Annotated in this window: 56 protein-coding genes (2 of these 56 running past the window's edge); 22 read left to right on the forward strand and 34 right to left on the reverse strand. The window is 61.9% G+C overall.

Annotation, left to right across the window (positions count from 1 at the left end; genetic code table 11):
• From DD235_RS14425 to DD235_RS14480, 12 genes are all read right to left on the reverse strand, one after another.
• A protein-coding gene (locus DD235_RS14425) for a TadA family conjugal transfer-associated ATPase (RefSeq protein ID WP_109062808.1) crosses the window boundary here: on the reverse strand, positions 1-830 show its 5' portion. The gene continues 634 nt to the left of window position 1, outside the view; 830 of the gene's 1,464 nt are visible here — the first part of the coding sequence; its start codon is at positions 828-830; its stop codon lies beyond the left edge, outside the window.
• 11 nt (positions 831-841) lie between these two features.
• Positions 842-2,071, reverse strand: coding sequence for a CpaE/TadZ family protein (locus DD235_RS14430; RefSeq protein WP_109062809.1), 1,230 nt, complete (start codon positions 2,069-2,071; stop codon positions 842-844).
• Between the two features lie 21 nt (positions 2,072-2,092).
• Positions 2,093-2,743, reverse strand: a complete 651-nt coding sequence (locus DD235_RS14435) for a CpaD family pilus assembly lipoprotein (RefSeq protein ID WP_109062810.1) — start codon at positions 2,741-2,743, stop codon at positions 2,093-2,095.
• 14 nt (positions 2,744-2,757) lie between these two features.
• Positions 2,758-4,272 carry a type II and III secretion system protein family protein gene (locus DD235_RS14440; protein ID WP_109062811.1) on the reverse strand — a complete coding sequence of 505 codons (1,515 nt, stop codon included), beginning with the start codon at positions 4,270-4,272 and terminating at the stop codon, positions 2,758-2,760.
• A 35-nt stretch (positions 4,273-4,307) separates the two neighbouring features.
• Positions 4,308-5,231: a Flp pilus assembly protein CpaB gene (gene cpaB, locus DD235_RS14445; RefSeq protein ID WP_109062812.1), complete on the reverse strand. Its 924-nt coding sequence runs from the start codon at positions 5,229-5,231 to the stop codon at positions 4,308-4,310.
• A 43-nt stretch (positions 5,232-5,274) separates the two neighbouring features.
• A complete protein-coding gene (locus DD235_RS14450) occupies positions 5,275-5,826 on the reverse strand; it encodes an A24 family peptidase (protein WP_109062813.1) in 552 nt (183 codons plus the stop codon).
• A gap of 18 nt (positions 5,827-5,844) precedes the next feature.
• Positions 5,845-6,051 carry a Flp family type IVb pilin gene (locus tag DD235_RS14455; protein WP_109062814.1) on the reverse strand — a complete coding sequence of 69 codons (207 nt, stop codon included), beginning with the start codon at positions 6,049-6,051 and terminating at the stop codon, positions 5,845-5,847.
• Between the two features lie 122 nt (positions 6,052-6,173).
• Positions 6,174-7,658: a sensor histidine kinase gene (locus DD235_RS14460; RefSeq protein ID WP_109062815.1), complete on the reverse strand. Its 1,485-nt coding sequence runs from the start codon at positions 7,656-7,658 to the stop codon at positions 6,174-6,176.
• Positions 7,645-8,313, reverse strand: coding sequence for a response regulator transcription factor (locus DD235_RS14465; protein WP_109062816.1), 669 nt, complete (start codon positions 8,311-8,313; stop codon positions 7,645-7,647). Before DD235_RS14465 ends, DD235_RS14460 begins: the two co-directional genes overlap by 14 nt.
• Positions 8,314-8,500: 187 nt before the next feature.
• Positions 8,501-9,298, reverse strand: a complete 798-nt coding sequence (locus DD235_RS14470; RefSeq protein ID WP_239990170.1) for a heme ABC transporter ATP-binding protein — start codon at positions 9,296-9,298, stop codon at positions 8,501-8,503.
• Complete coding sequence (locus DD235_RS14475; protein WP_109062943.1) at positions 9,295-10,266, reverse strand: FecCD family ABC transporter permease; 972 nt, start codon at positions 10,264-10,266, stop codon at positions 9,295-9,297. The genes DD235_RS14470 and DD235_RS14475 overlap by 4 nt, the downstream gene beginning before the upstream one ends.
• Positions 10,267-10,328: 62 nt before the next feature.
• Complete coding sequence (locus DD235_RS14480; protein WP_239990171.1) at positions 10,329-11,240, reverse strand: heme/hemin ABC transporter substrate-binding protein; 912 nt, start codon at positions 11,238-11,240, stop codon at positions 10,329-10,331.
• A 147-nt stretch (positions 11,241-11,387) separates the two neighbouring features.
• Between DD235_RS14480 and DD235_RS14485 the strand changes: the two genes are divergently transcribed.
• The 5 genes from DD235_RS14485 (at position 11,388) to DD235_RS14505 (ending at position 17,495) form a co-directional block, all read left to right on the forward strand.
• Positions 11,388-11,903: a sigma-70 family RNA polymerase sigma factor gene (locus tag DD235_RS14485; protein WP_109062817.1), complete on the forward strand. Its 516-nt coding sequence runs from the start codon at positions 11,388-11,390 to the stop codon at positions 11,901-11,903.
• A gap of 8 nt (positions 11,904-11,911) precedes the next feature.
• Positions 11,912-12,919, forward strand: coding sequence for a FecR domain-containing protein (locus tag DD235_RS14490; protein WP_109062818.1), 1,008 nt, complete (start codon positions 11,912-11,914; stop codon positions 12,917-12,919).
• A 150-nt stretch (positions 12,920-13,069) separates the two neighbouring features.
• Complete coding sequence (locus tag DD235_RS14495; protein WP_204524251.1) at positions 13,070-15,385, forward strand: TonB-dependent receptor; 2,316 nt, start codon at positions 13,070-13,072, stop codon at positions 15,383-15,385.
• Between the two features lie 35 nt (positions 15,386-15,420).
• The gene (locus DD235_RS14500) at positions 15,421-16,725 is read left to right on the forward strand and encodes a YncE family protein (RefSeq protein WP_239990172.1); all 1,305 of its coding nucleotides are present in this window, start codon (positions 15,421-15,423) and stop codon (positions 16,723-16,725) included.
• A 140-nt stretch (positions 16,726-16,865) separates the two neighbouring features.
• Positions 16,866-17,495 carry a biliverdin-producing heme oxygenase gene (locus DD235_RS14505; protein ID WP_109062819.1) on the forward strand — a complete coding sequence of 210 codons (630 nt, stop codon included), beginning with the start codon at positions 16,866-16,868 and terminating at the stop codon, positions 17,493-17,495.
• A gap of 81 nt (positions 17,496-17,576) precedes the next feature.
• Here DD235_RS14505 and DD235_RS14510 read toward each other — a convergent pair whose 3' ends face one another.
• The 3 genes from DD235_RS14510 to DD235_RS14520 form a co-directional block, all read right to left on the reverse strand.
• Positions 17,577-18,560 (reverse strand): Rpn family recombination-promoting nuclease/putative transposase, encoded by a 984-nt coding sequence (locus tag DD235_RS14510; protein ID WP_162300510.1) that lies wholly within the window; start codon positions 18,558-18,560, stop codon positions 17,577-17,579.
• A gap of 90 nt (positions 18,561-18,650) precedes the next feature.
• The gene (gene modD / locus DD235_RS14515; protein WP_109062947.1) at positions 18,651-19,523 is read right to left on the reverse strand and encodes a ModD protein; all 873 of its coding nucleotides are present in this window, start codon (positions 19,521-19,523) and stop codon (positions 18,651-18,653) included.
• A 73-nt stretch (positions 19,524-19,596) separates the two neighbouring features.
• On the reverse strand, positions 19,597-21,009 hold the full coding sequence (locus DD235_RS14520) for an aminotransferase-like domain-containing protein (protein ID WP_109062948.1): 1,413 nt from the start codon (positions 21,007-21,009) through the stop codon (positions 19,597-19,599).
• 117 nt (positions 21,010-21,126) lie between these two features.
• Between DD235_RS14520 and DD235_RS14525 the strand changes: the two genes are divergently transcribed.
• A complete protein-coding gene (locus tag DD235_RS14525; protein WP_109062821.1) occupies positions 21,127-21,726 on the forward strand; it encodes a LysE family translocator in 600 nt (199 codons plus the stop codon).
• Here the strand turns inward: DD235_RS14525 and queC are convergent.
• Positions 21,668-22,414 (reverse strand): 7-cyano-7-deazaguanine synthase QueC, encoded by a 747-nt coding sequence (gene queC / locus DD235_RS14530; RefSeq protein WP_420810474.1) that lies wholly within the window; start codon positions 22,412-22,414, stop codon positions 21,668-21,670. The two genes, DD235_RS14525 and queC, sit on opposite strands and share 59 nt — an antisense overlap.
• 109 nt (positions 22,415-22,523) lie before the next feature.
• Here queC and DD235_RS14535 point away from each other — a divergent pair, with 109 nt between their 5' ends.
• Entirely contained in the window at positions 22,524-23,282 is a 759-nt protein-coding gene (locus DD235_RS14535) for a GIY-YIG nuclease family protein (protein WP_204524252.1), read from the forward strand.
• A gap of 119 nt (positions 23,283-23,401) precedes the next feature.
• Positions 23,402-24,586, forward strand: coding sequence for a DNA cytosine methyltransferase (locus tag DD235_RS14540; protein ID WP_109062822.1), 1,185 nt, complete (start codon positions 23,402-23,404; stop codon positions 24,584-24,586).
• Between the two features lie 19 nt (positions 24,587-24,605).
• Here the strand turns inward: DD235_RS14540 and DD235_RS14545 are convergent, their stop codons facing one another.
• Positions 24,606-25,328 carry a hypothetical protein gene (locus DD235_RS14545; protein WP_109062823.1) on the reverse strand — a complete coding sequence of 241 codons (723 nt, stop codon included), beginning with the start codon at positions 25,326-25,328 and terminating at the stop codon, positions 24,606-24,608.
• A gap of 80 nt (positions 25,329-25,408) precedes the next feature.
• Between DD235_RS14545 and asd the strand changes: the two genes are divergently transcribed.
• Entirely contained in the window at positions 25,409-26,278 is an 870-nt protein-coding gene (gene asd, locus DD235_RS14550; protein WP_109062951.1) for an archaetidylserine decarboxylase, read from the forward strand.
• A 5-nt stretch (positions 26,279-26,283) separates the two neighbouring features.
• Here asd and DD235_RS14555 read toward each other — a convergent pair whose 3' ends face one another.
• Positions 26,284-27,075, reverse strand: a complete 792-nt coding sequence (locus DD235_RS14555) for an IclR family transcriptional regulator (protein ID WP_109062952.1) — start codon at positions 27,073-27,075, stop codon at positions 26,284-26,286.
• 322 nt (positions 27,076-27,397) lie between these two features.
• Here DD235_RS14555 and DD235_RS14560 point away from each other — a divergent pair, with 322 nt between their 5' ends.
• The 7 genes from DD235_RS14560 to DD235_RS14590 all read left to right on the forward strand — a co-directional run bounded on the left by DD235_RS14560 (position 27,398) and on the right by DD235_RS14590 (position 35,618).
• The gene (locus DD235_RS14560) at positions 27,398-29,071 is read left to right on the forward strand and encodes an ABC transporter substrate-binding protein (RefSeq protein ID WP_109062824.1); all 1,674 of its coding nucleotides are present in this window, start codon (positions 27,398-27,400) and stop codon (positions 29,069-29,071) included.
• Positions 29,072-29,179: 108 nt separating this feature from the next.
• The gene (locus DD235_RS14565) at positions 29,180-30,133 is read left to right on the forward strand and encodes an ABC transporter permease (protein WP_109062825.1); all 954 of its coding nucleotides are present in this window, start codon (positions 29,180-29,182) and stop codon (positions 30,131-30,133) included.
• Positions 30,134-30,135: 2 nt separating this feature from the next.
• Positions 30,136-31,026: an ABC transporter permease gene (locus DD235_RS14570; protein ID WP_109062826.1), complete on the forward strand. Its 891-nt coding sequence runs from the start codon at positions 30,136-30,138 to the stop codon at positions 31,024-31,026.
• The gene (locus tag DD235_RS14575) at positions 31,023-32,084 is read left to right on the forward strand and encodes an ABC transporter ATP-binding protein (RefSeq protein ID WP_109062827.1); all 1,062 of its coding nucleotides are present in this window, start codon (positions 31,023-31,025) and stop codon (positions 32,082-32,084) included. Before DD235_RS14570 ends, DD235_RS14575 begins: the two co-directional genes overlap by 4 nt.
• A complete protein-coding gene (locus tag DD235_RS14580; RefSeq protein ID WP_109062828.1) occupies positions 32,081-33,106 on the forward strand; it encodes an ABC transporter ATP-binding protein in 1,026 nt (341 codons plus the stop codon). Before DD235_RS14575 ends, DD235_RS14580 begins: the two co-directional genes overlap by 4 nt.
• A gap of 23 nt (positions 33,107-33,129) precedes the next feature.
• A complete protein-coding gene (locus tag DD235_RS14585) occupies positions 33,130-34,317 on the forward strand; it encodes an amidase (protein ID WP_109062829.1) in 1,188 nt (395 codons plus the stop codon).
• A gap of 47 nt (positions 34,318-34,364) precedes the next feature.
• Positions 34,365-35,618 carry a Zn-dependent hydrolase gene (locus DD235_RS14590; RefSeq protein WP_109062830.1) on the forward strand — a complete coding sequence of 418 codons (1,254 nt, stop codon included), beginning with the start codon at positions 34,365-34,367 and terminating at the stop codon, positions 35,616-35,618.
• 12 nt (positions 35,619-35,630) lie between these two features.
• Here DD235_RS14590 and DD235_RS14595 read toward each other — a convergent pair whose 3' ends face one another.
• The 7 genes from DD235_RS14595 to DD235_RS14625 form a co-directional block, all read right to left on the reverse strand.
• Entirely contained in the window at positions 35,631-36,548 is a 918-nt protein-coding gene (locus DD235_RS14595) for a LysR family transcriptional regulator (protein WP_109062953.1), read from the reverse strand.
• Between the two features lie 51 nt (positions 36,549-36,599).
• Complete coding sequence (locus DD235_RS14600) at positions 36,600-37,328, reverse strand: amino acid ABC transporter ATP-binding protein (protein WP_109062831.1); 729 nt, start codon at positions 37,326-37,328, stop codon at positions 36,600-36,602.
• A gap of 22 nt (positions 37,329-37,350) precedes the next feature.
• Positions 37,351-38,046 carry an amino acid ABC transporter permease gene (locus DD235_RS14605; protein ID WP_109062832.1) on the reverse strand — a complete coding sequence of 232 codons (696 nt, stop codon included), beginning with the start codon at positions 38,044-38,046 and terminating at the stop codon, positions 37,351-37,353.
• Complete coding sequence (locus tag DD235_RS14610; protein WP_109062833.1) at positions 38,039-38,722, reverse strand: amino acid ABC transporter permease; 684 nt, start codon at positions 38,720-38,722, stop codon at positions 38,039-38,041. The genes DD235_RS14605 and DD235_RS14610 overlap by 8 nt, the downstream gene beginning before the upstream one ends.
• A gap of 21 nt (positions 38,723-38,743) precedes the next feature.
• The gene (locus DD235_RS14615) at positions 38,744-39,460 is read right to left on the reverse strand and encodes an ABC transporter substrate-binding protein (RefSeq protein WP_420810476.1); all 717 of its coding nucleotides are present in this window, start codon (positions 39,458-39,460) and stop codon (positions 38,744-38,746) included.
• A gap of 153 nt (positions 39,461-39,613) precedes the next feature.
• Positions 39,614-40,816, reverse strand: coding sequence for an aminotransferase class I/II-fold pyridoxal phosphate-dependent enzyme (locus tag DD235_RS14620; RefSeq protein ID WP_109062835.1), 1,203 nt, complete (start codon positions 40,814-40,816; stop codon positions 39,614-39,616).
• A 1-nt stretch (position 40,817) separates the two neighbouring features.
• On the reverse strand, positions 40,818-41,492 hold the full coding sequence (locus tag DD235_RS14625; RefSeq protein WP_109062836.1) for an RraA family protein: 675 nt from the start codon (positions 41,490-41,492) through the stop codon (positions 40,818-40,820).
• A 208-nt stretch (positions 41,493-41,700) separates the two neighbouring features.
• Between DD235_RS14625 and ggt the strand changes: the two genes are divergently transcribed.
• The gene (gene ggt, locus DD235_RS14630) at positions 41,701-43,500 is read left to right on the forward strand and encodes a gamma-glutamyltransferase (protein WP_109062837.1); all 1,800 of its coding nucleotides are present in this window, start codon (positions 41,701-41,703) and stop codon (positions 43,498-43,500) included.
• Positions 43,501-43,667: 167 nt separating this feature from the next.
• Positions 43,668-44,111, forward strand: coding sequence for a hypothetical protein (locus tag DD235_RS14635; RefSeq protein WP_109062838.1), 444 nt, complete (start codon positions 43,668-43,670; stop codon positions 44,109-44,111).
• 18 nt (positions 44,112-44,129) lie between these two features.
• Here DD235_RS14635 and DD235_RS14640 read toward each other — a convergent pair whose 3' ends face one another.
• The 6 genes from DD235_RS14640 to sstT form a co-directional block, all read right to left on the reverse strand.
• Positions 44,130-44,507 (reverse strand): DUF1622 domain-containing protein, encoded by a 378-nt coding sequence (locus DD235_RS14640; RefSeq protein ID WP_109062839.1) that lies wholly within the window; start codon positions 44,505-44,507, stop codon positions 44,130-44,132.
• A gap of 132 nt (positions 44,508-44,639) precedes the next feature.
• A complete protein-coding gene (locus DD235_RS14645) occupies positions 44,640-44,915 on the reverse strand; it encodes a hypothetical protein (RefSeq protein ID WP_109062954.1) in 276 nt (91 codons plus the stop codon).
• A gap of 272 nt (positions 44,916-45,187) precedes the next feature.
• Positions 45,188-47,005: an NAD(P)/FAD-dependent oxidoreductase gene (locus DD235_RS14650; RefSeq protein ID WP_109062840.1), complete on the reverse strand. Its 1,818-nt coding sequence runs from the start codon at positions 47,003-47,005 to the stop codon at positions 45,188-45,190.
• A gap of 156 nt (positions 47,006-47,161) precedes the next feature.
• On the reverse strand, positions 47,162-49,114 hold the full coding sequence (locus DD235_RS14655) for a sigma-54-dependent Fis family transcriptional regulator (protein WP_109062841.1): 1,953 nt from the start codon (positions 49,112-49,114) through the stop codon (positions 47,162-47,164).
• Between the two features lie 125 nt (positions 49,115-49,239).
• Positions 49,240-49,698 (reverse strand): hypothetical protein, encoded by a 459-nt coding sequence (locus DD235_RS14660; protein ID WP_109062842.1) that lies wholly within the window; start codon positions 49,696-49,698, stop codon positions 49,240-49,242.
• Positions 49,699-49,736: 38 nt separating this feature from the next.
• A complete protein-coding gene (gene sstT, locus DD235_RS14665; RefSeq protein WP_109062843.1) occupies positions 49,737-50,942 on the reverse strand; it encodes a serine/threonine transporter SstT in 1,206 nt (401 codons plus the stop codon).
• A 274-nt stretch (positions 50,943-51,216) separates the two neighbouring features.
• On the opposite strand from sstT, the gene DD235_RS14670 reads away from it, so the two are divergent.
• Positions 51,217-51,618 carry a cupin domain-containing protein gene (locus DD235_RS14670; RefSeq protein ID WP_109062844.1) on the forward strand — a complete coding sequence of 134 codons (402 nt, stop codon included), beginning with the start codon at positions 51,217-51,219 and terminating at the stop codon, positions 51,616-51,618.
• A gap of 101 nt (positions 51,619-51,719) precedes the next feature.
• Here DD235_RS14670 and tauC read toward each other — a convergent pair whose 3' ends face one another.
• The 3 genes from tauC to tauA are packed head-to-tail and all read right to left on the reverse strand — an operon-like array spanning position 51,720 to position 54,427.
• A complete protein-coding gene (tauC, locus tag DD235_RS14675; protein WP_109062845.1) occupies positions 51,720-52,601 on the reverse strand; it encodes a taurine ABC transporter permease TauC in 882 nt (293 codons plus the stop codon).
• The gene (tauB, locus tag DD235_RS14680) at positions 52,598-53,422 is read right to left on the reverse strand and encodes a taurine ABC transporter ATP-binding subunit (protein WP_109062846.1); all 825 of its coding nucleotides are present in this window, start codon (positions 53,420-53,422) and stop codon (positions 52,598-52,600) included. Before tauB ends, tauC begins: the two co-directional genes overlap by 4 nt.
• Before the next feature lie 18 nt (positions 53,423-53,440).
• Positions 53,441-54,427 (reverse strand): taurine ABC transporter substrate-binding protein, encoded by a 987-nt coding sequence (gene tauA / locus DD235_RS14685; RefSeq protein WP_109062847.1) that lies wholly within the window; start codon positions 54,425-54,427, stop codon positions 53,441-53,443.
• 238 nt (positions 54,428-54,665) lie between these two features.
• Between tauA and phnD the strand changes: the two genes are divergently transcribed.
• From phnD to phnE, 3 genes are all read left to right on the forward strand, one after another.
• On the forward strand, positions 54,666-55,622 hold the full coding sequence (gene phnD / locus DD235_RS14690) for a phosphate/phosphite/phosphonate ABC transporter substrate-binding protein (RefSeq protein WP_109062848.1): 957 nt from the start codon (positions 54,666-54,668) through the stop codon (positions 55,620-55,622).
• A gap of 31 nt (positions 55,623-55,653) precedes the next feature.
• Positions 55,654-56,490 carry a phosphonate ABC transporter ATP-binding protein gene (gene phnC / locus DD235_RS14695; protein WP_109062849.1) on the forward strand — a complete coding sequence of 279 codons (837 nt, stop codon included), beginning with the start codon at positions 55,654-55,656 and terminating at the stop codon, positions 56,488-56,490.
• 73 nt (positions 56,491-56,563) lie between these two features.
• Positions 56,564-56,892 carry the 5' portion of a phosphonate ABC transporter, permease protein PhnE gene (phnE, locus tag DD235_RS14700; protein WP_109062850.1) on the forward strand. It continues 505 nt past the right edge of the window, so the window shows 329 of its 834 coding nt (coding positions 1-329); its start codon is at positions 56,564-56,566; the stop codon falls past the right edge of the window.

The raw sequence follows: 56,892 nt of genomic DNA on the forward strand, positions 1-56,892 counted from the left end.
CCACCCGACACAACGATATTGAGCCGGGCCTGCATCGCCTTGGTCAGCAGGTCAGCCATGTCCATCGACATCGCGCCACGCTCGGCCAGCGACTCCAGCGCCAGATTGCGACGCATGAACTTGCGGATCGAGATCGTGGTGCCGCGCAGCGCCAGAGGATGCGTGATCACATTGACCCGACTGCCATCGGCCAGACGCGCATCCACCATCGGATTGGCTTCGTCGATGCGGCGGCCGACCGCCGCAGCGATGCGCTGGGCGGTATTGAAGACGTGCTCCTCGTCCAGGAAAGACACCTGGGAGAGCTCCAGCTTGCCAAAACGCTCGATAAAAACCTGGTGCGGTCCATTGACCAGGATATCGTTGACCGTATCGTCCTCCAGCAGCGGCTGGATTGGCCCGATACCAATCATCTCGTCGAACATCTGACGCGAGATGGTTTCCTCTTCCTGCGAAGACAGATGCAAACGATGTTCGTCGGCGATACGCCGGATGACGCTGTCGATCTGGCTCCTGAGCCGGTCGCGCTCCATGCGCGCTGCCTTGAGCGGATCGATCTGCTCGAACAGTTGGGTACGGATCAGGCGTCGCTGATTGAGTGATTCGGGCGTCAGCGCCTGGGAAGCACGCCCCGTCGCGCGAGGTGTGGCAGGCGCGGCCTGCCGCGACACGGCAGAGGCTGCAGCCACCGGAACACGCACCGTTGCAACCGGCTCGTGTGCCGCGGGCATATCCTGCACAGCAATCGGTGCCGAGGCAACCGCTGTCGTGACTGACGCACGCGGCTGTGGCCGTGCTGTCGGCGCAGGAGCGGGTTTTCGTACCAGCATCTCGCGTCTCCTCAGGCTGCGCGGCGGACCGCAGTTGCATCACGCGAGAACAGCGAGCGCAAACGCCCGGCCACGCCGCCCTGATTGCGGGCAGCCACGGTCGGCTGGCGACCAGACAACAGATCGGCCAGGCCCGCCAGTGCATCACGAAATGCCGGTGCAGCATCAGGATCCAGCGGCCCCTTGAGCAGACTGCCGGCCAGGGCCGACCCGCCCCAAGGCAGCAACAGATCGATCTTGTGCCCCACGAACTCTTCGAACTGCGCACGAGGCACGGCAGGCTGCGCGCCCTGGCGACTTGCATTGGCCACCAGCAACAAACGCTGTCCGGCACTCTCATCACCGATCTCGCGCAGCAGCCGCAATACCTTGCGCGCATCCTGCACGGTCAGGTCGGTCAATACCACACGGACTTCGGCATGGCGCAACACTTCAAGGCAGGCGTTATCACGCTGCGCCGGCAGGTCCCAGATCGACAGTCCGAACAGGCGGCACAGCGCGGCTCCCAGTTGCAGCGCCTGTCCCTCGTCCAGAGAAACAGCCTCGATATCAGGCTGCTGGGCCAGCAGATAGATGCGGTCGCTGATGCGAGACAGGGTCCGCAACAGCAGGCGTGGGTCGCTGTCGCCAGCATCCAGTGCGGCCCGCAGGCCATCAGTTGGCCCCGTGCCAAGCAACAGCGGCAGGTCACCATTGCGCCGGTCGAAGTCCACCAGAGCCTGGGGCGCATGACCGATACGTGCCAGCGCCAGTGCCAGACCTGCTGCCACGGTGCTGGTTCCGGCCCCGCCGCTGGCTCCTGTCAGGGCAATCGTCCGACCGGAAGCCGGCACCTGTACCGGCTGGTCATCATCGGCACGCTGCAGCACCTGGGCCAATTGGTCGAAAGCCACCGGCTTGAGCAGGTAATCCACCACGCCTTCGCCGAGCAGGCTGCGATAGAGATTGACGTCATTGCGCTCGCCCAGCACGACCAGGCGACAAGCAGGACCCGCGGCCTGCAGCAGTTCACCCAGGGCAGGCAGGGGATGGGCCTCGTGGCTGATATCGACAACAAGGATCGCAGGAGCCGCCTGCTGCCGACAATATGCCGCAGCATCGGCCACGCCCCCCGCCGTCACGACACGGGGCCGTCCGAGACGGTCCAGGTAGTCGGTCAGCTGCGGCACATCGGCCGGCGCCACGAATACCGTGACACGCGGATCGCCCGCAAGATCAGACTGGATATCGGTTTCGCTCATGTCGCTTGCTGCCTTGTTCCGTTATTCGTCGAAATCGATATCGACCAGGTCTTTCACTTCGTCTTCGTGGTAGCGGCGTACGGCTTCGGCCGTCACCACACCATCGGCGGATTCCAGCACCTTGGGCTGGATCAGGTCACGCGGATCGCTGACCATCTGTGCCAGGTTGTGCCGGTTGGCACAACCCAGCGGCCCCAGGCTCCAGTAAGGATGCGAGGTCAGCGGCCAGCGGTTCAGATCCTTGTTGGCAGGCCCGCAATCCTGCGCCTGCACAGCGATAGACTCCGAACGCAGCTCAAGATCCCAGCCCTGGGCCAATGCGGCCTCCTGCGCTGCCATGCCGGCCAGCGGCAACACGGCCACATCGCTTGCGCCGGCCTGGCGCAATGCCTCGGCCAGGCGGGCGGCCATGGGCACCCCCTGCGTGCTGAGCGGTGCCACCGTCAGCGCCTGGCGGCTGATGCGGCCCTGCTGACGCAACAGTTCATTGACCTGCTCCAGCGCATCCGGAGCCAGCCCCCCATCCTCGGTGACCGCCAGCCCCAGCGCCAGGGCCTGGGGTTGCACCGCGACCGGCTGCGCAGGCGGCGTCATGCATGCACCAAGCGCAGATACCAGCAGCGCGGAGACAGCCAGCCTGGACCAGCGGGAAAGCGTTGAATTTTTCTGCATGGACTGTGTTCTCCTCAGTACAGATAGCCGGCAGCAGCCTGCTGCGGCACCAGGGAATCGATATCGGGAATGCCCTGGCCCGGTACTTTCAGGTCGGATTTCGAAACCGGATCGACGACATAGGCCGTCACCAGGATGACCAGTTCGGTTTCGCGGCGCTCGGTCTGTTCATGTTCGAAAAAACGACCCAGCAACGGCAGGCTGCGCAAGCCCGGCACGCCCTGAACCGTCTGCCCGGTATTGCTGCGCAACATGCCAGCCAGGGCAAAGCTCTGGCCACTGGCCAGTTCGACCGTGGTATCGGCGCGCCGTACCGTAAAGGCCGGAATCGTCGACCCCCCTTCCAGGGTGACAGAGCCCTCGGCCGTCAGTTCGCTGACTTCAGGCGCGATATGCAGGCTGATGCGGTTGGAGGACAGCAGGGTCGGCGTCATCCGCAGGATCACGCCATAGGACTTGTAGTCGATCTGGACATTGTTGTTGGTGATGATCACGATGGGCACTTCGCCGCCCGCGGCAAACGCTGCCGTTTCGCCAGACATCGCCGTGAGGTTGGGTTCGGCCAACACCGTCGCCATGCCCTCGCCCTGCATAGCCGTCAGCAACACCCCCAAGCCAAAGTTGCCGCGAGTACGAAAACCACCCGCCGAAATACCGCCACCTGCAGGCACTGCACTGCCGATCACACCATTCATGCCGCTGACCATGCCTGCCGTATTCGAGGCCGCGGAAAACAGATTGCCGAACCCACCGGTTGCCGCCCCTGCGACACCCCGACCCGTACTCAGCACGGCAGCCCAGTCAAAGCCCAACTCATGCGACATCGTGCGAGACATCTCGACCACCCGCACCTGAATGTTGACCTGTGCGGACTGCTCGACCTTGAGTTGGTTGATGACCTTGCGCGAACTGCCGCCACCACCCGCACTGCCCCCGCCTCCTCCGGCACCACCTTGCGAGGCGGCAGCACTGTTCAAATAGGCCTGCGCACTCTCGATGACCTGCCGAGCCTGCAGCGGCGTGCGTACCTTGCCACGCACGATCAGGCTCTCGTTGGCCGACGGCTCGATCTGGATATCGGCACCAGGCACTTCGCGCTTGATCTGCTCCACCAGCGTCGCCAGGTCATACTCGACCACGATCTTGATCGCGGCGATGATGCCATCGCTCTCATCCAGCGCATAGAGCGTCGTGGCCCCTACCTTCTCGCCATAGACGAACAGGCTGTTGGGCGACGGCACCTGCACGCTGGCCACCGATGGATCGGCTACCAGAACATTTGACACCGGACGCTGCAGGCGCAACAGGTTGCCCTGGCGCAGCTTGAGTGTCATGTGGCCGGTCTCCTCGACCTGGCGCAGATGACGCGGCAACTCGGACGGACTGCTGTTGACAATGGCGCTGCCAGCAGTATCAGAAGATGGCACGTCCTGGCTCCAGGCCGGCGTGGTGACGAGCAGGGACAGCCCGCTCAACAGGGAGACCAGTGCCCCCTTAACAGGCTGGACAGATGCAACATGATTGGACATTCGGTTCACGCAAATCAGAGTCGGATTGGAAAAAGTCACTGCGCACCTGCGCCAAAGACGACCGGCTGCACCTGCCTGCCGAGGTACAGGTTGACCCTGGCCGGTTGCCCGGCACCACCACTCGGTGCCGTACGCAGGAAAATGCCGGTCGTATCGGCAAGCCGTGTCACATGGGTCTCACCGGCATCTTCGGCAACGTCATCACCCACGCGCCGCAGTGCCACATGCAAGGTGCCCAACTCCTTGGCCACCGCCAGTTTTTCGGCCTGGCGCGGATCGACTTCCAGTGTGATGGTTTCGAAATATTGACGCGGAGACCGTGCCTGACCTGTGCCTGCCCCGGCATTCTCACCCTGGGCTTCTGCCGGCACGATGCTCGCTGCCATGTCGCCCAGAGCCAGCACCCGCACATCGCGCAGGATCGTTTCGGCCGCCAGCGGCGGTGGCAGATCGGGCTCGGAGGCCGAAACCACACCATTCCGTTCCAGGCTCAGGATGACATCCACGCGGTCACCCGCTGCCACCAGGCCTGCATTGCTGGCCACGGCACTGGTCGGCACGGAAATCGCCCGCATGCCTGGCTGCAGCACGGCAGCCAGAAAGCCCGGCTCGCCAGGCCTGACCAGCACATCAGGTCGGAATGACTGACCAGCCATCAATGGCCGGCGCAGTGTGGCACCGTACAGTTCCCGCTCATTGGCGCGGTTTGCGTCCATATCGCCGGCCCGCACATCATTGACAGGCACATCCTGCCACTTGAGCGCACTGCCATCGATGAACTCACCTGGAGTCAGGTCATGTGCCGCCACCAGTATCTGGCGACTGGCAGGCGGCTCAACCTGCACTTCCTTGACGACGATCTCGGGCGGCGGCGGACGCATCAGCGCACGCGCAACCAGGGCAGAAGTGGCAGCCAGAACCAAGGCACCAGCCAGCAATAAAACAGAAGAAGTTTTCATGTTCAGATACAACGAAACCGCGACAAAAGTCGGCAAGGCGTATTCAGCGCGCCATCAACCCGAAGGTACAGGCGGCACCGGCGGCAATGGCCAGGCCATAGGGAATACCGGCAGGCCGGTTATTACCCAGGATGAGAGGCAATGGCGGATTGCGGCCCGGAAGCCGCGCGCCCAGGCGCACCATGCCATGAGCCAGTGTCAGCTCAATCATGTTCAGCAAAGGCAGTGCCAAGGCCAGCACGCCCCCTGCCAGGGATGTCACCATCAGGAAAATCAGTCCGTGATCGCCCGCCCACAGCATCAATACGGCCATGAGCTTGACGTCCCCCGCCCCGACCCGATTGATCAGGAACAGGCCATAGCCAAACACCAGCACCAGCACTGCGGACAGCAAAGGCCAACCCAGCCACGCGCCCCACTCGATGCCCGCCGCCCAAGGGCCCTGCCCAAACAGAGCCAGCAAAGGATGCAGCAGCCAGACCGCCAGAAGCAGCAAGACCAACCGGTTGGGAATACGTCTATAGAGCAGGTCTGACAGCACCACCCAGGCCAGTGCCGCAATCAGCAGCCATTGAGCTCCGGGCAGCATAGGCATGGCAAACAGCCCGTCAGATCAGTTGGCGGACGTCTTGACGTCTTCGCCGGCACCGGAGATGTCTCCAGCGATATCTTCAAACTTACCGCGCAGTGCGCTGATGAAGGCACCATCATTGCCAAAGATCACGGCGACAGCGGCCGCCATTGCTGCGGCCAGGATGCCGTATTCGATCGCGGTCACGCCGCTTTCGTCGTTCAGGAACTGTTTGAGCTTGGAGGCCATCTGGATGAATCCCGTAAAAAATAGCGAGCAACTAAACAAAAATCAATTCTATCTTTGCTGCTATTTTTTACAACGAAGGTTCCATTAAGTTTACTTAATGAAAGCCATTCGCAATCACGAAATCAGACTTGGGCTGTCTCTGCACGCCCCTGCAGCACATGGTGCCGCTTGAGCCGCAACAGCACCTGAATGCCAACGTCGCCCGCTCCCGGCGTCTTGCCCGCGCCTGCGTACTCGTTATCATCAAAAGCCAGCTCGCCACCATGCAACTTGGCGATCGCCTGCACCAGTGCCAGCCCAAGGCCATAACCAGGCACACTCGAAGTCTGCCGCAGCCGGCTGAATCGCAACAGCGTGCTTTCGCGCTGGTCCGCTGGGATCCCAGGACCACGATCGGCCACCCCCAGTTCTATCTGATCGCCGATAGTACGCACGAACATCGTGACCGGCGTGCCCGGCGCAGCATATTTGAGCGCATTGTCGAGCAGATTGGACATGGCCTGCATCAACAATGCCCTGTCGCCATAAACCTTGCTGCCCGGCGGCACCGTGACCGTCAGCATATTGCCACGCAACTCGGCCAGCGGCCGGTAGTAGTCAGCCAGCTCAGTCAGCACCCCTCCGGCATCCAGATACTCGAACTGACGCAGACAGCGTCCGGACTCGATCTCGCCAATCCGCAGGATGGCACGGGACAGTTTCTGGATACGCTCGGCCTCTTCTGCCGCCAGAGCGATTTCCTGCTGCACAGCCACATCGCCCGTCAGTTCGGCAGCCGAACTCAGCCGGTTCTGCAGGCGCGTCAAGGGTGTGCCCAGTTCGTGGGCAATGTGACTGCTGGCGCTCTTGACCTCTTCCATCATGCGGTTGATCCGCGCCAGCGCCTGGTTGATATTCTCGCCCAGCCGGTCGATCTCGTCGCGCCGCTGACCGACCGGTGTACGCACGGCACTGTCGCCCGCCACATAGCGTCGCAGCACGCTGCGGATCGTATCCACGCGCTTGAGGCTATCGGCCCCAAAGGCAACGCTGATCCCGGTACTGAACAGCAGCACGATGAACAGGCTGGCTCCTGCGGTCAGCGGCAGGATACCGACCCGCTCCATCATGGGCTGGATATCGTAGCTGCTGAAGTACACGCTGCCATCGGCCAACGGCACCACCAGCCCCAGCAGTTCGGCGTGATTGCCGTCCGCATCGGTCCATTCGACATGCCGCCAACCATGGCATCCCATGTCCAGGCAACCAATCACTGACAGCAGCGCCGGATCGCCATATTCGACCCGCTGATAGGGACCCAGCAACAGCACCTTGCGCTCAGTGCGATATTCCAGATAGTCCCGTGTATAGAGCGCCGAGCGCACCTGAGCCGCACTGTCCATGCCCAACGCATGCTGCGCCCGGATATCGGACAGCACCATCTCGCGCACATGGTTGTAGAGCACGTTCTCGATCAGGGAGCGGCTCCAGATGGTGGTCATCAGCGTGACCAGCAAGAAGATGAAGGCAATGCTGGAAGCCTGCCGGAAATAGCTGGTCTCGCACAGCGACCTTATTGTCTGCGCGAAAGTCCTTGCCGGACCGACGGCCACTTCATCCGAGGACATAGCCAACCGACCTGATCGTGCGCAGCAACGCCGCCTCGAATCCCTTGTCCAATTTGGCACGCAACTTAGACATATGTACGTCGATCAGGTTGGTCTGCGGATCGAATTCGTAGCCCCAGACCCGCTGCAACAGCATGCTGCGCGTCACCACGCGGCCACTGTGCTCGAGCAGTACCTGCAGCAGCTTGAATTCCTTGTCGGTCAGGTCCAGCACCGCATCGCCCCGGCGCACTTCACGACGCAACACATCCATGCGCAGATCGGCGGCATACAGGACAAGCTCCTCATCCACCTGGCCACCCATGCGACGCACCAGCACCTCGATGCGGGCCAACAGCTCGGAAAAGTCGAATGGCTTGCCCAGATAGTCATCCGCTCCGGCGCGCAGGCCCTCTACCCGATCATCGGGCTGATCCACAGCAGACAGGATGATGATGGGAGGATGCCGCCGCCCCTTGAGGCGCTGCAACACCTGGATGCCATCGAGCCGGGGCAGCATGCGGTCGAGGATGATCACATCGAACGCCTCGCGTTCGATGGCAGCCAGTGCATCTTCGCCGTTGTCCACCAGCGTACATTGATACCCTGATGTCTGCAGCTTGCTGCCCAACCAGTAACTCACCTTGCTATCATCTTCTACGACCAGAACTCTCATCTCTACTCCCCCGACAGCGCTGACGGAAGCGACTGGGCGCAACCGCTGTCGCCGCCACAGAACAGGCTTGGTCGCATGCTCGCGAACCAGCCACAACAGGGCGGGAGGCGATTATATTTACCAATAAGAACCATTACCATTATTATTACAATTGGTTGATACCATGCCTCACGGATGGTTAATCCCCTCAGGAAAACAGGACCAGCGGCCGTCCAGGCACCAGCGGATGCGCCAGTACGTCAGGCCGTTCTCCATACGCCTGCGCCAGCAGATCCGGCACCAGGACCTCCTCTGGCCTGCCACATGCCAACAGCACACCGCCGGACAACAACGCCAGCCGGTCACACCAGGCAGCGGCCAGATTCAGGTCATGCAGCACAGCCAGGACACCCACCTGCTTTTGTCGTGCCAGACAGGATGCCGTCGAAAGCAAGGCATTCTGATGACGAGGATCCAGGCTGGAAACAGGTTCATCCAGCAGCAGATAGGCATGGCCCTGTGCAGCCACGGCCAGCGCTGTCTGAACCCATGCCCGCGCAAACTGCACCCGCTGCTGTTCACCACCGGACAGGGTGGCATAGGATCGCTGGCCGGCATGCGCCAGCCCCACCTGCTGCAAGGCTTCCTCGACAACCGCGCTCAGTCGGGCCGGCGCGACCTCCGGAAAGGGGTACCCGCCCATGCCCGCAATTGTCTCGACCGGCATATCGAATCCCCGCGCAGCCTGCTGCGGCAAAACGGCCCGGCTGCGAGCCTGCCGCACCGCCGGCAAGCTGCGTAGCGGCACATCGTCAAGTAACGCGTGGCCTGCATCCGCAACCAGTTCACCCGCCATGACAGCCAGTAACGTAGATTTGCCCGCACCATTGGCACCCAGCACACCCAGCACCTCGCCCGGTACCAGTTGCAGCGACACATCCATCAGTACGGGACGACTCTGGCGCAATGCGCGAATATGCTCAAGCTGCAGCGAATTGGCCATCATCCATCCCGCCTGTCGGCCCTGACCAGCAACCAGAGAAAGAACGGTGCCCCCACCAGGCTCGTCACGATCCCGACAGGCAACTCCGCAGGTGCCAGCAACACCCGCGCCAGACTGTCGGCCAGCGCCAGGGCAATCGCGCCCCCCAGCATGCTTGCCGCAAGCAACCAGCGGTGATCCGCACCCAGCAACATACGCAGGATATGCGGCACCACCAGACCGACAAAACCGATCACACCGGTCGCCGCAACCAGCGGTCCGACCAGCAGCGCCACCATGAAAATCAGACGCCGCCTGAGCCGGTGCAATTCAAACCCCAGATGCATGGCCTCGCGCTCTCCCAACAACAGCGCATTGAGTGCCCGCCATTGTCGGCACAACACCCAGCCGAAGAACACCGTCCAGGGAGCCAGCAGCGCCAGCACCGACCAGTTGCCCTGCGCCAGGCTGCCCATGGTCCAGAACGTCAGACTGCGCAACTGACTGTCATCGGCCACGAAGCTGAACAAGCCGATCGCACTGGCGCAAACGGCATTGATCGCAATACCAGCCAGCAACAGGCCAGCCACGCCCGCCGTGCGCCGCCCCAACAAATATGCGCAGAATGTCGCCAACAGGCTACCCGCGAAGGCAGCAGGCACCAGGGTCATGAAAGCTCCGCCACCCAGCACGATCGCGGCCACGGCACCCAACGCCGCCCCCGAGGAAATACCGATCAGCCCCGGATCCGCCAAAGGGTTGCGAAACAATGCCTGCATCACAGCCCCTGCCAGCGCCAGGCCAGCCCCCACGACCAGCCCGAGCACAATGCGAGGCAAACGGATATCCAGCAGGATACGGCTGTCCAACGCCATCTCGGCATTGGCTCCACCCGTCAGGATGCGCAAGGCACTGCCCGGCGTGATCGTATAAGCGCCACTGAGCACAGACATGACGACCACACCACCGAGCAAGACAAGCATGGCGCTCATGCAGCACAGAAAACGCTGCCGCCCATCCTGCCCAGTGCCGCTGGCCGAGGTCGCCGTCAGCATCATGTATCGGCAGGCATGCGCACCAGCGCCTGCCGCAACTGTGCAACTGCCTGCGGCAGACGCGGACCGAAAGTCAGATAAAGGTCATCGGCCATCACGACAACCCTTCCTTCGCGCACAGCAGGTGTTGCCGCCAGTGCCGGCAGCGCCAGCATGCGCTGCATGCCGCCCTGTGCCTGTACGGTCATTTCCGTCACCACCAGCATGTCCGGTGCTGCAGCAGCCATGGATTCTGCCGTGACCGGCTTGTAGCCTTGCTGCCCAGGTATCGCATTGCGAAAACCCGCCAGCGCCAGCGTGGCATGGGCAGCAGTTCCCTCGCCAGCCATGAGCAAGGTGCTGGTATGCGCAACCAGAGATAAGGCACGCTGCGGCAGTTCGCGGCCGCCCTCCGACAACTGTGACAGTTCCCCCTGCAGGCGTGCCACCAATGCCTGCCCCGCGTCAGCACAATCCAGGGCCCGTGCCGCCTGTTCGATGCGTGCCTGCAAGGCCGGCAGATCGGGCTGATCCGGCAGTACTTCGACGCGGATCCCCAGGCTGCGCAGTTGCTCCAGCGCACCATCCGGCCCCGACTGATCGGAAGCCAGCACCAGCGCCGGACGCAAGGCGGCTACCCCTTCCACCGGCACATTGCGGTAATAGCCGACGTGCGCAAGGGAAGCCGTCTCCGCCGGATAGACACTGGATACATCCACGCCCACCAGCCTGCTGCCGGCCCCCAGCGCATAGACGATCTCGGTAATCCCGCCGCCCAGGCTGACCACCCGGGCCTGGCCCTCCGGCGCGGACGCACAGGAAACGGCTGCACCACCCCCGTGGTCGGCCCGCATGCCAGGAAACGCCCGCGCCATCATCGGTGCCACCATCAACCCGGCCAGCGCCAGGAGTTTTCTGCGTATGTGTTGCATGTGGCGCTCACCCTCGCTGCTGTCCACTGAAAATGAAAACCAATTATGCGCAAGGGTCCGCCGAATGTGGATTAAGTTTTATTAAGGTTGACACGTTCAGTAGTAGAATCGAGGCCAATTATCATTTCCGTCGCCATTGCATTGCATATGCTGTCGCCCAAGCCCGACATTGCCCCCGACACGGTCTCCGCACTCTACCGCCAGCATCATGGCTGGCTGGTGCAATTCCTGCGTCGGAGGCTGTCTGGCGATCACCAGCATGCGCTGGATCTGGCACACGACACCTTCGAGCGCGTCATGCGCACCGGCATCGCCAAGGTGCCGGTCGAGCCGCGTGGCTATCTGGCGACTATCGCCCAGCGCCTGACCATCGACCAGTTCCGCCGGCACACACTCGAACAGGCTTACCTGGACAGCCTAGCCTGCCAGCCCGAAACCCTGGCCCCTTCCCCGGAAACCACGGCCCTGATGCTGGAAGCCCTGGCTGCGGTATGCACCATGCTGGATGCCATGCCGTCGCGGATGCGGCGCATCTTCATGCTGGCCCAGATCGATGGTGCCAGCTATCAGGATATCGCCGCCCAGCTGGAAATCAGCGTCAACATCGTGCAGAAGGACATGCTCAAGGCCTGGCAGCACTGCTACGCCGCCATCTACGGGTAGGCAGCCACATGTCACGTCCTCTCTTCGGCCCGGTCGATACGCAGTCCGCGGCGCTGCCTCCCGCCATCGTGGCGCAGGCCGCACATTGGCTGGTCACCCTGGAGCAACCAGCCGACGATGCCACCCTGGCCGCCTGGCAACACTGGCGACAGGCACATCCCGATCACGAGCGGGCCTGGCAGCGATTTGCCGGCCTGCATCAGGACCTGGGCATCACACGCCAGGAACACATTTCGCCCACCATCGTCAGCCAGACCCTGCACCAGACAGTCGAAAGCCAGGACCGGCGCAAGCTGCTCAAATGGACAGCCACAGCCAGCGGTGCCCTGCTGCTGGGCTGGGCCGGCCGACATCGCACACCCGTACCCGGCTGGCTGGCCGACTACCGTACCGGCAGCGGTGAGCAGCGCGAACTGGCATTAGACGATGGCACCCGGATCATCCTGAATACCCGGACTGCCATCGATATCGATACCGGCGGGCTGCAGCGCGTGCTGACGCTGTACCACGGAGAAATCGCCATCACCAGCGGCGCTGAACCACACGCCCTGACGACCCTGGTTGCAACCCGAGATGGACAGGTGCGTCCCATCGGTACGCGTTTTGTCGTCCGCTATCCGCTGCCGGACAATCCACACACGCTGGTCACGGTCACGGATGGCATGGTGCGGATCACGCCACGTCAGGCCAGCGACAGCAGCGTTGACTTGCCTGCAGGCCGGCAGGCACTTTTTTCTCGAAACCAGGTCGCCCCGTCCGAACCGGCTGCTTCCACCTCCTCCGCCTGGATACAGGGCATGCTGGTGGCGGACCGGATGCGCCTGGATACCTTTCTCACAGAACTGGGCCGCTACCGTCCCGGTATCCTCGACTGTGCGCCGGAACTTGCAGGACGCCTTGTCACAGGCACCTTCATGCTGGCCGATACCGACCAGGCACTCCAGGCCCTTGCGCTCGGACTGCAGTTGCACCTGCGCTACCGGACACGCTATTGGGTCACGCTGGAAGCAGCCTGAAGACATTAATTTGTAAACGCCCGGCAGATTCCCGAGCGCCATTCGTTAGACCTTATAGAGGGCCTTCATACAGGTCCCGGCAACGGATAGCAAACAGGAATCGACCTCATGATCAAAGATGATCTTTTTTGCAATACCAGACTTAGCGCCATGCCTCGGTACACGACAGCCCGCGCACTGCTGCAGATGGCGCTCGCCGCATGGCCGGCCGTCAGCATGCTGACACTGGTCGGTATGCCAACCCAGGCACAGGCAGTTGCCACGCAGCAGATCGATTTCGACATCGCTCCCGGACCGCTCGGCCAGGCCCTCATCCTGTTCGGCCAGACCAGCCGCACCACCATCGTGGCCGACCCGGCGCTGACCGACCGCCAGCAGACACGGGGCCTGCATGGCCGCCATACCCTGGAAGAAGGACTGTCGCAGTTGCTGGAAGGCACTTCCCTGCAAGCCGTACCCAACGCACCCGGCAGCGGTTTCAGGTTGCGCCGCATTCCCCAGATGGCGACCCCCACCGAGGCACGCGCGCACACCACGCTGCCGGACATCATCGTGACCGGAGAAAAGGTCAGCCGCTCCATTTTCGATACCAGCTCCAGCGTCGCCATCTACGATGCCGCGACCCTGGCCGGCCTGCCCAACGCCACCAGCGTCTCGGACGTGCTCAAGCGCACACCCAACGTGGTCGACCTGGGCATCGGCAACAACCTGCCCACCATCCGCGGCGTCGATGGGTCCGGCCCGCTGCAGGGCGCAGCCGCCTTCCTGGCGGGCACCCGCCCCCGCCTGAACATGTCAGTGGATGGCCGCTCGTCGACCTACAATGAATTCGCCTTCGGCACCCAGTCCTTGTGGGACGTGGAACAGGTCGAGATCTTTCGCGGCCCGCAAAGCCACATCCAGGGCCGCAACGCCATTGCCGGTGCCATCGTGATGAGTACCAAAAACCCGTCCTGGGCCTGGGAAAGCGCGGTCAGGGGCATGAAGGGCAATCAACACAGCTGGCAAACGGCGGCCATGCTCTCCGGCCCCATCGTGGAGGACACGCTGGCGTTCCGCCTGAGTGTGGATCGCCAGGAGCGCAAGAGCTTCGTCGACCTGATTTCCTACAATCCGGTGGGCGATCCGCGCCGCATCGAAACGACCACGACCCGCGCCAAGCTGCTGTTCGAACCCTCCGGACTGCCCGGCCTGTCGTCGATGCTGACACTCAACCATATCGACAGCCGCACGCCGCAGGGCGAAGCGACCAATCCTCCACCCGGCTACGTCAGCGCGCGCTTCGACCCGCGCCGACCGGTTTTCACCACAAAGTCCACCAGCGGCATCTGGGATCTGGGCTGGAACGCATCCGATACCATTCGCCTCGAAAACAAGCTGGTCTATACCGATTTTTCCAACGAACGGCTGATGGTCGATACCCTGCCGCACGCCCGCATCGACGGCCACGAATTCCAGCTCGAACCGTTGCTGCGCTTCGATCTGCCCGGCGGTGACATACGCGGCCTGGCCGGTATCCGCTATTTCCGGGGCACACAGGACGAATACGTCAATCTGTTCAATGGCAGCAGCTTCCGCGACGAAACCGAGACGCGTGCCATTTTCGGCGAAGCCACATTCGCACTGACCTCACAGCTTGACCTGACGCTGGCGACACGCTTCGAACAGGAACACCACAAGCGACGCGGCGGCAGCAGCGCGGTCCGCATCGACCTCGACAAAACCTACTCGGCGTTCCTGCCCAAACTCGACCTCGCCTGGAAACCCGACCACGACCTGACGCTGGGGGCCATGATCACGCGCGGCTATAACGCCGGCGGCGCAGGCATCACCTTCGGCGCGCCCATCGTCAGCTATACGTTTGACCCCGAATACGTCTGGAACTATGAGCTGTACAGCCGCCAGCACTTCCTGGACGATACGCTGGAGCTGACGGCCAACCTGTTCCTGAACGAATACACCGACATGCAGTTGCCCTATTACCTGGGGCCCAACTCCTCGGTGATCCGCAATGCCGACAAGGCACGCACCTATGGCGCAGAACTCGGCGTGCGCTGGATGCCCGTACCCGAACTGGAAGCCTTCGGCACGCTGGGCCTGCTGCGCACGAAGATCACGCAATTCGCCGACAGCGGCATCGAGGGCAACCGGCTGGCACGCGCCCCGGACTACTCGTTCAATGCAGGACTCAAGTACCGCTTCGGCGGCGGCTTCGAGATCAGCGGCGACGTCCAGTTCAACGACAGCTACTACTCCCAGTACGACAACGACGCCCTGGGTCGGATCGCCTCGCACTGGACGGCCAACCTGCAACTGGCCTACGCCTTCAAGGGTGGCCGTGTCGCACTGTTTGCGCAGAACCTGTTCGATGCCGACCGGCCGACTTTCATCACCAACAACGACCCGACCACACCCTTCGTCCAGCGGCCCCGGCTGGTCGGCATCACGGCCGAATTCAGTTTCTGACGCCATTTCGGATATTCATCGAGGACATGATCACCATGCACGCCACCCGACATTTCACCCTGCCCCTGATCGCCACCAGCCTGATGCTGATCACCCCATATGCCCAGGCCGACACCCGCGCACAGCAGCAGCCCCGACAACAAAGCGAGTCCGGTATCACGGAGGACAACGCACAGATGCGCACGGCTGCCGTCGTCACACCCCACACACCCATCACTGCACATCAGATCCTGTCCCGCCCCACGGCCTCTGCCGTGGTCGAGCTAGCCTACAGCCCGCGCGAAAACGCCCTTTTTGTATCGGCACCGGACTGGCAGGATGAAAGCCGCTCACGGCTGCTGCGCCTGGCTCCCGACAGTCTCGACATCCAGGCCGAAGTGCCGCTCGACGGCAAGGGCTTTGGTGTCGCCCTGGATGATGCCGCAAACCGCCTCTACCTGACCCAGGGATTCAACGGCGCGATCAGCGTGATCGACACGCAGGGCAACCAGATCGTCAAGCGCATTCCCGTCATGCAGAAGGTGAATTTCGAACAGCTGTACCAGGAGCACGAACTGTCGCAGACGCGCCGCGACTTCCTGCTCGAACAGCTCAAGAAATGGAACGTGGTTGACGACTTTCCCTACAAGCTGCGCGAACTCGCCATCGATGCCGACCAGCACCGCCTGTTTGCCCCCGGACTGGGGCTGGGCATCGACAGTGTCCTGTTCGTGATCGATACCGAGACGCTGGAATTGGAGAAAATCCTCCCCGGCTTCGGCTACAACGCCGTCGGTATCGTGACAGACCCGACCCGGCACCGCATCTTTGTCTCGAACATGCAAGGTCAGATCATCACGCTCGACAGCCGTACACTGGAAATCACCGGCACGCTCGAGGTCGAGGCCGATCAATTGCTGAACCTGGTCTACGATCCTGCGACCAACCGCCTGTTCGGCGTCGACCAGGGCATCGACCGTGACGAATGGCGCAACAACCACCTGGAGCGTGAATATGCCCACCGCAGCCCCGGCCACCGCGTGTTCGTGCTGGATGCCGACAGCGGCAAGACACTGGCTGTCATGCCCACCGACGAAGTACCCATCGGCCTGAACCTCGACACGCAGCGCAATCGGCTCTACGTCACCAATCGAGGTGGCGTGCGGCCCGATTCGGCGCAAGGCTCGGTCACGATCTACGATACCGAGGCCTACCAGCCACTGCAAACGCTGCCCCTGCCGCCCCATCCGAACAGCCTGGCGCTCGACGCTGCCGGCAACATTCTCTATGTCACGGTCAAGAACGACGGCGACAGCGCCAAGGCCGGCAAACCCGAACACGTCGTGCGCATTCAGTTCTGAGCGCGCGACAACGTCCTTGCCTGCCCATCTGGCAAGGACGCCTTAATCAATCTTAATGACCTGCAGGTATCGTCGTGGCAAGGTCCTGCACTAGGATAGGAGCCGTTCTCACTCGCAATCCTTTTTCAAGCAGGCCTGCCATGACCCAGACCACGACCGATACCGTCCTGACCCGCGCCAAGCGCCTGAAGGCACTGACCCACGGCACGCACGATGCCCTCGACAACCGCCTGAGCAGCTTCCACCCGTTCGAAAGCCGCGAGCACTATGCCGCCTTCCTGCAGATGCAATACCGCTTTCATCGCGATGTCGATGCACTGTTCGACCACCCCGAACTGAATCGCCTGCTACCAGGCCTACAACAACGCCGCCGCCTGCAGCAGGTCGAACAGGACATGCGCGACCTGGGTATCGAGATTCCCGCGCTGTCGGTGCCGCCCGTCTTCGAAGCAGGCAAGGACGTCGATATCGCCACGGCGCTGGGCTGGCTGTACACCGAAGAAGGCTCCAACCTGGGCGCGGCATTCCTGTACAAGCTGGCAGCCAAGCTCGGCCTGGACGGCAACTTCGGCGCACACCACCTGGCCCCGCACCCGGATGGTCGCGCGCCCAACTGGCATGGATTCCTGGAGCAGTTCAATGCCATCGAACTGGACGCCAACGGTGAAGCCCGTACCGATGCCGGTGCCCAGGCCGCCTTCCGCCAGGTCGATGCCTATGTCGAAACCTGCTGCGTGCTGCCCGAGGCCGAGCCCGAACTGGCGAGCTGAATCAACCTGCCGTTCATGCCTCTGCGCACGCGCATTCCCGAGGCATGAACGAACTGACCATAAGGCACTGATCCGTATGCATCAGGCTGCCGGGCCGAAAACCGCCTCGATCCGGTCTGCGTCCAGAATATTGAGTGTCCAGTGCTGAATCGTGTTCAGATCTGCAGTAGAGATACGATCCTGGGCCCAGGCGGGTATGCTGCTGAATTTACGCAGCAACAGTTCATTGAGTGTAGCCAGAGCCACCTGGCGGCCTTGCTCCAAGCCTGCCTGCTCCCCCTTGCGGGTGGCGCGGCTCAAGGCGGTGCGCTCGTCCAACATGGCAATGTCGTGCTGCAACGCAGCCCAGCGCAGTTTTTCATCGGCAGACAGGGTCCGCAGATGTTGCAGGGCTTCCTGCACTGGGGGATGTGTGATCTGGTTCATGGCAGCCTCGTCCAGGTTATGCAGCAGGCAAGTGATCCAGGCCCGTAGATCAGGCGGCAGATCGCCAAAACGTTCGGCCTTGGGCAACTCCATTATATGCAGTTGCAAGGCTTCCTTGAAGCAGATGGCCGGCGTCTGCTCATCGCGCAGCGCCAGCCGCCAGAGCGCCTGTTGTGGATGATCAGGAAAAAGATCATGTGCCAGCAGACTGATCCCAATGACCGGCCGCAGACCATCATAGCTCTGACCGGCCTGTAATTGCTCCGACAGGCCCCGCGCCAGGTAGTACACATTGCGTTCCGGCCAGGGTTCTTCGCGCCTCACCTGCATTTCAATAATGAACACAGCCTCGGTGGCATCGCGAACCAGAATATCCATGACTATCCGCTTGCCGTTGATGTGCTGTGGCAGGATGTCAGGGTTCAGTACCTGTACTACCGTAATCGGCTCGGGCCACTGCAACACCGCATTGATCAGATCCGACAGTAGATGCAGATGGCGACTGAACAGTGCTTTGAATACCAGGTCGTTGGTCAAGCGCAGCCCCGGGGGAGGCAATATCCGGTCGACAAGCCCCACAGGCGCAACCGTATGAAAAAGCAACTCAGAGGCTGTCTGTGACGAGCGGGTATCCGGCATATCGATGCATCCTGTCTGCATGGCAATACAGACAATCTACCGGGTGATCATGCCATTGAAAATTGGGCAAAATTGTCACATTGGACGTATTTATCCCGGTGTCAGCGTCACGCCAATATCGGCCGGAGCTCCGTAGTACAGGCTGCTGGTCACCAGCGCATCCACGCCACTGGCCGCATAGCCGGTGGCGTTGTCATGCCGGATGCCGCCGGCAGCCAGAATTTTCAGGTGTGGCCAGCGATTGCGCAGATGTGTGCACCACGGTGCCAGTTGTTCAGGCATCACCTTGTCGAACTGGATGACATCGGCCCCCGCCTGCACGGCCAACTCGGCCTCTTCAAGTGTTGCCGCCTCGATCACGATCTTCTTTTCCGCCAGCCCGGGTGCATTGCGTGTCAGCGTCTCGCGGATCGAGGCCCAGCCGCCTTCCGGCAGCAAGGCACGATGCTGCGGAAAGACCACGACGGTTTCCGACAGGCCCAGTCGATGTGGCCACGCCCCACCGGCACGCGTAGCCTTGATCGCCACACGACGCAGGCCAGGGGGATGCTTGCGCGTCGTCAGCACCCCCACACGTGGATCGACTGCATGTATGGCACGCACCAGTTCATGCGTGCGCGTCGCGACGCCACAGGCATATTCCAGCAGGTTCTGCCCCACTTTCCAGACATCGAGCAGGGCCTGCGCCGGCCCTTCTGCCTCGATCAGGGCATCCCCGGCCTGCAGCACCGTACCACTGGCGGCATGCCGGATCTGGACGACCTGCCGCTGCGCAAGCAGGCGCACGATCTCCTCGGTACAGGCCGCCACCACAGAACCACGCGCTTTCCAGGCAATGCGTGCCGGCCGATCGCCGATCTCCAGTACCGCGCTGGTCAGGTCGAAATAGCCGATATCCTCATGCAACCAGCCATCCAGTTCATCCGTACCAAACAGCACATGCGTCGTTGTTTGCGCATTCATGAAGCACCACATCGATACCGTCTACATAACGCTATATTTTATCAAACATAGCGATGTACCAGACTGCGCTGCATTACCCCGCCAGCAAGGCGGCCACCTTTTTCCAGGTCTGCGGGCTTTGTGTGATCGATACCGAGAAACGGATATGCGTATCCGGTGCCTGTGTTGGCGAGAACAGACGGCCGGGAGCCAGCAACAGCCCGTCGGCAGCGGCCCGGCGCGCCAGTTGTTCGCTGTCCTGCCCGCAGTCCAGCCACAGGAACATGCCGCCCACCGGCTCCGGATCGATCCGCAAGCCCAGCCGGCCGAACAGCCGCAGGCTTTCGTGGCGGGCCGCATCGACCTGCTGACGCACGCGCTGAACATGGCGCTGGTAGTCGCCGGACGATACGATCTTCTGGATGATGCGCTCATTGAGTTCCGGCGTCGTCAGGCCGGACAACAGTTTCAGGTCCGTCAGTGTCGATACCAGTTCGGGGGCCGCAGCCAGGTAGGCAACCCGCATGCCCGCCGCCAGTGTCTTGGCAAACCCGCCGGCATGTACGACCCGTTGCAGGCCATCCAGCGCCGCCAGGCGTATCGCGCCCCCTGGATGCAGGTCGCCATAGGTATCGTCCTCGAAAATCCTGAAATCGTATTGCTCGGCCAGTTTCAGCACCGCATAGGCAGACCGCGCCGACAGGCTGTAGCCGGTCGGATTGTGAATCGCACTGTTGATGATGAACAGGCGCGGGCGATGCTCCCGGGCCAGTTGCTCCAGCACGGCCACATCCGGGCCATCCGGCCCGCGTGGCACCCCCAGCACACGCACCCCTGCCGCAGCCAGCCGCCCGAATACCAGGAACCACGCAGGATCCTCGACCAGGACACAGTCACCCGGCTGCGTCAGGGCACGCAGGACCAAATCAACCGCATGGGTCACGCCAGCCGTCAGCAGCAGATTCTGTTCAGGATGCGCCGGTATGCCCAGCCGCTGCAAGGCATCCGCCATGGACACACGCAACGGCAGATAACCCTGCGGCGGGCCATAACCCAGCAAGGACGAGCAGGAGCCACGACCCGTGCTGCGCACAGCGGCCGCCAGCATATCCACATCCAGCCACTGCTGTGGCAGCAGCGCCGATGATCCCGGCACGAAACCGCCGCCAACATCGCGCAGGGTGCTTTTCAGCAGCCATGCCACATCCAGCGTCGCAGCCGCCGGTTCGGTCCCTTGCCCGGCGGTCAGGCGGGGATCGAGTGCGCCCTGGTCCTGCGGGGCAGGCCGGCCACTGACGAAATAGCCCGCGCCCTGGCGCGCCTGCAGCCACCCCTGGCCAACCAGTTGCTCATACGCCTCGACGATCGTGAAACGACTGACTTCAAGATGTTCGGCCAGGCGGCGGATGGACGGCAAGCGACTGCCGGGCCGCAACCCCAGCAGGGTGATCTTGCGTATCAGCATGGCCACGATCTGCTCGGTCAGCGTCTGGTCGCTGTCCCGCAGAGGGGGCTCGAAAGCATCCACCAAGAGACTTTTCATGCCTTTGCTCCAGTACAGTAATCAATTTATCCGAAAAATTGTACCGGTACTGTACCGCACATCCTGTCTATAGTGAGCAGCATGAACAGCCTGCCCATTTTCCTGCCGATGGCACTTTTTGCCTTCGCCTCGTCCATCACGCCCGGCCCGAACAACATCATGCTGGCCAGCTCCGGCCTGAACTACGGATTCAGGCGCAGCGTACCGCACATGCTCGGCATCAGCGGGGGATTCATGATCATGCTGGTCGTCACCGGACTGGGATTGGGCACACTGTTCCAGACCTGGCCGGTCCTGCATGACATCCTGAAGATACTGAGTGCCGTCTACCTGCTGTACCTGGCCTGGCGTATCGCCACGGCAGGTCCGGTCACTACGGCCGAACACAGCGGACGGCCGTTCAGCTTTATCCAGGCAGCCCTGTTTCAGTGGGTCAACCCCAAGGCCTGGACCATGGCACTGGGTGTGATCGCCGTCTATGTGCCGCAGCAGGACTTCCTGACCAACCTGTTGCTGTCGGCACTGCTCTGCGGCCTGGTCAACCTGCCCAGCATCTCGGTCTGGACGCTGTTCGGCATGGCTCTGCGGCGCTGGTTACGGCAGCCCGGCGTCGTGCGGGCTTTCAATGTGCTGATGGCTCTGCTGCTGGTGGCGTCGCTGTATCCGATGCTGCGGAACTGACGAACGCGGCATGGCCCGACGCCCGCAAGGCACAGGCCGGGCACTCGCCGCAGCCATAGCCCCAGGCATGCCGGTGGCTGCGATCACCCATATAACAGGTATGGGTGGACTCGCGCACCAGTTGCACCAATGCCTCGCCACCCAGCGTCCGGGCCAGTTGCCAGGTTTCCCGCTTGTCGAGCCACATCAGCGGCGTCTCGATCACCATGCGGGCATCCAGCCCCAAGCTGAGCGCGACCTGCAGTGCCTTGAGCGTATTGTCGCGACAGTCCGGATAGCCTGAGTAGTCGGTTTCGCACATGCCCCCGACCAGCACCTCGAGTCCGCGCCGCCAGGCCACAGCGGCGGCAAAATTGAAGAACATCAGGTTGCGCCCCGGCACGAAAGTATTGGGCAGCCCGCCTTGCTCGAATTCAATGGCCTTGTCCTGTGTCAGGGCCGTGTCGCTGATATGGCCGAGCACCGACATGTCTAGCATGTGATCCTCGCCCAGCTTGCCGGCCCACTGCGGAAAATCGTCGCGCAGGGCCTGCAGCACCGTCTGCCGGCATTCAAGCTCGACACGATGGCGCTGCCCATAGTCAAAGCCGATCGTTTCGACGTGGCCATAGCGATTCAGCGCCCAAGCCAGGCATGTCGTGGAGTCCTGTCCACCCGAGAAGAGAACCAGTGCGCGCGATGTCATCATGTACGGGATTATAGTAAGTGGTGGCAGCCCCTGACAGCCGCGCCGACCAGGATGATCCATGCTACCCGGTGGGTGAATCCATCAGGACCTTTCCTCCCTGAATACAACAGTGACCCGACATACAGTGACAGATTTCGCCCAGCGCAGCCTCCTGCCCGATACCTCAGAACACGGATTGCCATTTGAGACCCAGGAGCTCCGGGATCAACTCGAACACTTCCTGCGGCACACCTGGATAGATCCTTTTCTCAACGAAAAACGCATCATCGGTCATTACAAATGGGGGGTTTACGCGTTCTACGATTATGACCACGAACCTATTTATGTAGGCCAGACGAACGAACAGCTCAGCACACGTATCCGCAGACACCTGACGAACCAGCGTACAGACGCCGTGGCTATGTCGGTACTGGACCCCTACGAGGTCTGCTACATCGAGGTCTGGCCACTGACAGACGTAGAGGGTGTCGAGATTGGCCGGACCGACGTCAAGACAGCGAAAGCACGCTTGAATGCCATGGAACATGCTGCCTACACGCATCTCATCCGGCAGTCCAAATTCAGAGCAATCCTGAACGAGAAACCGCCCCTCTCGCCTGATCATCCCATCGATCTGCCTGCGTCGTACCACGCAAAAGTCGTTTCTGACGAAGTGAGCCGCCTGAGAGACCATCCCGATCTGCGGCTGGCCCGACGCGCCGCAACCATTGCCCGACTTGCCAAAGTCATCGCTGAACGCAAGGTGCAGACAGGCCTGCGCCATACCTTGCTGACCCAGGCCCGTCGCTTGGCCGATCTGGCCGAAAGACGTGTCCGCGGCGCGCCAGCCAACCTGGAAACATCAGGTGACGAAGGCGATGAAGGCTGAACGCCAGTCAGGCCCGGTTTCATGATGCAAGATGCCCTTGGCACCCACCAGATGACTGTATACAATAACAGTGGTTTGAATATATCAGGCCAGCCACGCTTGCCCCATGGATATCAAACATGACCACCCAGCCGCAACAATTTGATTTTTATGAATTCTTTGCCGGTGGTGGCATGGCCCGGATGGGTTTGGGCAAGCAATGGAACTGCCTGTTCGCAAATGACTTCGATCCCAAAAAAGGGGCTTCATATGCCGCCAACTTTGGGGATGATGCCTTGCATATCGGCGATGTAGCCAAGGTTCAGCCAGCGCAATTGCCAGGAAAAGCCATGCTGGCATGGGGCTCTTTTCCATGCCAGGATCTCAGTCTGGCAGGCAATGGAAAAGGGCTGGCCGGCAGCCGATCCGGCGTATTCTGGGCATTCTGGGATCTGTTGACCCGCCTCAGGGCCGAGCAACGGATGCCGCCGATCATCGCGCTGGAGAACGTATCGGGTCTCGTCACATCACATCGCGGCAAGGACCTCACCACACTCATCGAATGCCTTGCAAATGCAGGCTACCGTGTAGGAGCCCTGGAAGTCGACGCGGCACATTTCGTGCCCCAATCCCGCCCCCGGCTCTTTATCATCGCGGTGCAAAAAACCGTCCCCATGCCCAGGGGCGTCACGACCCGCACTCCCAACCCGGCATGGCATCGCAGGCAGCTTCAGGATGTCGTCGAAGCTTTGCCCGTGAGTGTCCGCAAGTCCTGGGTATGGTGGAAACTACCGATGCCGGAAGGGGCGGTGCCACATCTGGAAGAGCTGATCGAAGATGCCCCGACGTCGGTCGCCTTGCACAGCGCCACGCAAACGCAGCAGCTTCTGGACATGATGACTGCCGCCAATCTCGCCAAGGTACACGAAGCGGCCAGGACGGGCGCGCGTCAGGTCGGCACCCTCTACAAGCGCACCCGCCTGGGCACGCAGCGCGCTGAAATCCGCTTCGACGGCATTTCCGGCTGCCTGCGCACCCCGTCTGGTGGCTCATCTCGCCAGATCGTGATGCTCATCCAGGGCAAACAGATCCGCTCACGCCTGATCTCCGCCAGGGAAACTGCGCGACTGATGGGCATCCCGGAGTCCTACCAACTCCCCGACAAATACAACGAGGCCTACCATCTCACCGGAGATGGTGTCGTCGTTCCAGTCGTCGCCCATCTCGCCAGGCACATTCTGGAACCGCTGGCTCTGAGCGCACGCCACGCAGTAACCGAGACACAGCAAAGCGCCTCGCATGACACGTCACTTCGCGCGGCCTGACTCTTTGTCCTGACTCTTTTTACTGCTTGCGCAACCGTTCCGCCAGCCCCAGTACGTCGGGCAATTGCATCGGCTGGGCCGGCAATTCGAAACGTGAAGTCTGTGGGGCCGTCCGGTCCAGCCTGGACAGTGTCATGAGATTGTCGACCCGCAGCATGCCCAGGCCGCGCGCCAGCACCTCGTCGGCCAGAGCGACCGTACCGGCCGGTACGGGCTGGCCGAGCGATTGCTGCAGACGCCGTGCCGCCTCGATAAAGCGCCGGGTGTAGGACACGACTTCAGCATCCTGGGTCAGCACGGCCTCGACCCGGCGTTCCTCGCCCTGCGGGTTGAGATAGGTCAGTCGATATACGCGACCATCGACCCCGGCCACCGACTCACGACGGCCGAGATCGTCCAGACTGACGAACTCGGCAACGGCAGCCGGGCCGCTGCCCACCTGCAGGAACTTGCCGGGGTCGACCGACAGCAACCGCAACCACTGCCCGAGCTGAGCGGCATCGGCCACCATCTGGCGTCCGTTGAGGTCAAACACGCCATACGTCCCGTCGGCCCGCACCAGGCCATAGCCGCGCTGCTGCGGGTCGGTTTGCATCCGCAGCATCGTATCTGTATATTCCAGTCTCAACTGCACCGGCCGCCCGGACGAATCGCTCTCCTGAAGACGGTAATGCGCCGTCCCCGCCGCCTGGGCCAGGCCGCACAGCGCCAGGCCCAGCGCCGCCAGCAAATAATGCTTCATGCATGCTCCCGAAGGATGGGTTTGCAAAATATGCACTGTCGCCGCTTCTGTCGCGCCGCGCAACACAAAAAGGTAATCGTTTGAATCTTAATATACTGCTCCAGTACCTGGCACCCCAGAAAACGCTGACCCGGCTAACCTACGCGCTGGCACGCTGGACCTTCGGCCCCTGGAAGCGATGGGCCATCCAGCATGTCATTCGCAAGTTCAACGTCGACCTGTCGCTGGCAGCCGAGCCCAACCCCGAGGCCTATCCGCATTTCAACGCCTTTTTCACCCGCACGCTGCGTCCCGATGCACGCCAGGCCGATCCCGACTGCAATGCTCTGCTCTGTCCTGTCGACGGCCGCATCAGCCAGGTCGGGCGCATCGATGCCGGACGCATCTTCCAGGCCAAGGGTCACGACTACAGCGTCGATGAACTGCTGGGTGGCGATGCCCAGGCGGCCGATCCCTACCGTAACGGCCATTTCGTCACGATCTACCTGTCCCCCTCCGACTACCATCGCGTGCACATGCCGCTGGGCGGTCGCCTGGTGCGTACCGTGCATGTCCCGGGCAAGCTGTTCAGCGTCTCGCCCGCCACGGTCGATGCCGTGCCGCGCCTGTTTGCCCGCAATGAGCGCCTGGTCTGTCATTTCGAAAGCGGCCACGGGCCCTTCGTGGTCGTGATGGTCGGTGCCATGCTGGTTTCTTCGGTCACGACCGTCTGGGGCGGCCTGACCATCCCGCCCTATGCCCGCACCATCCAGCAACGCGATTACGACGACGACACCATCGAAATCGATCGTTTCGCCGAAATGGCCCGTTTCAATATGGGTTCGACCGTGATCGTGCTGTTCCCGGACGGCATGGCCGAACTGGACGCACTGGGTCCCCAGCAAAAAGTACAGTACGGGGAGCGACTGGGGCAGTTGACAGCGGCACACCGCTCGGCCACCACCGTCTGAAGTTTTCAATAGTCACCGATCGCTGCCGAAATGGCGCGGGCACACTCCATCACCAGGGGAGCCTGCGTCCGCTGAGCTGATTCGGCACTCCAGCGGCTGAGAGGCGGTGCTACATGCACTGCCCCCCTGGCTTCGCCCCGACTGTTGACGATCGGGGCGGCAATCCCCATGTCGCCCATGAACAGTTCTTCGCAATTCACTGCATAGCCCTGGCGACGGCACTCCTGCACTGCCGCGACGATATCCTCGACCTGCGTCAGCGTGGCAGGCGTACATGCCACCCGTTCAGATTGCACCAGCAGACTGCGCGCCTGGTCTTCAGGCAGGCGGCTCAGGTAGGCTCGGCCCGCGCTCGTGCAATACATGGGTGTACGGATACCGATCGGTGTCAGTATCGGCATGAATTTGGTCGTCGCCAGCTGAAACACATACACCATGTCCGTCCCGACGGGCTCGGTCAGTGTCACGCTTTCCCCGCTCGCATTGGCCAGTTCAGAAAGATACGGATGTGCAATGCGGATCATGGCATTGCCTGCGATATACCTGAAACCCAGTTCAACCGTCTTGGGCAGGAGCCGAAAACGCCGTGATGCAGGATGCTTGCCGACGTAGCCGAGCACCTGCAGGGTATGCACCGTGCGCTGGGCGGAGGATTTGCTCATGCCGGCCCGTTCGGCGATCTCGTTGAGCGTCAGGGTGCGATGCACCTCGTCGAACACACCCAGCACGGCCAGCCCCTTTTCCAGCGACTGGTTGAACAGGGAGTCGGATACCGATGCAGTCAGGGAGTCAGCCATAAGGTACATGCCACCAGAAAAGGGATTCGGGTCCGCACTCGCATTGCCGGATGCGCCAGCCATGCGCACCATGCACAACAACAGCGCAGGCGCATGATGCAACTTGGTGCACAGGACAGGCTGCTCACCCAAGCACCATGTCATCACTACGCCATGGCCTCGATGCCATGCCCCGTCAACGTGGCATGAATATGGTATTTCAACTGCGCATGCATGCGGACAAACCCTATTTTATATCGATAATCGATATTAATGATTCGATTGGCATACTGGTTGCTTGAATGATGAGCAGATGGCCCCACTCAACCTGGAGACATGTCTCATGTATCACGCATCCAAGCAACATCGTTTTTCTTTCCAGATCAAATCGCTGGCGCTCGTGCTGGCACTGACAGCCGCATGCGGATCAACCAGTTGGGCACAGGAAAAAGTCCTGCGCATCGGCATGACCGCCGGGGATATCCCCCGCACCTCGGGGCAGCCCGACCAGGGGTTCGAAGGAAACCGCTTCACCGGCATTCCCATGTACGACGGCCTGACACAATGGGATCTCAGCTCGGACACGGCACCCAGTACCGTGATTCCCGGCCTGGCACTGTCCTGGCAGGTCGATGATGCCGACAAGACGAAATGGATTTTCAAGCTCCGGCCTGACGTCAAATTCCATGACGGCTCGCCGTTCAACGCCGACGCCGTGGTCTGGAATGTACGCAAGGTACTGGATACGGCAGCACCACACTACGATCCTGCCCAGGTCGGTGTCACGGCCTCGCGGATGCCGACCCTGCGCAGCGCCCGGGCCATCGATGCGCTGACTGTCGAGCTGACGACTTCCGAGCCGGACGCCTTCCTCCCCATCAACCTGACCAATCTGTTCATGGCATCGCCGGCTCAGTGGCAAAGCAAGCTCGACGCCGTGCCTGCCTCGGTCGCCGATCCCGCCGAACGCAGCAAGCAGGCCTGGGCTGCCTTTGCCGCCGAGCCTGCCGGCACGGGCCCCTTCCGGCAGGCCCGGCTGGTTCCCCGTGAACGCCTGGAACTGGTCGCCAATCCCGAATACTGGGACAGTGCACGCCGGCCCAAGATCGACAAAGTCGTACTGCTGCCACTGCCGGAGGCCAGTGCCCGCACGGCAGCCCTGCTATCGGGCCAGGTAGACTGGATCGAGGCCCCTTCGCCCGATGCCATCGATGCCATCAAGGCACGCGGCTTCAACATCTACTCCAACCTGCAGCCCCATATCTGGCCATGGCAATTCTCGCTGCTGCCGGATTCGCCCTTCAGCGATGTACGGGTTCGCCAGGCAGCCAACCTCTGTGTGGACCGAGCCTCCCTGAAGCAGTTGCTGGGCGGCATGATGGTCGAAGCTACCGGCATCGCCGAACCGGGCGATCCGTGGCGCGGCGAACCGACCTTCCAGATCAGGTACGACGTCGAAGGTGGCAGGAAACTGATGGAAGATGCAGGCTATTCGGCCAGCAAGCCGGCCGTCGTCAAGATCCAGACATCTGCCTCGGGCTCTGGTCAGATGCAGCCGCTGCCGATGAACGAATTCATCCAGCAGAACCTGAAAGAATGCCACTTCCAGGTCGAATTCGATGTCGTCGAGTGGAATACGCTGTTCTCCAGCTGGCGTCTGGGTGCCAAGGATCCTTCGGCCCACGGAGCCCACGCGACCAACGTCAGTGCCGCCACCATGGACCCCTTCTTCGCCATGGTGCGTTTCGTAAGCTCCAAAGCATTCCCGCCCGTCTCGAACAACTGGGGTTACTACAGCAGCGACAGGATGGATGCCCTGGTGGACAAGGCTCGCACGTCTTTCGAGACCGCCGCCCGCGATGCCGCCCTGGCAGAACTGCATGCCAACATCGTCGACGAAGCACCATTCCTGTTTGTTGCTCATGACGTCGGCCCCCGCGCCATGTCTCCCAAGGTCACCCATGTCGTCCAGCCAAAGAGCTGGTTCATCGACATTGCCACCATGCAAATGGATTGACCGAGCCGGTACAGCCCGCCTGGACCTGCAGCAAGACGCCGATTCTGCCGCAGGCTCCTCGCAGCGCCGGACAGTTTCGTCCGGCACCGGTATTCCTGGAGGACATACATGCTCGCCTACCTGGTACGACGCCTGGGCTACGCCCTCCCCATCATGCTGGGGGTTTCCTTTGTCTGTTTCATGCTGGTCCACCTGTCGCCTGGCGACCCCCTGGTCTCCATCCTGCCGGCAGATGCATCCATCGAACTGCAACAACAGCTCATCAAGCTGTACGGCTTCGACCGCAGCCTGCCGGAGCAGTTTGCCCAATGGTTGTGGCGCGCACTGCACGGTGACCTGGGCACTTCGATTGCCACCGGCCGCCCCGTCGTCGACGAAGTCCTCAAGGCTGTCGGCAATACGCTCAGGCTGGCGGTCCTGGCCTGTGCGATCGGTTTTTTCTTCGGCGCGCTGTTCGGTTGCGTAGCCGGATATTTTCGACACTCCTGGGCTGACCGGATCGCCTCCTTCCTGGCCGTGATCGGCGTGAGCGTGCCGCACTACTGGCTGGGCATGGTGCTGGTCATCATTTTCTCGACCCAGTTGATGTGGCTACCCGCAACCGGTGCCGGCCCTGGCGGCTCGGGCAGTTGGGCCTGGGATTGGGCCCACTTCCAGTACATGATCCTGCCCGCCGTGACCATGTCCTTCATTCCCATGGGCATTGTGGCGCGTACCGTGCGTGCCCTGATGGCAGACATCCTCTCGCAGGAATTCATCGTCGGGCTGCGCGCACGCGGCCTGAGTGAATACAGGATTTTCCTGCACGTCATCAAGAACAGCGCGCCAACCGCGCTGGCCGTCATGGGCCTGCAACTAGGCTACCTGCTGGGAGGATCGATCCTGATCGAAACCGTCTTTTCCTGGCCTGGCACCGGATTCCTGCTGAACCAGGCCATCTTCCAGCGCGACCTGCCGCTCCTGCAGGGCACGATCCTGGTATTGGCCCTGTTCTTCGTCATTCTGAACCTGCTGGTCGACATCCTGCAGACCCAGTTCGACCCACGCATCGAAAGGAGCTGAGCATGAGCACCCTGCCATCCGCCGCCCCCCTGACGCAGGCCAGCGCCGTCAGCTCGCGCAGCCATGCAGCCAATGTCATGTTTCGGCTCATGCACAATCCCGTCGCCATGATAGGTGCAGGCATCATCCTGATACTACTGTTCTGTGCCCTCTTTGCGCCCTGGATCATGCCAGCCGATCCCTTTCAGACATCCATGCTCAAGCGCCTGCAACCCGTGGGCAGCACCGGCCACCTGCTGGGCACGGACGAACTGGGCCGCGACATGCTGTCGCGCCTGATCCTGGGTGCCAGGCTGTCGCTGTTCATGGGCATTACGCCGGTGCTGCTGGCCTTCATCATCGGTAGCGCCATCGGCATCACGGCCGGCTACGCCGGAGGTGCGACCCATACCTTCATCATGCGCGGCATCGATATCCTCTATGCCTTTCCTTCAGTCCTGCTGGCCATTGCCCTGTCGGGTGCTCTGGGTGCCGGCATCACCAACTCGCTGATATCCCTGACGGTTGTGTTCGTCCCGCAGATTGCCCGCATCGCCGAAAGCGTGACGACACAGACACGGCACAGCGACTATGTCGAAGCGGCTCGCGCCTCCGGCGCATCGGCACTGGTCATCGTGCGCCGTCATGTACTGGGCAATGTCATCGGTCCGATTTTTGTCTATGCGACCAGCCTGATCTCGGTCTCGATGATTCTGTCCTCCGGCCTGTCATTCCTGGGACTGGGCGTGAAGCCTCCAGAGCCGGAGTGGGGCCTGATGCTCAACACGCTGCGCACTGCAATCTACACGCAACCATTGCTGGCTGCACTGCCAGGCGTACTGATCTTCCTGACATCCGTGTCCTTCAACATGCTGGCCGACGGCCTGCGAAATGCCATGGAGGTAAAGCAATGACACAGCACATTCCAACCACCGACCCACGCGATGTGGGCGGCCCGATGCAGCCACTGCTGAGCATCCGCAACCTGCGCAAGCACTTTCCACTGAAATCACGCCGGCTGATCCCGGCGCTGGGCGAGAGATCCGTGGTACGCGCCGTCGACGATATCAGTTTCGACATCCGCAAGGGCGAAACCCTGGGAGTCGTCGGCGAGTCCGGTTGCGGAAAATCGACCACGGCACGCCTGCTCATGCAATTGATTGCACAGGATGCCGGCGAGCTGGTGTTCGATGCTCAGACAGTCGGTTCATCTGCGCTTCCCCTGCGGGAATTCCGGCGCCAGACCCAGATGGTTTTCCAGGACAGCTATGCCTCGCTGAATCCACGCATGACCATACAGGACTCGATTGCCTTCGGCCCCATGGTACATGGCGTATCACGTCAGGAAGCACTCAGTCGCGCCCATGACCTGCTGGAGCGGGTCAATCTTGCACCGGCGCGCTTCGCAGGGCGCTACCCACATGAGCTGTCGGGTGGCCAGCGACAGCGCGTCAATATCGCCCGAGCACTGGCGCTGCAACCCAGGCTCATCATCCTGGACGAGGCCGTGTCCGCCCTGGACAAATCCGTAGAGGCCCAGGTGCTCAACCTGCTGATGACGCTCAAGCGCGACTTCGGCCTGACCTATGTATTCATCAGCCACGATCTCAATGTGGTGCGCTTCATTTCCGACCGGATACTGGTCATGTACCTGGGTGAGGTCATCGAGATCGGGCCTGCCGAAGCGCTCTTCGAGTCGCCGGCTCATCCCTACACCCACGCGCTGCTGCAATCCATGCCCAGCACCGATCCCGCCCGACGCACGCAGCATGCGCCGCTTTCCGGTGATCCACCCAACCCCATCAACCCACCGTCGGGCTGCCGCTTCCATACCCGCTGTCCGCATGCCCGAGCTATCTGCAGCCAGCAGCATCCTGTCATCCGGCAAATCGCGCCGCTGCATCATGTCGCCTGTCTGCGCCATGATCCGGACAGCACCTACGCCCACTCCCAGCCAGGGGGTGCGGCATGACCGGTCACACGCACACCGCAGCTTCACTGATCGAGCTGCGCGATCTGCATATCGAATTCCGCTCGCAGAAAAAGCGCATCCAGGCCGTCAACGGCGTCAGCATGCACGTTGCCAGGGGCGAAGTGCTGGCCCTGATCGGTGAGTCAGGCTCCGGCAAAAGTGTCACCCTGCGCGCCCTGATGCGCCTGCACGACGAGCGTCGCACGCGCTACACGGGCACCATTCGCATCGCCGGCCAGGATTTGCTCGCTACACCAGCCGGCAAGCTGCAGCAAATCCGGGGCAAGCGCATCGCGATGGTCTTCCAGGAGCCACTGCTAGCGCTCGACCCCGTCTACACGGTCGGCGCACAGATCATCGAGACCATCCGCCATCATGAACAACTCGACCGCAAGCAGGCCTATGCACGCGCCCTGGCACTGTTCCAGAAAGTCAGGATTCCGAGCCCGGAACGACGTCTCGATGCCTATCCTCACGAGATGTCGGGCGGCATGCGCCAACGTGCCATGATTGCCCTGGCATTGGCCTGCAACCCGGAAATCCTGCTTGCCGACGAACCCACCACGGCCCTGGATGCCACGGTACAGATCCAGATCCTGCTGCTGTTGCGCGAGTTGCAGCGAGAGCTCGGCCTGTCCATCATTTTCGTGACGCACGATATCGGCGCGGCGACCGAAGTAGCCGACAGGATGGCCGTGATGTATGCCGGGCGCATCGTCGAACAAGGCCCCACCGCAGAGATCCTGTCCAGGCCCAGCCATCCCTACACCCAGGCGCTGATGCAGAGTCGTGGTCACGGCGTCATGCGCAAGGGCGAACCGCTGCCAACGATTCCCGGTTCTCCCCCCGATCTCGGTCAGTTGCCTGCAGGCTGCGCCTTTGCCAGCCGCTGCGCCCACCAGACGGAGATCTGCCACCAGCGCGTGCCCCCCGTGACGGCATTGTCCAGCCAGCATACTGCCCACTGCTGGCAACTGGTTGCCCACCAGCCCGATGCAACGCCTGCCACGATCTCTGCCTGACCCTCTTTCGCTGCCTCCATACCATGCCTACCCGACTCCCCTCCCACTGCTACCTGCCCTATCCCGCCACGCCAGTCGCACATGCCGATAACGGCCCACTGCACGGTCTGAGCTTCGCCGTCAAAGACATCTACGATGTTGCAGGCTACCCTACAGGCTGCGGCAACCCGCACATGCTGGCACTGTCCGGCATCAAGCAAGACTCCGCCCCGGTCGTGCAACGACTGCTCGATGCGGGCGCCTGCTTCAATGGCAAGGTCGTGACCGACGAGCTGGCATTTTCCATGACCGGCAGGAACAGCCACTTCGGCACGCCACTCAATGGCGCGACACCTGACCGCATTCCCGGCGGCTCCAGCTCAGGCTCGGCATCGGCTGTCTCGAATCACCTGTGCGATTTTGCCATCGGCTCCGATACCGGGGGCTCGGTCAGGGCACCCGCCAGCCATTGCGGCCTGATCGGCCTGCGCCCCACCCATGACCGCATCACGCTGACGGGCACCATGCCGCTGGCACCCGGCTTCGATACCTGCGGCTGGTTTGCCCGTGACCTGGAGACCTTCTCCAGAGTGGGGACCACACTGCTGGGCGACGACTCCCATGCCTTGCCGGATATCCCCCGGCTACTGCTGGCCAGCGATATCCTGGAGGCGGTCGCCACCCCGGTCCGGGCCGCCTTTGCCAGCTATATCGACACCTTGCGCGGTATTGGCTTCGATAGCCTGCGCCCGGTGCAGGCCTGGACACATCCGACCACTGACCTGTACTGGGCCTTTCGCTACATCCAGGGCTGGCAGGCCTGGCAAAGCCATGGACAGGCCATCGACCGCTACGGCCTGCAACTGGGGCCGGGTGTCCATGAACGGTTCGAGTGGTCACGCCAACTGACCCAGGCGCAAATCCAGCCGCATATGGCGCTGCAGCAAGCCTTCGCCACGCAATTTCAGGCCTTGTTGGGACATGACAGCGTATTGCTGATGCCGACCATGCCGGATGTCGCCCCCCTCGTCGCACAGCCCGACAGCGAACAGGAAGATTATCGCAACCGCTCCCTTGCCATGCTGTGTCTGGCCGGACTGGCCGGTATGCCACAACTGACGCTGCCCTACCTGTCAGTAGCAGGCGTACCACTGGGGCTATCGCTGATCGGCCCGCGTGGCAGCGATCAGTCCCTGATTGCACTGGCTGCACGCCTGCCCCGCCCGAGATAACGACGCCTACCTCTCCTGATTTTCATCACTTCACTCAAGGACACATCATGACGACGCTGCGCATCAATTCCGACCGACTCTGGCTCTCCCTGATGCAACTGGGACAGATCGGTGCCACCCCCAAAGGAGGTGTCTGCCGACTGGCCCTGACCGACGAAGACAGGCAGGGACGTGACCTGTTCATCGAATGGTGCCGGGAAATCGGCCTGGAAGTTCGTATCGACGAGATCGGCAACATCTTCGCCCGCAGGCCCGGCACGGATCCCGACCGGCGCGCCATCGCCATGGGCAGCCATATCGACACACAACCGACCGGCGGCAAGTTCGATGGCAACTACGGTGTCATGGCAGGCCTGGAAGTCCTGCGCACGCTGCATGAGCACGGTATCCAGACCGAGGCCCCCCTGGAGGTCATCGCCTGGACCAATGAGGAAGGCTCGCGTTTTGTCCCGGTGATGATGGGATCAGGCGTCTTCAGCGGTGCCTTCACGCTGGCGCATGCACTGGCCGCCACCGATACGCAGGGCCTGTCCGTCGGTGACGAGTTGCAGCGCATCGGCTATGCCGGCACACATCCAGCCGGCGACGTGCCGGGCGGCATGTTCGAGGCCTATATCGAAGCACACATCGAACAGGGCCCCATCCTCGAGGCCCACGACCTGCCCGTCGGCATCGTCCCTGGCGCACTGGGTCAGCGCTGGTACAACGTCACGCTCTCGGGCATGGAAGCCCATGCCGGCCCCACGCCGATGGACATGCGACACGACGCGCTGCTGGCGGCTGCCAGCCTGGTCACCAAGGTGAACCAGATCGCCATGGACCATGCCCCGCATGCGCGCGGCACGGTCGGCTATATGAACGTCATGCCCAACTCGCGCAACACGATTCCAGGCTCCGTGGCCATGTCGGTGGATTTTCGGGCGCTGGACGATGCCACGCTGCTTTCCATGCACAATGCGCTGCACAGCCATGCCGAACTGCTGCAACGGCATGACAGCAAGCTGTCCATCGAAATCGAACAGGTCGTGTATTTCCCGCCCTGCCACTTCACCCCGACCTGCATCGCCACCGTCCGCCAGGCCGCCGACAAGCTGGGCATCGGTCATATGGAAGTCGTCAGCGGTGCCGGTCATGATGCCGTCTACGTCGCCAACCTGGCCCCCACCGCCATGATCTTCGTACCCTGCAAGGACGGCATCAGCCACAACGAATTGGAAGATGCCAAGCCCGAACATCTGGCCATGGGAGCCGATGTCCTGCTGCATGCCGTGTTGCAGCTTGCCAATGGCGGGAAGTCCTGAGTCAGCGCACCCTCAGTGCATGAACGCCAGCAGCGTATCGTGCATCTCGAAGTTGCAGGTCTCCCGGATCATGTCCACCACCAGTGACACCTGGTGGCTGATCAGGTCCCGTTTGAAGACCGCGTAATACTGCACACGGGGCAGTTCCGGCGAGACTTTCAGGGCACGCAACACCCCGCGCTCGACCAGCGGGCTGAAATAGCCACGCGGCAGGTGGCTGATACCCTGCCGCATGATGGTCAGGCGCGCCATCATGTCGAGGCTGTTGCAAGTCAGCACGCGCTTGAGCGTAATACCCTGCTCAGTGAACCAGGCATCGTACAGGTGCGACAGCGCCGAATTGGTCGGCTGGGTAATCACCGGAAACGGTACCAGATCCTGCGGAGTCAGATCCGCCTCGAAGTCGATGTCCAGGTCCGGACTGGCCATCCAGACATTGACGATCGCCTCCAGGGGGACGCTCTCGTATTCATAGCTCCAGAACGGCCCCGGCATCACGGCCAGGTCCAGGCTGCCATTCATCAGCCGCTCGTACAGCGTAATGCCGCCATCGATCTCGGGCAGCAACTGGATATTGGGATAGCGACGGCCGGCCTCGCCGATCAGGCGCGCCAGCCAGGTCACGCCGCTGAGTTCCGTCACGCCCAGGCGCACGGTGCCTTCGAAGCGCGAGGTATCGGCCATTTCGCGCACGATGTTGTTGTTCAGTACCAGCAACTGGCTGGACAGTTCGAACAGGCGACGTCCCTGCTGGGTCAGCACCAGCTTGCGGGTGTCACGCTCGAACAGCGGCGCGCCCGCAAAGGTTTCCAGTTCGGCCACCCGCTTGGCAATCGCCGACTGCGTGGCGAACAGGCGTTTGGAGGCGGCATTGAAACTGCCCAGCACGGCACTCCAGTGGAAAGCTTCCATTTGCTTCAGTGTGAACATGGCCGCGGTCGAGGTGTAGTGCGATCGCGTCAACATAGCACACTGCGCAGGTCAATGCGCCCGTACATCAGCCAGGAACTTCTGCGCCCGGGGATGCCTCGGGTTGCCGAAGAATTCGTCGGGTGCCGCCACTTCGATGATCTGTCCCGCGTCCATGAACACGACCCGGTCGGCCACTTCGCGGGCAAAACCCATTTCGTGGGTCACGCAGACCATCGTCATGCCGTCGCGTGCCAGTGCCTTCATGACCTGCAGCACCTCGCCGACCATTTCCGGATCGAGGGCGCTGGTCGGCTCGTCGAACAGCATGACCGGCGGCTTGAGCGCCAGCGCACGGGCAATCGCCACGCGCTGCTGCTGACCGCCCGACAGCGACCCCGGATAGGCCTCGGCCTTGTGGGCCAGTCCCACGCGCTCCAGCAGGCTCATCGCCAGATCGCGGGTTTCCTGCTTGCCTTGCTTGCGCACATGCACGGGTGAATACATGATGTTCTGCAGCACGCTCATGTGCGGGAACAGGTTGAACTGCTGGAACACGAAACCGATGCCCCCGCGCAGGTGATTCAGATTCACCCCTTTGGCATGAATGTCCTGGCCATCGACCAGGATGGTGCCTTTCTGGATTTCCTCGAGGCGATTGATGGTGCGGATCATCGTGGACTTGCCCGAACCGGACGGCCCGCAGACCACCATGACCTCGCCCTTGCGGACATGCAGGTCGATATCGGTCAGGACGTGATGGTCACCGTACCACTTGTTGACTTTGTCGAATTTGATCATGGGAGCATTCTTTCCGAAAAATTCAGGCTGGGCTCATCTGCCGCACGCGGCGTATTTTCCGGTCCAGCCAGCCGACTGCACGGCTCAGGCTGAAGCAGACGATGAAATACATGATCGCCAGGATGCCGAACACTTGCAGCGGCTGTGTCAGCACCATGTTGTTGATCTGGTTCGCGGCGAAGGTCAGCTCGTTCACGCTGATGACGTATCCCAGCGACGTTTCCTTGATGGTTGAGACAAACTGGCTGGTCATGCCCGGCAGCACGTTGAACAGCGCCTGCGGCAGGATCACCTTGCGCAGCGTGGTCCAATAGCCCACGCCCAGCGAGCGGGATGCCTCGATCTGTCCCTTGGGAATGGCCTCGATGCCGGCGCGGATCACCTCGGACAGGTAGGCACTCTCGTAGACCACAAGGGCGCAGACCAGCGTCCAGAATCCGCTGATGGAGTGGCCGGTTACCTTGGGCAGGACGAAATAGGCCCAAAAAATCAACATCAGCAGCGGCATACCCCGGATCATGTTGACCGTGTAGCCGCTGATGCGGGCCACCCAGCGATACGGGCTGGTGCGAGCCACAGCCAGCAATATCGCCAGCGGAAACGACAGCGACAGGCCACACACGGCCAGGATCAGCGTCATGGCCAGTCCGCCGAGCGGACCATTGGGATACTGGCCGACCAGCAGCATCAGCCAGTATTGTTGCAGGATATCAAGCATGGCCAGCCCCCCTGTTCAGGGCAAAGCGTGCCTGGATGCGCATGCCGATCAGCATGATGAGGAAGGACCCGCACAGGTACAGCACGGTCGCTGCGCCAAAGGTTTCGAAGGTGCGATAGGTTTCATTTTCGATCTCGCGAGCCTGGTAGGTCAGCTCGACCACACCGATGGCCATGGCCACGCTGGTGTTCTTGAACAGCAGCAGCGCGCGACTGATCAGCGGACCGGTCGAAATGCGCAATGCCTGCGGCACGATGACGTAGCGCATCGTCTGCAGATAGCTCGAGCCCAGTGCGCGGGCCGCCTCGAACTGCGTGCCCGGAATGGCACGCAGGCCGCTGCGGATGTCTTCCGCGATATAGGCCGAAGAACCGAGCGCCAGCGCGATTGCCGCCAGCGACAGCTCGGCATTGTGGGCATAGAGCCAACTGCGGAATCCTTCCGGCAACAGCTCCGGCATGCCGAAATACCAGAACAGCACCTGCACCATCAACGGCACATTGCGGTGATATTCGACGAAGGCATCGACAATCCAGCGGCAGATCCGCAGGTTGAGCGTGCGCACGACGACCAGGACCATGGCAAGCGAGAACGCCATGACCCAGGCCACCGAGAACAGCGTCAGCGTGGTGGCCATGCCATTGAGCAATTGCCACAGGTAGACGGATTCAAGCATTTGGCATCCCGGACGAAACGATCACTCGGCGATCGGTGCGATCTTGAAGCTGCGTTCCAGCTTGTAGGGTGTTTCGGCACCGAACCACTTTTCGAACAGTGCCGCCGCCGTACCATCCTGCTCGGCCTCGTCGAGGATCTCGTTGACGCGGGCCACGAAGGCCGGCTCATCCTTGCGCATGCCCAGCCCCCAGTACTCCATGAAAACCGGCTCACGCACGATGGCAACCGGTGCCGTCGGCGGCGACTGCAGCAGCAAGCGCACCAGCACCAGTTCGGAAGCCACCTGGGCATCGATCTTCTTCTGCTGCAGGGCCAGGTAGGTCGCCGAACTGTCGGCGTAGCCGATCACGGAAGACTTGTCGAGAATTCGCTTGACCTCGCGTTCGGAGCTTGATCCCTTGGTCGCCCCCACGCGGCGGCCGTTGACCTGCTCGACGGTCTCCAGGCCCGAGTCCTCGCGCACCAGCAGTTTTTGCGGGCTGACGTAGTAGGCGTGACTGAAGGCGATCTGCTCGGCCCGCGCCGGCGAGTGGCCCAGGTTGGCGGCCAGGATATCGACGCGACTTTCGTTGAGCTCGGGCACGCGGGCCGCCACCGACAGCAACTTGTATTCAACACCCACGCCCAGCTTGTCGGCCACCAGCTTGCAGACATCCACGTCGTAGCCAACCAGGGTACGGGTTGCAGCATCCTGGAAGCTGAACGGCTGCGACGTCCCCAGGGTGCCGCAGACCAGCGTGCCGCGCGCAGCGATATCGGCCAGTTGGTCGGCATGGGCCGGAGCTGACGAGACCAGTGCGGCCAACGACAGGCAGACAGATGCGGTGATTTTGGATTTCATGGTTTTTTTCCCCTTGGATGACGCGCACGTTCAGGTGCGCGGATAAATTCAGGCCAGCTTTTCGCAGGCCGCCCGGATGCCCAGACAACCGGCGCGGATATCGTCCAACGAAGCCGCAAAGGACAGGCGGAACGTGCCCGGTGCGCCATATGCGGTGCCACTGATCACCGCCACACCGGCATCCCGCAGGAAGAACAGGCACAGATCCTCGTCGTTGCGGATGACTGCGCCGTCCGGCGTGCGCTTGCCGATCAGGGCAGCGCAATCCGGGAAGGCGTAGAACGCACCTTCCGGGCGGATCAGGGTCAGTCCGGGCACCGAGGCCAGCAAGTCGCAGGCGACCTCGCAACGTTCGCGGAAAATGGCTGCGAACTCGTCCACGCAGCCCTGGGGACCGGTCAGCGCCTCCAGTGCAGCCGCCTGGCTGATCGAGGATGCTCCGGACGTGCTCTGCGACTGCAGGATCGCCATTGCCCCGACCAGCCCGGCCGGGCCGGCACCGTAGCCGATGCGCCAGCCCGTCATGGCATAGGCTTTGGACACTCCGTTGACCAGCAAGGTTCGATCCGCCAGCTCGGGTGCCACGGCCAGGATATAACTGGGTGCCCTGTCGATGAAACTCAGGCGCGCATACATATCGTCGGTCATCACCCAGGCGTGCGGATGACGTACCAATACATCGGCCAACGCCCGCAATTCCTCCGCCGAGTAAACGGCCCCCGTCGGGTTGCTGGGCGCGTTGAAGATCAGCCATTTGGTCCGGGGCGTGATGGCCGCCTCAAGCACTTCCGGGGTGAGTTTATACCCTGAAGCCAGATCGGTCTGTGCAATCACCGGCTCGCCACCGTTGACGAGTACCATGTCGGGGTACGACACCCAATAGGGAGACGGCACGATCACCTCGTCGCCCTCATTGAGGGTGGCCGCCAGGGCATTGAACAGGACCTGCTTGCCACCGGTGCTGACGATGATCTGCCCGATCGGATAATCGATACCGTTTTCCAGCTGCAACCGGGCGGCAATCGCCTTGCGCAGCGCGGCCACGCCCTGCGCGGGCGGATACTTGGTCTGCCCGTTGTCGATGGCGCGCTTGGCCGCTTCGCAGATATGCGTCGGCGTCGAGAAATCGGGTTCGCCGATGGTCAGGTCGATAATGCTGCGGCCCTGCTCGCGCAGTTCCGCAATGATGCCGCGTGCCGCCACGCTGGGCGACAGCTTGATACGTTTGATCCGGTCCGCAATGATGGACATGTCAGGCTCCTGTTTTTTCTGCAATCGTCTTGTCCAGCCAGGGCTTGGGATAGTTCCCGGCTGCAATCTTGCGCTTGGATTCGGCCTCGGCGGCCTCCTTGGCCTGCGCCTGGGCCAGCACCGCCCGAGCCTGAGCGTAGGGAATCGCCACCACGCCATCGGCATCGCCGACGATGATGTCGCCGGGCTGGACCACCATGCCGCCGATGCTGACGGGCACGTTGACCTCACCCGGACCGTCCTTGTACGGCCCGAGATGCGACACGCCACGTGCGAAGCAGCCAAAATCATGCTCGGCGAACACGTCAGAATCACGCACCGCGCCATCAATGACGAAGCCGCGCACCCCGCGGCGGCGGGCATCGAGCATCATCAGCTCACCGACCAGCGCGTTGCTGAGTTCCCCCTTGCCATCAACGACGATGATCTGGCCTTCCACTGCCATCGAGATCGCCTTGTGGATCATCAGGTTGTCGCCCGGCCGGACCTTGACGGTCACGGCAAAACCGACGATGGGCTTGCCGGCCACATGGTAGGGCCGCAGCCCGACCGCGCCGTACAGGCGCTGCATGCAATCACTGATCTGTGCCACGCCGATCTGCTCGAAGGCATCGAGCAGGCTGGCATCCTGTTCAGCCGCAGGGCTGGGGAAAATTCGGAATCCGATCTTATCCATGAGTCTCTGAAACATCGCTTGGGTATGGGGTCAGGGCTATTACACGGCAGCACACCGCCTTCCTCAAAACGATATAAATTCCACTCGGATCAGGAGTTTTTTTCCTGTTAGTGTTTACCCTATCAGGAAAATAGCGCTCGAATTATTGGCTGTGTCCAGCTAGAGTGGCACCTGGGCCGTATCCCGCCCGTTTCAAGGAGACAAACCAATGACACATGGCACCGCCAGAACCCTCCCCCTGCTCGGCCTTGCACTGACCAGCGTACTGCTGGCCGCCTGCGGCACGACCACCTCGACCTCGGCCCTGCAGAGCGGCCAGGAACAGCCCTCCTTCCAGCAATCCGCAGCGGCCCTCGCCGCAGCAGCTGCCTACGAATCCGGACTGGAAATCTTCCACCCGGTCACGGGCACCCAGGGCATGGTCGCCACCGAGCAGAACCTGGCGTCCATGGTCGGTCTGGCAGTGCTGCAGGCCGGTGGCAATGCCGTCGATGCTGCCGTGGCGGTCGGGTTCGCACTGGCAGTCACGCTGCCCAATGCCGGCAACATCGGCGGTGGCGGTTTCATGGTGCTGCATGATGCCAAAACGGGCCAGAACATCGCGCTGGATTTCCGGGAAATGGCACCCAGCCAGGCCAGCCGCGACATGTACCTGGGCCAGGATGGCAACGTGATCGATGGCAAGTCGCTCTACACGCACTATGCCGTGGGTGTGCCGGGTACCGTCGCCGGCATGGCGCATGCCCATGCCAAATGGGGTTCGCTGCCCTGGGCGCAACTGATCGCGCCCGCCATCCGCCTGGCCGATGAAGGCTTCATTGTCAGCAACAGCCTGGCCAATGGCCTGCAGCGTGAAAAGGACAACATGGGCAAATGGCCCGCCACCCGTGCCATCTTCTGGCGCGACGGTGCACCGCTCAAGGCCGGCGACCGACTGGTCCAGAAAGATCTGGCCCGTTCGCTGACACTGATCGCGCAACAAGGCCCCGCCGCTTTCTACGAAGGCGAAATCGCCCGGAAGATTGCTCAGGAAATGGCGGCCTGGCCTGGTGCCATCACCCGGCAGGACCTGCAGAGCTATCAATCCATCGAGCGCAAGCCGGTCGAAGGCACCTATCGCGGCTACCAGATTGCCACCATGCCGCCGCCATCGTCGGGCGGTGCACACCTGGTGCAGATGCTCAACATCCTGGAACGCTGGCCCCTGGCCGAGTGGGGCCAGAACAGTGCGCAAAGCCTGCACTACATGGCCGAAAGCATGAAGCTGGCCTATGCGGATCGCGCCGAATTCCTGGGCGATCCCGATTTCGTGAACATCCCGCTGAGCGGCCTGATTTCCCAGGCCTATGCCGACAACCTCGCGCTGTCGATCACCGACCGGGCCCGCCCCGCCAGCGAAATACGCGCCGGCCAGCCGCAAGCCTATGAAAGCGACCAGACCACGCATTATTCGACCATCGACCAGCACGGCAATGCCGTCGCCGTGACCTACACGCTGAACACCAACTTCGGCACCGGCATCGTGGTACCCGGCACCGGCATCCTGCTCAACAACGAAATGGACGATTTCTCTGCCAAGCCGGGCGTGGCCAACACCTACGGACTGATCGGCGGCGACGCCAATGCCATCGCACCGGGCAAGCGACCGCTGTCATCCATGACGCCGACACTGGTGCTGAAAGACGGCCAGCCTTTCCTCGTCACCGGCAGCCCGGGCGGCTCGCGCATCATCACCACGGTGCTGCAGACCGTAGTCAACGTGATCGACTTCAACATGAACCCGGCCGAAGCCGCCTCGGTGCCGCGCATCCATCACCAGTGGCTGCCGGATGAGCTGCGCATCGAAAAGGGCCTGAGTCCGGATACGATGGCGCTGCTGGAGCAACGTGGGCACAAGCTGGCGGTGAAACCCGCCATGGGGCGTACCCAGACGATCATGGTGCGGGATGGAAAGCTGTACGGGTATTCGGACCCGCGTAATCCGGATGGGTTGACGCTGGGGTTTTAAAGAGTGAGGAGGCCGGGGGAATAAAATCCCTCGGTCGGTACGGGCCAGGATTTGAGATAATCAAGACTCACTTCCCTGGTCGGCCTGCCCGACACTTTCCATGGTGTCGACATCACAGGCATGCCAGGAAACCTGTTTATTGCGCCCGTACTCAAATTCCATCCATCATGAAAGTGCTTTCCGACCTCAACCCAAAACTGGAAGACACCATTGTGTCCGTTGTAGAGGAAGGCAATATTCTCCAGACAAATAAAGATTACAAGGCAGCACTACAGAAATATCAGGCCGCATGGGACTTGCTGCCTGCCCCCCAACTGGATTGGGAAATTGCCAGCTGGATCGCCTCATGCTTCTACAGTATCCATTTTGAGTGCGCCGCCTATGCCGAAGCCAAGAAATGGGCAGAAATCTCCCTGAAAACCAGAGGCTCGGACATCGATACTGCCCCGCTTATTGACCTGGGCATGGTCTGCCACGAACTGGGCCAGGATGAAGAGGCATATGCCTATTTTCATGACGCCTATCGTTATGGTAAACAGCGGGCATTTCGGGAGCGTCCGAAAAAATATCTGGACTTTTATCTGGGCAAAAAATCAAGGACATCAACATAGGGTCATACAGCACGAGACTCATGCCTGCTTGCTTGCCGCAGCCTTTTCCTCTCGCTCAAGCCGGGTATCCTGCCACGGCCAATGCCCATTGATTTCAACGCCCAGGGAGATACTCAGGAAAGTACGCACCAGCACCAGGCCCGCGAGAATCAGCAAATCGTCGAGTGTGGGCGCAATGACCAATGAATTGAGAATATCTGCGGCCACGAGAAACTCCAGGCCAAGCAGAATGCTGCGTCCGAGCGACGATCGAAAAGGATGATAAGCCTTGGCGTAGCCATCACGCAGCGATTGCCTGAAAAACTGCCAGGTTGCTGCGGCCGATCCTATCAGGATCGCAAGAGTTCCGCAGATTTCAAGCAGCGAAACGGACAATTCATAAAAAGTCTTGAGCATGAGAGGCGTGCCGGGCGAATCGAATAGCAGGAGTGTGAACCTGTAGAACCGGTGTGTCTACAGGGGCCGCAGTAGGTGCGCTCAGAATGCCCGCAATGCAGCACATTACCCGGCAGCCTGGCCTACAGCATCTCAAGCACTCAAAAACCTGCCGATGGCAGCCTGCTGATCTGCCCGCATTTCAAGCGCCCGGCGCCCATCGTCTGTCAGGGCAGCGATCATCAGAGCCGGGTGTGGAGAGGGTGTCAGCGTTCTCTGTGGAATGGCCTCGATCAGTCCGAGTGATTGCAGCTTGTCAAAAACGGCCTGTTTCTTGTGCCATGGCGTTTGGCGTAATCGAACGAGTTCCAACACTTGCCAAATACTGGCGTGAAGCTGCACGGTTGTGGTGCTTTGAAGCTGCGTCATACCAAGGTCCTCATAAAGACCACACAAGATCACTTTTTTGAATTATTGCGATCCAGAAATGCTTTCAAGCTTTTTACTGTACACCACGCCCGTGTAAATAACATTTCAATCCAAATGCATATGCTCATTCTGCATGCAGAGGCTGATCCGTTGATGTTTATATCTCCTCAATACAACAAACATGCACGAGCAGGCTGACTGAACGGATGCCCTCTTGGTGACACCACTCAGTCAGCCTGCCCTTTCAGACAGAATGATTTGCCCTGCCCGACTCACCGCAGGTGATGCACTTCCTGTGTCCCATACACCTGCACCGGCAGCCCTGCCTCACGCGCCTTGAGCTGCAGTGCCAGATACTGGGAATAATGCCGTGACTGGTGCAGGTTCCCACCATGGAACCACAGGGCCGGCTGCTGGGTCGGTTTCCACATATTGCGCTGCTCTCCTTCCCACGGCCCCGGGTCCTTGGTGGTGTCTGATCCCAGGCCCCAGCACTTGCCAACCCGGTCGGCCATTTCCTGTCCGGCCAGGTCGGCTACCCAGCCGTTCATCGAACCATAGCCAGTGGCGTAGACCACCAGATCGGCCGGCAGCGCCGTACCATCGGCCAGAACCACGGCATCCTCGGTCAGATGGCTGATATCCGTGCGCGACCTGAGCTTGATGCTGCCATCGATGATCAACTGGCACGCGCCAACATCAATGTAGTAGCCGGAGGCCCGGCGCAGGTATTTCATGAACAGGCCGGAGCCGTCATCGCCCCAATCCAGCATGAAACCAGCCGCCTCAAGTTGGCGATAGAAGTCCGCATCACGCTCGCGGATCTTGTCGTAGACCGGGATCTGGAAGTCGGCCATGATGCGATACGGCAGCGAGGCAAACAGCAGGTCGGCCTTGCGCGTCGTGACACCGGCCGCCAGCGCCCGTTCGGAATACAGGTCGCCCAGGCCGATCTCCATCAGCGAATCTGAACGCACGATGTGGGTAGACGAGCGCTGCACCATGGTGACGTCCGCGCCCGCCTCCCAAAGGGCCGCGCAGATATCATGGGCCGAGTTATTGGCCCCGATCACCACTACTTTCTTGCCGGCATAGGCTTCGGGGCCGGGGTGCTGCGAAGAGTGCTGCTGCTCGCCCTTGAAGACATCCTGTCCGGCGATTTTCGGAATGTTCGGCTTGCCCGACATGCCGGTGGCAAAGACCAGTTGCTGTGGCCGCAGGATCTGCGTCTGGCCATCGCGCTCGATCTCGACTTCCCAGGCCTGACTGGATGCGTCGTACTGCACCCGCTTGCATACGGTGCTGCTCCAGTAGTTCAGCTCCATGACCTTGACGTACATTTCCAGCCAGTCGCCGATCTTGTCCTTGGGTGCGAAGACCGGCCAGTTCTCGGGAAAGGGAATGTACGGCAAATGGTCATACCAGACCGGATCGTGCAGGCACAGCGACTTGTAGCGCCGACGCCAGCTGTCGCCGGGCCGGGCGTGTTGGTCGATAATGAGGGAGGGCACGTCGAGTTGCCGCAGGCGTGCGCCCAGTGCGATACCCCCCTGGCCACCGCCGATGATCAGTACGTAGGGCTGGCGGGTCGTCCCGAGTTCGGCCTGTTCCTGCTGACGTCGCTCCTGCCAGGTCTGGCGGCCACGCCGGATACCATGTTCGGCCCCCATGGGACGGCGTACACCCAGAGGCTCCTCGTGCCCCTTCAGCTCGGACATGGTCGTGAGGAATGTCCAGATCCGGCCATGCTTGAGGCGGATATGTCCATAGCCACGCGCCAGCGCCGTCTCGATGCGCAACCAGCCTTCGACCAGACCCTGCCCGTCGTCGCTGACAGGCTCTGTATCATCCCGTTCGAACGCAACCGGCGCAACGCCCTCCAGTTGCTGTGCCAGCATGTCACGTATCTGGTCACGCCCCTCCAGTGTGCGGATGTTCCAGGTGAACATGACCAGATCGCGCCAGTAACTGTCATCGGCAAACAGGGCTGCGGCTTCCTCTGGCGCATGGCGGGCCAGCGCCTGAGTCAACTGTTCGAGAACGGTATCGAGCTGGCGTGCAGCCGGCGGCGTTTCCTGCTGTTTTTGCATGGTGTGTCTCCGTATCGTTTTTGATATGCCGGACTTCGTGCTGTCCGGTCATGGAGAACCAAGCAAATTACATGCCAGCCGCAAATCGGCCATGCTACTGGGGCCCGGCCGGCCAACACGGAATGAACCTGTGCCAGCAGTGACACAGGTGTCGCATCAGGTGTCGCGCCCTGTATCGCCATTGGCACACCCATTATCCAGGCCATCACGCCGGATGTAGCGATGCAGTGTGGAGCGGCTGATCCCGAGATGTCGCGCGGCGGCGCTGACATTGCCACCGCAGGCCTGCAACACACGTTGCCATGCAGCCTCTGCTGACCCATCGCCCGTCTTGCTGTCGAGTGAGAGACCCGGTCGCCCCGCGCGCAAGACCTCGGGCAGATCATGGACTTCGATGCACGGCCCGTCGGCCAGGGCAATGGCCAGCATCAGTGCATTGTCCAGTTCTCGCAGGTTGCCCGGCCAGTGATATGCCTGCAGCGCCTGCCAGGCAGCGGGAGACAGGCTTGGCACATCGTCCTCGACACTGCGCCGCTGCACTATCTGCTGCACCAGCCACTCGATATCCGTGCGTTGCCGCAAAGCCGGCAGCGACAGGACCGCCGCATTCAGGCGATACAGCAGGTCAGCCCGGAATCGTCCCTGCGTCGCCAGCGTCCCCAGGTCCTGGTGTGTTGCCGAGATCACGCGGATATCCACAGGTTTGCCGCGACGCGCGCCCAGAGGCATGACCTCCGATTCGGCCAGCACCCGCAACAGCCGGCTCTGCAGCGCCAGCGGCATATCGCCGATTTCGTCGAGAAACAGGGTGCCACCATCCGCCGCCTCGATCAGGCCGACGCGGCCGCGTGCTGCTCCCCCCGTATACGTGCCCGCCAGATAGCCGAACAATTCGCTCTCGATCAGGCTTTCCGGCAATGCGGCGCAATTGATGGCGACAAAATTTCCTTGCCGACCGCTGGCAGTGTGGATAGCACGTGCCAGATATTCCTTGCCCGACCCCGTCTCGCCCTGGAGCAGCACCGGCAAATCACGCGTTGCCAGCCGTGCGGCCCTGGCCAGCATGGACTGCATGGCAACATCGCACCCTGCCAATCCCTGCAACGCAGGGGGCAGCGCGGCATCGGCCTCGACCCGGCCGACATCGGCAACCCGGCCTGCCGGCGCGCGACGGGGTTCGATCGCATGGGCAAACAGCACGCTGCCATCACGCGCCATCACAACGCGCTCCTGTGCCGGGCGATACCGCATCAGCGTCGGCAACTGGTCCGTCTCCAGGTGCAGGAAGCGTGTCATCGGCTGTCCCAGCAAGCCTGCCGGCTTGCGCCAGTCCAGGCCGGCGGCACGCGCCAGGATGCGGGCACCGGTATGCGTCATGCCTTTGATGCGCCCCGCACCATCGATCGCCACGGCGGCCTCTGGATCAATATCCAGAAACTCGGGCGACAGCGACAGACACAGAACCCACTCCTGCCGATGGCAAGCCATGAGATTGGCCAGTTCGATGCGTCGCGTTGCGGCATTGGCCAGGTGCAGGGCCAGCCCCTGGCTGGCCTTGGCCTGCGGTGACTGCAGCAGCGACAAATCCAGCACTGCTGCCAGTTCCCCATCGTGGTGGTAGATGGGTGCTGCCGTGCAGGACAGCGGCGTGTGCATATGATCGAAATGATCGCTCTGGTGAATGGTCAGGGCTTCACCTGTCTGGAGGCAAGCCCCCACGGCACAGGTACCGGCCCGCTGCTCAGACCACTCCGAGCCCAGATAGAGACCGGCCTGTCGCAAGGCGTCACGCTGGCCCTCTGCCCCCAGGAAATCGACCGCCACTCCTTTGCTGTCGGACAGCAGCAGCACATAGTTCAGCCCTGCAACCTGCTGGTACAGGCGCTCCAACCCGGAGCGCGCAATATTGATCAGCGCCTCGGACTGCTGGCGATGCTCGCGCAACTGGGCATCCGGCACGATGTAGGCTTCGCAGGCCTGCGCCGGATCAAGCCGGTGATGTTCGATGCACCGCCGCCAGCTGTGTACCACTGCCGCATCGCGCTGCGACAGGCTGCCCAGGCAAACGGCCTCGATTTCTTGGACATGCGCCACATGTGAAGACTGCATCCGACCTCATCCCGAAAACAGGCGCGCCCGGCCGGGCATGGCCTGGATGCCAGTGTGCCGTCATGACGGCAGGCCGTACATGCAGGTTTTCCTTGAGATGCGGTGCAACAAACTTTGGGATTCAACTACAGACTGAACACGGTCAGCTTTTCGACCCCCGCCGCAGGATTGGCCTTTTCGACCGCACTCAGGAAGCCCAGAAAGTCCTTGTTGAATACCGTGAAGTTATGGATGAACTTCACGGTATGTTCCTGTGCTCCCTCCGCATAGACCACAGCCCACATGTAGCGTCCGCTGACTTTCACCGAGGTCCGGTAGACCCTGCGGATGCTGGTCAGAGGGATTTCCTTGAGCGCGCCATTGTCCCTGATGAAAAAATATCTGACATCAAAGTAGCACTCGGCCTGATAGCCAGACACATCAAAGAATTTCAGCAGCCAGGATTTCTTCGATATCCGCCTCATGCCCGCAGCAGGATCCGACTGCCGCCCTGCCTCTCTGGCACGGCTGATTTTCAGGAAAAAACCGATGAGCAGCAGAGGCGACATGGCCAAGCAGGTGTAGAGCAAAAACTTGTAAGACATGGCTCGATTCCGCTATGGCCAGTACCGGGAATGCAACATCAGCGCTGTTCGCAGGCTGCCGTGAACACCACGTCGGTATGCGAGTTCAGCGCCGTCTCGAACGAATCCTGCAGCACGCCGATGATGAACCCAACCGCCACCACCTGCATGGCGATGTCATCAGGGATACCGAACATGTTGCAGGCCAGCGGAATCAGCAGCAATGACCCCCCCGCCACGCCGGCAGCGCCGCAGGCACCGACCGAGGCAACCACGCACAGCAGCAGTGCCGTCAGGAAATCGACCGGAATGCCCAGCGTATGCACCGCTGCCAGTGTCATCACGCTGATGGTGATGGCTGCACCCGCCATATTGACGGTGGCCCCCAGCGGGATCGAGATCGAATAGGTATCCTCGTGCAGGCCCATGCGCTTGCACAGTTCCAGATTGACAGGAATATTGGCGGCCGAGCTGCGCGTGAAGAACGCGGTGACAGCGCTTTCGCGCACGGCGCGCCAGACAATGGGATACGGATTGCGGCGCATCTTCCAGAACGCCAGCAACGGATTCAGCCCGAAGGTGACCAGCAGCATGCTGCCGATCAGCACGGCCAGCAGGTGCGCATATTCGAGCAACGCACCAAAACCCGTGGTGGACAGCGTATGGCACACCAGCCCAAAGATGCCCAGCGGCGCAAAGCGGATCACCACCCGCACGATCAGGGACACGCCTGCAGCCAGATCAGCCCAGACCTGGCGAGTCGTTTCACTGCCATGGCGCATGGCCACGCCCAGGCCCAGTGCCCAGACCAGGATACCGATGAAGTTGGCATCCAGTAGAGCGCGCACCGGATTGGTGATGGCACTCATGAACAGGTTCTTGACGACCTCGACAATACCGGACGGCGGCGACAGCGCTTGCGTGCTTTCGCTCAGGGTAATACCTGACGGAAACAGGAAGCTGGCCCCTACGCCGATCATCGACGCCCCCAAAGTACCGATAACGTACAGCAGCAGAATGGGCCGGATATGCGTAGGCTGGTTGGTCTGCTGGTTGGCGATGGCAGAAATCACCAGCACCAGTACCAGTACGGGAGCCGCTGCGCGCAAGCCAGACACAAAGATGTCGCCCAGGAAACCGAACTGCCGCGCCGTATCCGGGCTGAACCAGGCCAGCAGCACAGCCAGCAGCAGGCCAATGGCGATCTGGGTAATCAGCGGCACGCGGTTAAGGACGCGCAGTAGCGTTGAAGAAGATGCGGACATGGGATTGGATGCCGAAAGATGGATGGAAGTAGAGGCAAAACCGCGAGTTTACCCGGATGTGCCTCATCCCAAGCCCGATGCACATGAACTGGATCAAGCCATGGCAAGAAATTGCGCTGGCAGGCCCACAGCAACCTGCCACTGATTTGCTCCAGACTGTCCTGCGATTCAATTATTGACGCATATCATTCTCAATTAAAAACTGAGACGATAGGATGACATCGATATCTCCCCCTCCCTCACCAGCCATACACACATCTTTCAGGAGCAGATCATGACCCGACACCTCGCCAGAATTCTCGCCGGCACATTGTGCGCAGCAGCAGCGGCCGCACAGGCACAATCCCCGGCCGATATCGCCCTGCTCGGACCCGAGCTGGCCGCACAGCAGGGGCGGGTCGTGCTGCACGAAGACGCCACGCACCATATCCGCACGATCCGCGCCACACTGCCGCCGAATCAGGACCTGCAGCCCCACGGCCCCGACCAGGGCTATTTCATCGTGACGGTCATCAGCGGCACGCTGGAGCTCGGCTTCGGCACCGAATTCGACGCTACCAGACTGCAGACACTGCCCCCAGGCAGCGTGTTCACCCATCCCGTCTCGCAAAAGCACTTTGCCCGTACCGGAGATGAACCAGTCGTGCTGCAGATCACCAGCATCCAGCCTGACTAAAAGCCAAACCGGCGGCCATAGTCGGGACAATCCGCACGATACATTCTGTGCGCGTCGGAACGAATGCGATGGTGCTTTCCTTCTCCGACATACTGACCCCGTCAGTGCCCCGTGCCGTGCCAGGGTACCAGCCGCCGCTGCAGCGCCCGCAGCCCCAATTCCAGCGCCACTGCAATCGCGGCAATGACCAGGATACCTGCCACCACCACGTCTGTCGCCAGAAACTGGCCTGCCGACTGCACCATGAAACCCAGCCCGCGCGTCGCCGCCACCAGTTCCGATGCGACCAGGGTGGACCACCCCACCCCCAGACCAATCCGCAGCCCGGTCAAGATCTCCGGCAGGGCATTGGGCAGGATCACATGCCAGAGCAACTGGCGCGGCGTCGCGCCCAGCGACTGTGCGGCGCGCAACCGGACCGGCGCGACATGACGCACACCATTGGCGGTGGCAATGGCAACCGGCGCAAAAATCGCCAGGAAAATCAGCAACACCTTGGCCAGTTCACCGATCCCGAACCAGATCACGATCAGCGGCAGGTAGGCCAATGGTGGAATGGGCCGATAGAACTCGATCAGCGGGTCCAGGATGCCCCGCGCCAGACGACTGCGCCCAATGGCAATGCCGGCAGGCACCGCCAGCACAATGGCCGCAATCATGGCCAGCCCGATCCGCTGCAGACTGGCCCAGGCATGCTCCCACAGCGTCGCATCCATATAGCCAGCCGTCACCAGCCGCGCCAGTCGGCGCAACACCTCGCCCGGCCCCGGCAGGAACAAGGGTTCGATCAGGCCTGCAGCCGTCACGCCCCACCAGACGGCAAGCAATACCGCCAATGTCACCACACTGATCAGCCCTACTGACAAATGCCTGCCAGCACGTTGGCCACCCGGCAACACGCGTCCTGAGGCGCGTCCCCCAGGACGAGGGGGCGACACCGCTGCCGCCAGATCGACAGCACCACGTTCTACACGCGCGCTCATTGCCGCACGCCTGTCTCGACCATGCCTGAGGTCGCGGGCACGGAGACAGCCGACACCGGCTGCGCAAATACATGTGCCAGCACATGCTCACGCATGGCGATAAAGGCAGGATCGGACTTGAGCGCACGGGCAGGCTCACCTGCAGCGTAACGGCGTCCGAAATCGAGTTGCAACCGCTCGACAATCCGCCCAGGTTGCCCGCCCAGCAGGATCAGATCCGTTGCCAGGAAAACGGCTTCCTCAATGTCATGCGTAATCAGCAACACAGGCTTGGATGCCTGATGCCAGACCGCGAGCAGCAGCTCCTGCACTTGCTCACGCGTCATGGCATCCAGAGCACCAAAAGGCTCGTCCATCAACAGGATACGAGGATCGGCCGCCAGGGCACGGGCGATCCCGACTCGCTGGCGCTGACCACCCGACAGTTGCCAGATGCGACGACGGGCAAACCCGTCCAATCCGACCTGGGCCAGGTGGCACAGTGCAATGCCCTCTCGCTCGGAGCGCGGCACGCCGCGCAATTGCAGTCCAAACGCAACATTGTCCAGCACGGTCTGCCAGGGCAGCAACGCGCCTTCCTGGAAAACCACGCCCTGCGCCGCCCCTGGCCCAGCAATCGGTTCGCCATCAAGCGTCAGGCTACCACGCGACGGTGCCTCGAACCCCGCGATCAGATTGAGCAGGGTTGTCTTGCCACTGCCCGAGGGACCCAGTACGACCAGCAGTTGCCCTGGCCCCAGAGTCAAGGAAATATCTGCCAGGACATCATGACCACTGCCCGGATAACGGGCCGCTACGTGCTGCAGTTCGAGATATGCCATGCCGACCTACCGGGTTCTTTATTTGATTGCCTGGACATAACGCGGCGTCGTGTAGGCGGCGTAATCGGGCAGGACATCGTCGATCCGTCCCTGCTCCTTGAGGAAGGCCGACGTATCCGCCAGCGCCGCAACCGTTGGCGCGCCCAGGGCCTCGATCTGCTGGGCAGCCGCAAGATAGCCACTGCCTTTGAGGACGTTCGGGATTTCCTCGGCACTCGCTCCAGTAATGCGCACCAGCTTATCGATATTGTCTTTATTCGCCAGCCAGGCCTGCGGGTCCTTCTGGTAATCCGCATAGCTGTCGAGCGTGACCTTGGCAAAGGCACTTACGATCTCGGGGTGCTGCTGTGCGAAATCGCTGCGCACCAGCCAGACATCGAACGTCGGTGCGCCCAGCTTCGCCAGATCACCAGAACTGATCAGCACCTTGCCGGAGGCCTTGGCGCGACTCAGCGCAGGATCCCAGGTATAGGTGGCATCAATATCACCCCGCGTCCAGGCGGCAATGATATTGGGCGGCGTCAGGTTGACGATCTCGACGCTCTTGGGATCAATCTGCCAATGCTTGAGGGCAGCCAGCAGGCTGTAGTGACTGGTCGACACAAAGGGCGTGGCGACCTTCTTGCCCACCAGATCCTGGGGGGTGCTGATGCCTGCACCATCACGAGCCACCAGTTCTTCGCTGGTGCCCAGTTCGGCAGCGATCAGGAAGGTTTCGATGGGCAGGCGACGACTGGCAGCCGCCGCCAGCGGGCTGGAGCCGAGGTAGGCAATCTGCACATCGCCGGACGCCACGGCATTGATCACCTCGGCCCCGGCATCGAACTTGCGCCAGTCGATTTTTGATTGCGTCGCCTGTTCATACAACCCATCGGCCTGGGCCACCTGGGATGGTACCGGGATCGTCTGGTAGGCCACCGTGAACTCGGCAGCCGTCGCTGCGCCGTACGCACTGCCCAGCACGAGCGCGAGCGAAATGGAAAACAATTTCCTGACGGGATGCATGAGGATTCCTTGGAAATGAATGTGTAGCTACCGAGTGTAGAGAGGCAGGCCATTCATTCACAAAGACTTGTTCGCCCTATGCTTAAGCGCTATCGGAATAACCCTATTATTGCCAATAGGTTTCCCGTCACCATCAAGGCACGCCGTTTCATTTCATACAACGTCATATTCACGTCATCTGCCCCCCATAGACTCCCAGATTCCGATCATTTTCATGACCTGACGCGGGAGTCCCACCATGTCCCTCAAGCCCCTGTTCCACGCCCTGCTCGCTGGCATCGGCCTGTGCGCCCTTGCACCGGCCCACGCCCTGGACGCACGTTACCAGGATGCCAATGGCGATCTGGTGGCAGATGCGCCGACCGACCCGGCCCAGTGGGTCGATCCGGCCACGCTGGTGTTTGCCTATACGCCCGTCGAGGATCCAGCGGTGTACGCCAAGGTCTGGGACGGTTTCCTGCAGCACCTGTCGCAAGTCACGGGCAAAAAGGTCCAGTTCTTCCCGGTCCAGTCGAATGCCGCCCAGCTTGAAGCCATGCGCGCCGGCCGACTGCATGTAGCCGGCTTCAATACCGGCTCCAACCCCCTGGCCGTGAACTGCGCGGGCTTCGTGCCCTTTGCCATGATGGCCTCCAACGACGACCGCTTCGGCTACGAGATGGAAATCATCACCTATCCGGGCAGCGGCATCGAAAAGGTCGAGGATATCCGGGGCCAGAAACTGGCCTTCACGTCCGAAACCTCGAATTCCGGCTACAAAGCTCCCTCGGCCCTGCTGCGCGAAGAGTTCAAGATGGAAGCCGGCACGGACTACGAACCGGTCTTCTCCGGCAAGCACGACAATTCCATCCTGGGCGTTGCCAACAAGGACTACCCGGCCGCCGCCATTGCCAACTCGGTCAAGCAGCGCATGGAAGGCCGGGGCGTGGTCCAGCCCGAACAACTGAGCGTGATCTACACCTCGCAGACCTTTCCCACCACCGGCTACGGCCATGCCTACAACCTGAAGCCCGAACTGGCGGCCAAGATCCGCGAAGCCTTCTTCAGCTTCGACTGGAACGGCTCCGAGCTGCTGCAGGAATTCGGCAAGAGCGAACCACCGCAAGAGAAGTTCATGCCCATTTCCTATCAGCAGCACTGGCAGGTCGTGCGCGACATCGATCGCGCCATGGGCATCGAATACACCTGCAAGTAACCGGCCCGCGCGCCGCACAAGGAGACGCGCCATGCTGCACATCCACGCACTGGAAAAACGCTATGCCACAGGCGACCGGGCCCTCAAGGGCATCAGCCTGGACCTCGCCCCCGGCGAGATCGTCGGCCTGATCGGCCCGTCGGGTGCCGGCAAGTCCAGCCTGATCCGCTGCATCAACCGGCTGGTCACGCCCAGCGCCGGACAAGTCGCCTTTCTCGGTCGCGACATGAACCCGCTCTCGGGCCGGCAACTGCGGGCAGCCCGTCGCGAGATCGGCATGATCTTCCAGGAATACGCCCTGGTCGAACGGCTGACCGTCATGGAAAACCTGCTGTCCGGGCGCCTGGGCTATACCGCCTTCTGGGCCAGCTGGTTTCGCCGCTTCGATGCGGCCGATATCAGCCGGGCCTACGAACTGCTGGCACGGGTCGGACTGGCGGGCATGGAAAACAAGCGGGCCGATGCCCTGTCCGGCGGCCAGCGCCAGCGCGTCGGCATTGCCCGCGCCCTGATGCAGCAACCCAGACTGTTGCTGATCGACGAACCGACTGCCAGCCTGGACCCGAAGACTTCGCGCCAGATCATGCGATTGTTGTTGGAACTGTGCCGGGAGCATCAACTGGCGGCCATCATCAACATCCACGACGTCGTGCTGGCCACGGAATTCCTGCCCCGCATCATCGGCTTGCGCAGCGGCCAGATCGTCTACGACGGCCCGGCCGCCGGCGTGGACGAATCAGCGCTGACACGCATCTATGGTGACGAAGACTGGAGCGCCCTGACCCAGCGGATGGAACCTGCCGCTGCCAGTCCACATCGCGCAGAAGCCCTGGCACCGACGGCTGCGCTGGCTGTTGCCAGCTCCTGAACACCGACCTGCGGCGTCGCCTGGCCTGAGCAGCGTCGCAGGTCTCCATCAACAGGCCCTCGGATTACCCTGTATGCAGTCCTCTCCACACCGTGCCCGCCAGCCGGACCTTGCCCCCTGGCCGACCCGCTGGCAGCGCCCGCCCTTCATCCGCAGCCCATTGCTGCGCTGGACCCTGATCCTGGGCACGCTGCTGTACCTGACGCTGGCGCTGGCGTCCCTTGACATCAACTGGAGCCGCGTCAGCGAAGGGCTGATGCGCGGCTGGCGTTTTGTCGCCGCCTTCGCGCAACCGGATTTCAGTTCACGCTGGGGCGACATCGTAATCGGCTTCCGGGAAAGCCTGACAATGACCGTGACGGCCACTGCCGTCGGCGTGCTGCTGTCCCTGCCGGTCGCCGT

Source organism: Corticimicrobacter populi, assembly GCF_003123725.1.
Classification (GTDB): domain Bacteria; phylum Pseudomonadota; class Gammaproteobacteria; order Burkholderiales; family Burkholderiaceae_B; genus Corticimicrobacter; species Corticimicrobacter populi.

Excerpts from the sequence above, each read along its gene's own strand:
- DD235_RS14670 (WP_109062844.1), top strand. The coding sequence starts at position 51,217 with ATGACCCGACACCTCGCCAGAATTCTCGCCGGCACATTGTGCGCAGCA.
- DD235_RS14540 (WP_109062822.1), top strand. The coding sequence starts at position 23,402 with ATGACCACCCAGCCGCAACAATTTGATTTTTATGAATTCTTTGCCGGT.
- DD235_RS14465 (WP_109062816.1), bottom strand. The coding sequence starts at position 8,313 with ATGAGAGTTCTGGTCGTAGAAGATGATAGCAAGGTGAGTTACTGGTTG.
- DD235_RS14605 (WP_109062832.1), bottom strand. The coding sequence starts at position 38,046 with ATGCTTGATATCCTGCAACAATACTGGCTGATGCTGCTGGTCGGCCAG.
- DD235_RS14650 (WP_109062840.1), bottom strand. The coding sequence starts at position 47,005 with ATGCAAAAACAGCAGGAAACGCCGCCGGCTGCACGCCAGCTCGATACC.
- phnD (WP_109062848.1), top strand. The coding sequence starts at position 54,666 with ATGTCCCTCAAGCCCCTGTTCCACGCCCTGCTCGCTGGCATCGGCCTG.
- sstT (WP_109062843.1), bottom strand. The coding sequence starts at position 50,942 with ATGTCCGCATCTTCTTCAACGCTACTGCGCGTCCTTAACCGCGTGCCG.
- DD235_RS14450 (WP_109062813.1), bottom strand. The coding sequence starts at position 5,826 with ATGCCTATGCTGCCCGGAGCTCAATGGCTGCTGATTGCGGCACTGGCC.
- DD235_RS14660 (WP_109062842.1), bottom strand. The coding sequence starts at position 49,698 with ATGTCTTACAAGTTTTTGCTCTACACCTGCTTGGCCATGTCGCCTCTG.
- DD235_RS14525 (WP_109062821.1), top strand. The coding sequence starts at position 21,127 with ATGAACAGCCTGCCCATTTTCCTGCCGATGGCACTTTTTGCCTTCGCC.
- tauA (WP_109062847.1), bottom strand. The coding sequence starts at position 54,427 with ATGCATCCCGTCAGGAAATTGTTTTCCATTTCGCTCGCGCTCGTGCTG.
- DD235_RS14545 (WP_109062823.1), bottom strand. The coding sequence starts at position 25,328 with ATGAAGCATTATTTGCTGGCGGCGCTGGGCCTGGCGCTGTGCGGCCTG.
- DD235_RS14610 (WP_109062833.1), bottom strand. The coding sequence starts at position 38,722 with ATGCTTGAATCCGTCTACCTGTGGCAATTGCTCAATGGCATGGCCACC.
- cpaB (WP_109062812.1), bottom strand. The coding sequence starts at position 5,231 with ATGAAAACTTCTTCTGTTTTATTGCTGGCTGGTGCCTTGGTTCTGGCT.
- DD235_RS14585 (WP_109062829.1), top strand. The coding sequence starts at position 33,130 with ATGCCTACCCGACTCCCCTCCCACTGCTACCTGCCCTATCCCGCCACG.
- DD235_RS14570 (WP_109062826.1), top strand. The coding sequence starts at position 30,136 with ATGAGCACCCTGCCATCCGCCGCCCCCCTGACGCAGGCCAGCGCCGTC.
- DD235_RS14460 (WP_109062815.1), bottom strand. The coding sequence starts at position 7,658 with ATGTCCTCGGATGAAGTGGCCGTCGGTCCGGCAAGGACTTTCGCGCAG.
- DD235_RS14555 (WP_109062952.1), bottom strand. The coding sequence starts at position 27,075 with ATGGCTGACTCCCTGACTGCATCGGTATCCGACTCCCTGTTCAACCAG.
- ggt (WP_109062837.1), top strand. The coding sequence starts at position 41,701 with ATGACACATGGCACCGCCAGAACCCTCCCCCTGCTCGGCCTTGCACTG.
- DD235_RS14575 (WP_109062827.1), top strand. The coding sequence starts at position 31,023 with ATGACACAGCACATTCCAACCACCGACCCACGCGATGTGGGCGGCCCG.
- DD235_RS14440 (WP_109062811.1), bottom strand. The coding sequence starts at position 4,272 with ATGTCCAATCATGTTGCATCTGTCCAGCCTGTTAAGGGGGCACTGGTC.
- queC (WP_420810474.1), bottom strand. The coding sequence starts at position 22,414 with ATGATGACATCGCGCGCACTGGTTCTCTTCTCGGGTGGACAGGACTCC.
- DD235_RS14495 (WP_204524251.1), top strand. The coding sequence starts at position 13,070 with ATGCCTCGGTACACGACAGCCCGCGCACTGCTGCAGATGGCGCTCGCC.
- DD235_RS14590 (WP_109062830.1), top strand. The coding sequence starts at position 34,365 with ATGACGACGCTGCGCATCAATTCCGACCGACTCTGGCTCTCCCTGATG.
- DD235_RS14580 (WP_109062828.1), top strand. The coding sequence starts at position 32,081 with ATGACCGGTCACACGCACACCGCAGCTTCACTGATCGAGCTGCGCGAT.
- tauC (WP_109062845.1), bottom strand. The coding sequence starts at position 52,601 with ATGAGCGCGCGTGTAGAACGTGGTGCTGTCGATCTGGCGGCAGCGGTG.
- DD235_RS14505 (WP_109062819.1), top strand. The coding sequence starts at position 16,866 with ATGACCCAGACCACGACCGATACCGTCCTGACCCGCGCCAAGCGCCTG.
- tauB (WP_109062846.1), bottom strand. The coding sequence starts at position 53,422 with ATGGCATATCTCGAACTGCAGCACGTAGCGGCCCGTTATCCGGGCAGT.
- DD235_RS14640 (WP_109062839.1), bottom strand. The coding sequence starts at position 44,507 with ATGCTCAAGACTTTTTATGAATTGTCCGTTTCGCTGCTTGAAATCTGC.
- phnC (WP_109062849.1), top strand. The coding sequence starts at position 55,654 with ATGCTGCACATCCACGCACTGGAAAAACGCTATGCCACAGGCGACCGG.
- DD235_RS14620 (WP_109062835.1), bottom strand. The coding sequence starts at position 40,816 with ATGTCCATCATTGCGGACCGGATCAAACGTATCAAGCTGTCGCCCAGC.
- DD235_RS14500 (WP_239990172.1), top strand. The coding sequence starts at position 15,421 with ATGCACGCCACCCGACATTTCACCCTGCCCCTGATCGCCACCAGCCTG.
- DD235_RS14625 (WP_109062836.1), bottom strand. The coding sequence starts at position 41,492 with ATGGATAAGATCGGATTCCGAATTTTCCCCAGCCCTGCGGCTGAACAG.
- DD235_RS14595 (WP_109062953.1), bottom strand. The coding sequence starts at position 36,548 with ATGTTCACACTGAAGCAAATGGAAGCTTTCCACTGGAGTGCCGTGCTG.
- DD235_RS14435 (WP_109062810.1), bottom strand. The coding sequence starts at position 2,743 with ATGCAGAAAAATTCAACGCTTTCCCGCTGGTCCAGGCTGGCTGTCTCC.
- DD235_RS14655 (WP_109062841.1), bottom strand. The coding sequence starts at position 49,114 with ATGCAGTCTTCACATGTGGCGCATGTCCAAGAAATCGAGGCCGTTTGC.
- DD235_RS14645 (WP_109062954.1), bottom strand. The coding sequence starts at position 44,915 with ATGACGCAGCTTCAAAGCACCACAACCGTGCAGCTTCACGCCAGTATT.
- DD235_RS14475 (WP_109062943.1), bottom strand. The coding sequence starts at position 10,266 with ATGAGCGCCATGCTTGTCTTGCTCGGTGGTGTGGTCGTCATGTCTGTG.
- DD235_RS14510 (WP_162300510.1), bottom strand. The coding sequence starts at position 18,560 with ATGCCGGATACCCGCTCGTCACAGACAGCCTCTGAGTTGCTTTTTCAT.
- DD235_RS14560 (WP_109062824.1), top strand. The coding sequence starts at position 27,398 with ATGTATCACGCATCCAAGCAACATCGTTTTTCTTTCCAGATCAAATCG.
- DD235_RS14470 (WP_239990170.1), bottom strand. The coding sequence starts at position 9,298 with ATGATGGCCAATTCGCTGCAGCTTGAGCATATTCGCGCATTGCGCCAG.
- DD235_RS14485 (WP_109062817.1), top strand. The coding sequence starts at position 11,388 with ATGCTGTCGCCCAAGCCCGACATTGCCCCCGACACGGTCTCCGCACTC.
- DD235_RS14635 (WP_109062838.1), top strand. The coding sequence starts at position 43,668 with ATGAAAGTGCTTTCCGACCTCAACCCAAAACTGGAAGACACCATTGTG.
- DD235_RS14490 (WP_109062818.1), top strand. The coding sequence starts at position 11,912 with ATGTCACGTCCTCTCTTCGGCCCGGTCGATACGCAGTCCGCGGCGCTG.
- DD235_RS14430 (WP_109062809.1), bottom strand. The coding sequence starts at position 2,071 with ATGAGCGAAACCGATATCCAGTCTGATCTTGCGGGCGATCCGCGTGTC.
- DD235_RS14455 (WP_109062814.1), bottom strand. The coding sequence starts at position 6,051 with ATGGCCTCCAAGCTCAAACAGTTCCTGAACGACGAAAGCGGCGTGACC.
- DD235_RS14600 (WP_109062831.1), bottom strand. The coding sequence starts at position 37,328 with ATGATCAAATTCGACAAAGTCAACAAGTGGTACGGTGACCATCACGTC.
- DD235_RS14565 (WP_109062825.1), top strand. The coding sequence starts at position 29,180 with ATGCTCGCCTACCTGGTACGACGCCTGGGCTACGCCCTCCCCATCATG.
- DD235_RS14480 (WP_239990171.1), bottom strand. The coding sequence starts at position 11,240 with ATGCAACACATACGCAGAAAACTCCTGGCGCTGGCCGGGTTGATGGTG.
- modD (WP_109062947.1), bottom strand. The coding sequence starts at position 19,523 with ATGAATGCGCAAACAACGACGCATGTGCTGTTTGGTACGGATGAACTG.